The sequence below is a fragment of the Rhodospira trueperi genome (genome assembly GCF_900101965.1).
In the GTDB taxonomy this organism is placed as follows: Bacteria; Pseudomonadota; Alphaproteobacteria; order Rhodospirillales; family Rhodospirillaceae; genus Rhodospira; species Rhodospira trueperi.
In genome coordinates this window covers 1-56,840 of record NZ_FNAP01000014.1, presented here as the reverse complement: position 1 = coordinate 56,840, position 56,840 = coordinate 1, and the positions used below count along the sequence as shown (strand labels likewise).

The 56,840-nt window shown below is 67.7% G+C and carries 52 protein-coding genes and 1 tRNA gene (1 of these 53 running past the window's edge); 24 read left to right on the top strand and 29 right to left on the bottom strand.

Going from position 1 to position 56,840, the window contains the following annotated elements; genetic code table 11:
* The 4 genes from BLS85_RS19315 to BLS85_RS15515 all read left to right on the top strand — a co-directional run.
* Positions 1-10: the 3' end of a hypothetical protein gene (locus BLS85_RS19315; RefSeq protein ID WP_218128457.1), read on the top strand. It extends 344 nt beyond the left edge of the window; the window shows 10 of its 354 coding nt (coding positions 345-354); the start codon falls outside the window, past its left edge; its stop codon occupies positions 8-10.
* Positions 11-74: 64 nt separating this feature from the next.
* The gene (locus BLS85_RS15525) at positions 75-620 is read left to right on the top strand and encodes a hypothetical protein (RefSeq protein WP_092787652.1); all 546 of its coding nucleotides are present in this window, start codon (positions 75-77) and stop codon (positions 618-620) included.
* 725 nt (positions 621-1,345) lie between these two features.
* Positions 1,346-1,657 (top strand): STAS domain-containing protein, encoded by a 312-nt coding sequence (locus BLS85_RS15520; RefSeq protein ID WP_176793793.1) that lies wholly within the window; start codon positions 1,346-1,348, stop codon positions 1,655-1,657.
* Between the two features lie 174 nt (positions 1,658-1,831).
* Positions 1,832-3,811: a methyl-accepting chemotaxis protein gene (locus BLS85_RS15515; RefSeq protein WP_092787650.1), complete on the top strand. Its 1,980-nt coding sequence runs from the start codon at positions 1,832-1,834 to the stop codon at positions 3,809-3,811.
* A 206-nt stretch (positions 3,812-4,017) separates the two neighbouring features.
* Here BLS85_RS15515 and BLS85_RS15510 read toward each other — a convergent pair whose 3' ends face one another.
* Together BLS85_RS15510 and BLS85_RS15505 are read right to left on the bottom strand one after the other, a co-directional pair.
* A complete protein-coding gene (locus BLS85_RS15510) occupies positions 4,018-4,614 on the bottom strand; it encodes a cyclic nucleotide-binding domain-containing protein (protein ID WP_176793791.1) in 597 nt (198 codons plus the stop codon).
* A 105-nt stretch (positions 4,615-4,719) separates the two neighbouring features.
* A complete protein-coding gene (locus BLS85_RS15505; protein WP_092787648.1) occupies positions 4,720-5,028 on the bottom strand; it encodes a hypothetical protein in 309 nt (102 codons plus the stop codon).
* 182 nt (positions 5,029-5,210) lie between these two features.
* On the opposite strand from BLS85_RS15505, the gene BLS85_RS15500 reads away from it, so the two are divergent.
* Positions 5,211-5,287, top strand: a tRNA-Pro gene (locus BLS85_RS15500).
* A gap of 215 nt (positions 5,288-5,502) precedes the next feature.
* Complete coding sequence (locus BLS85_RS15495; protein ID WP_092787647.1) at positions 5,503-6,057, top strand: dihydrofolate reductase family protein; 555 nt, start codon at positions 5,503-5,505, stop codon at positions 6,055-6,057.
* Here BLS85_RS15495 and BLS85_RS15490 read toward each other — a convergent pair.
* Positions 6,024-6,704: an MT-A70 family methyltransferase gene (locus tag BLS85_RS15490; protein WP_092787646.1), complete on the bottom strand. Its 681-nt coding sequence runs from the start codon at positions 6,702-6,704 to the stop codon at positions 6,024-6,026. The genes BLS85_RS15495 and BLS85_RS15490 overlap by 34 nt on opposite strands.
* Positions 6,698-8,017: a NupC/NupG family nucleoside CNT transporter gene (locus BLS85_RS15485; RefSeq protein ID WP_245699259.1), complete on the bottom strand. Its 1,320-nt coding sequence runs from the start codon at positions 8,015-8,017 to the stop codon at positions 6,698-6,700. Before BLS85_RS15485 ends, BLS85_RS15490 begins: the two co-directional genes overlap by 7 nt.
* 139 nt (positions 8,018-8,156) lie before the next feature.
* Here BLS85_RS15485 and BLS85_RS15480 point away from each other — a divergent pair, with 139 nt between their 5' ends.
* The 8 genes from BLS85_RS15480 (at position 8,157) to ychF (ending at position 14,516) form a co-directional block, all read left to right on the top strand.
* On the top strand, positions 8,157-8,444 hold the full coding sequence (locus BLS85_RS15480; RefSeq protein WP_092787644.1) for a hypothetical protein: 288 nt from the start codon (positions 8,157-8,159) through the stop codon (positions 8,442-8,444).
* Between the two features lie 337 nt (positions 8,445-8,781).
* The gene (gene hisG, locus BLS85_RS15475) at positions 8,782-9,444 is read left to right on the top strand and encodes an ATP phosphoribosyltransferase (protein WP_092787643.1); all 663 of its coding nucleotides are present in this window, start codon (positions 8,782-8,784) and stop codon (positions 9,442-9,444) included.
* A complete protein-coding gene (hisD, locus tag BLS85_RS15470) occupies positions 9,434-10,756 on the top strand; it encodes a histidinol dehydrogenase (protein ID WP_092787642.1) in 1,323 nt (440 codons plus the stop codon). The genes hisG and hisD overlap by 11 nt, the downstream gene beginning before the upstream one ends.
* A gap of 3 nt (positions 10,757-10,759) precedes the next feature.
* A complete protein-coding gene (locus BLS85_RS15465) occupies positions 10,760-11,260 on the top strand; it encodes a UPF0262 family protein (RefSeq protein WP_092787641.1) in 501 nt (166 codons plus the stop codon).
* Between the two features lie 5 nt (positions 11,261-11,265).
* Positions 11,266-11,718 carry an arsenate-mycothiol transferase ArsC gene (locus BLS85_RS15460; RefSeq protein ID WP_092787640.1) on the top strand — a complete coding sequence of 151 codons (453 nt, stop codon included), beginning with the start codon at positions 11,266-11,268 and terminating at the stop codon, positions 11,716-11,718.
* A 298-nt stretch (positions 11,719-12,016) separates the two neighbouring features.
* On the top strand, positions 12,017-12,796 hold the full coding sequence (locus BLS85_RS15455) for a pseudouridine synthase (protein WP_245699258.1): 780 nt from the start codon (positions 12,017-12,019) through the stop codon (positions 12,794-12,796).
* Positions 12,793-13,299, top strand: a complete 507-nt coding sequence (locus BLS85_RS15450; protein WP_092787639.1) for a GNAT family N-acetyltransferase — start codon at positions 12,793-12,795, stop codon at positions 13,297-13,299. Before BLS85_RS15455 ends, BLS85_RS15450 begins: the two co-directional genes overlap by 4 nt.
* Before the next feature lie 113 nt (positions 13,300-13,412).
* Positions 13,413-14,516 carry a redox-regulated ATPase YchF gene (gene ychF / locus BLS85_RS15445; RefSeq protein WP_092787638.1) on the top strand — a complete coding sequence of 368 codons (1,104 nt, stop codon included), beginning with the start codon at positions 13,413-13,415 and terminating at the stop codon, positions 14,514-14,516.
* Positions 14,517-14,753: 237 nt separating this feature from the next.
* Here the strand turns inward: ychF and mnmE are convergent, their stop codons facing one another.
* The gene (gene mnmE / locus BLS85_RS15440) at positions 14,754-16,118 is read right to left on the bottom strand and encodes a tRNA uridine-5-carboxymethylaminomethyl(34) synthesis GTPase MnmE (RefSeq protein ID WP_092787703.1); all 1,365 of its coding nucleotides are present in this window, start codon (positions 16,116-16,118) and stop codon (positions 14,754-14,756) included.
* A gap of 303 nt (positions 16,119-16,421) precedes the next feature.
* Here mnmE and BLS85_RS18820 point away from each other — a divergent pair, with 303 nt between their 5' ends.
* Both BLS85_RS18820 and BLS85_RS15435 read left to right on the top strand, forming a co-directional pair.
* On the top strand, positions 16,422-16,913 hold the full coding sequence (locus tag BLS85_RS18820) for a hypothetical protein (protein ID WP_143027220.1): 492 nt from the start codon (positions 16,422-16,424) through the stop codon (positions 16,911-16,913).
* A gap of 36 nt (positions 16,914-16,949) precedes the next feature.
* Complete coding sequence (locus tag BLS85_RS15435) at positions 16,950-17,261, top strand: BrnA antitoxin family protein (RefSeq protein ID WP_092787637.1); 312 nt, start codon at positions 16,950-16,952, stop codon at positions 17,259-17,261.
* A 187-nt stretch (positions 17,262-17,448) separates the two neighbouring features.
* Here BLS85_RS15435 and BLS85_RS15430 read toward each other — a convergent pair whose 3' ends face one another.
* Entirely contained in the window at positions 17,449-17,721 is a 273-nt protein-coding gene (locus tag BLS85_RS15430) for a DUF6489 family protein (protein WP_092787702.1), read from the bottom strand.
* Positions 17,722-17,874: 153 nt separating this feature from the next.
* Between BLS85_RS15430 and BLS85_RS15425 the strand changes: the two genes are divergently transcribed.
* The gene (locus tag BLS85_RS15425; protein WP_092787636.1) at positions 17,875-19,926 is read left to right on the top strand and encodes a thioredoxin domain-containing protein; all 2,052 of its coding nucleotides are present in this window, start codon (positions 17,875-17,877) and stop codon (positions 19,924-19,926) included.
* A 320-nt stretch (positions 19,927-20,246) separates the two neighbouring features.
* Here the strand turns inward: BLS85_RS15425 and BLS85_RS15420 are convergent, their stop codons facing one another.
* Positions 20,247-20,630, bottom strand: a complete 384-nt coding sequence (locus BLS85_RS15420; protein ID WP_092787635.1) for a VOC family protein — start codon at positions 20,628-20,630, stop codon at positions 20,247-20,249.
* 67 nt (positions 20,631-20,697) lie between these two features.
* Complete coding sequence (gene tolB / locus BLS85_RS15415; RefSeq protein WP_092787634.1) at positions 20,698-22,047, bottom strand: Tol-Pal system beta propeller repeat protein TolB; 1,350 nt, start codon at positions 22,045-22,047, stop codon at positions 20,698-20,700.
* Positions 22,048-22,296: 249 nt separating this feature from the next.
* Here tolB and BLS85_RS15410 point away from each other — a divergent pair, with 249 nt between their 5' ends.
* Positions 22,297-23,181 carry a UTP--glucose-1-phosphate uridylyltransferase gene (locus tag BLS85_RS15410; RefSeq protein ID WP_092787633.1) on the top strand — a complete coding sequence of 295 codons (885 nt, stop codon included), beginning with the start codon at positions 22,297-22,299 and terminating at the stop codon, positions 23,179-23,181.
* 20 nt (positions 23,182-23,201) lie between these two features.
* On the opposite strand, the gene purD is transcribed toward BLS85_RS15410, so the two are convergent.
* Entirely contained in the window at positions 23,202-24,503 is a 1,302-nt protein-coding gene (purD, locus tag BLS85_RS15405) for a phosphoribosylamine--glycine ligase (RefSeq protein WP_092787632.1), read from the bottom strand.
* 60 nt (positions 24,504-24,563) lie between these two features.
* Here purD and xseA point away from each other — a divergent pair, with 60 nt between their 5' ends.
* Complete coding sequence (gene xseA / locus BLS85_RS15400) at positions 24,564-26,048, top strand: exodeoxyribonuclease VII large subunit (protein WP_092787631.1); 1,485 nt, start codon at positions 24,564-24,566, stop codon at positions 26,046-26,048.
* 15 nt (positions 26,049-26,063) lie between these two features.
* Here the strand turns inward: xseA and BLS85_RS15395 are convergent, their stop codons facing one another.
* The 7 genes from BLS85_RS15395 to BLS85_RS15365 all read right to left on the bottom strand — a co-directional run bounded on the left by BLS85_RS15395 (position 26,064) and on the right by BLS85_RS15365 (position 31,739).
* The gene (locus tag BLS85_RS15395) at positions 26,064-26,786 is read right to left on the bottom strand and encodes an ABC transporter permease (RefSeq protein WP_092787630.1); all 723 of its coding nucleotides are present in this window, start codon (positions 26,784-26,786) and stop codon (positions 26,064-26,066) included.
* Positions 26,783-27,481: an ABC transporter permease gene (locus BLS85_RS15390; RefSeq protein ID WP_092787629.1), complete on the bottom strand. Its 699-nt coding sequence runs from the start codon at positions 27,479-27,481 to the stop codon at positions 26,783-26,785. Before BLS85_RS15390 ends, BLS85_RS15395 begins: the two co-directional genes overlap by 4 nt.
* A 195-nt stretch (positions 27,482-27,676) precedes the next feature.
* Positions 27,677-28,435 (bottom strand): ABC transporter substrate-binding protein, encoded by a 759-nt coding sequence (locus BLS85_RS15385; protein ID WP_092787628.1) that lies wholly within the window; start codon positions 28,433-28,435, stop codon positions 27,677-27,679.
* Positions 28,436-28,495: 60 nt separating this feature from the next.
* Positions 28,496-29,284: an ABC transporter ATP-binding protein gene (locus BLS85_RS15380; RefSeq protein WP_092787627.1), complete on the bottom strand. Its 789-nt coding sequence runs from the start codon at positions 29,282-29,284 to the stop codon at positions 28,496-28,498.
* 210 nt (positions 29,285-29,494) lie between these two features.
* On the bottom strand, positions 29,495-30,133 hold the full coding sequence (locus BLS85_RS15375; protein WP_143027219.1) for a hypothetical protein: 639 nt from the start codon (positions 30,131-30,133) through the stop codon (positions 29,495-29,497).
* A gap of 416 nt (positions 30,134-30,549) precedes the next feature.
* On the bottom strand, positions 30,550-31,035 hold the full coding sequence (locus BLS85_RS15370; RefSeq protein WP_092787625.1) for a DUF302 domain-containing protein: 486 nt from the start codon (positions 31,033-31,035) through the stop codon (positions 30,550-30,552).
* Between the two features lie 275 nt (positions 31,036-31,310).
* On the bottom strand, positions 31,311-31,739 hold the full coding sequence (locus tag BLS85_RS15365) for a hypothetical protein (RefSeq protein ID WP_092787624.1): 429 nt from the start codon (positions 31,737-31,739) through the stop codon (positions 31,311-31,313).
* A 267-nt stretch (positions 31,740-32,006) separates the two neighbouring features.
* Between BLS85_RS15365 and BLS85_RS15360 the strand changes: the two genes are divergently transcribed.
* Positions 32,007-35,504 carry an FAD-dependent oxidoreductase gene (locus BLS85_RS15360; RefSeq protein WP_245699257.1) on the top strand — a complete coding sequence of 1,166 codons (3,498 nt, stop codon included), beginning with the start codon at positions 32,007-32,009 and terminating at the stop codon, positions 35,502-35,504.
* Between the two features lie 316 nt (positions 35,505-35,820).
* Here the strand turns inward: BLS85_RS15360 and BLS85_RS15355 are convergent, their stop codons facing one another.
* From BLS85_RS15355 to BLS85_RS15345, 3 genes are all read right to left on the bottom strand, one after another.
* Positions 35,821-37,518 carry a stimulus-sensing domain-containing protein gene (locus tag BLS85_RS15355; protein ID WP_245699256.1) on the bottom strand — a complete coding sequence of 566 codons (1,698 nt, stop codon included), beginning with the start codon at positions 37,516-37,518 and terminating at the stop codon, positions 35,821-35,823.
* 1 nt (position 37,519) lies between these two features.
* The gene (locus BLS85_RS15350; RefSeq protein ID WP_092787622.1) at positions 37,520-38,221 is read right to left on the bottom strand and encodes a response regulator transcription factor; all 702 of its coding nucleotides are present in this window, start codon (positions 38,219-38,221) and stop codon (positions 37,520-37,522) included.
* A 247-nt stretch (positions 38,222-38,468) separates the two neighbouring features.
* Entirely contained in the window at positions 38,469-41,606 is a 3,138-nt protein-coding gene (locus BLS85_RS15345; RefSeq protein ID WP_143027218.1) for a PAS domain-containing sensor histidine kinase, read from the bottom strand.
* Between the two features lie 549 nt (positions 41,607-42,155).
* Between BLS85_RS15345 and BLS85_RS15340 the strand changes: the two genes are divergently transcribed.
* Positions 42,156-42,722: a hypothetical protein gene (locus BLS85_RS15340; RefSeq protein WP_092787620.1), complete on the top strand. Its 567-nt coding sequence runs from the start codon at positions 42,156-42,158 to the stop codon at positions 42,720-42,722.
* Between the two features lie 18 nt (positions 42,723-42,740).
* Here BLS85_RS15340 and BLS85_RS19650 read toward each other — a convergent pair whose 3' ends face one another.
* From BLS85_RS19650 to epmA, 8 genes are all read right to left on the bottom strand, one after another.
* Positions 42,741-43,706: a TonB C-terminal domain-containing protein gene (locus BLS85_RS19650; RefSeq protein ID WP_092787619.1), complete on the bottom strand. Its 966-nt coding sequence runs from the start codon at positions 43,704-43,706 to the stop codon at positions 42,741-42,743.
* Positions 43,707-43,732: 26 nt separating this feature from the next.
* Positions 43,733-44,221, bottom strand: coding sequence for a protein TolR (tolR, locus tag BLS85_RS15330; protein ID WP_342729515.1), 489 nt, complete (start codon positions 44,219-44,221; stop codon positions 43,733-43,735).
* A 10-nt stretch (positions 44,222-44,231) separates the two neighbouring features.
* Positions 44,232-45,167 (bottom strand): protein TolQ, encoded by a 936-nt coding sequence (gene tolQ / locus BLS85_RS15325; protein WP_092787617.1) that lies wholly within the window; start codon positions 45,165-45,167, stop codon positions 44,232-44,234.
* A 10-nt stretch (positions 45,168-45,177) separates the two neighbouring features.
* The gene (locus tag BLS85_RS15320) at positions 45,178-45,687 is read right to left on the bottom strand and encodes a YbgC/FadM family acyl-CoA thioesterase (protein WP_092787616.1); all 510 of its coding nucleotides are present in this window, start codon (positions 45,685-45,687) and stop codon (positions 45,178-45,180) included.
* Positions 45,684-46,787 carry a Holliday junction branch migration DNA helicase RuvB gene (gene ruvB / locus BLS85_RS15315; RefSeq protein WP_092787615.1) on the bottom strand — a complete coding sequence of 368 codons (1,104 nt, stop codon included), beginning with the start codon at positions 46,785-46,787 and terminating at the stop codon, positions 45,684-45,686. The genes BLS85_RS15320 and ruvB overlap by 4 nt, the downstream gene beginning before the upstream one ends.
* Before the next feature lie 125 nt (positions 46,788-46,912).
* Positions 46,913-47,659: a 6-hydroxymethylpterin diphosphokinase MptE-like protein gene (locus BLS85_RS15310; RefSeq protein ID WP_092787614.1), complete on the bottom strand. Its 747-nt coding sequence runs from the start codon at positions 47,657-47,659 to the stop codon at positions 46,913-46,915.
* Between the two features lie 8 nt (positions 47,660-47,667).
* Complete coding sequence (locus tag BLS85_RS15305) at positions 47,668-50,787, bottom strand: EAL domain-containing protein (protein ID WP_092787613.1); 3,120 nt, start codon at positions 50,785-50,787, stop codon at positions 47,668-47,670.
* Positions 50,788-51,174: 387 nt separating this feature from the next.
* Positions 51,175-52,242: an EF-P lysine aminoacylase EpmA gene (epmA, locus tag BLS85_RS15300; RefSeq protein WP_092787612.1), complete on the bottom strand. Its 1,068-nt coding sequence runs from the start codon at positions 52,240-52,242 to the stop codon at positions 51,175-51,177.
* A gap of 102 nt (positions 52,243-52,344) precedes the next feature.
* On the opposite strand from epmA, the gene efp reads away from it, so the two are divergent.
* Together efp and BLS85_RS15290 are read left to right on the top strand one after the other, a co-directional pair.
* Positions 52,345-52,911 (top strand): elongation factor P, encoded by a 567-nt coding sequence (efp, locus tag BLS85_RS15295; protein WP_092787611.1) that lies wholly within the window; start codon positions 52,345-52,347, stop codon positions 52,909-52,911.
* 14 nt (positions 52,912-52,925) lie between these two features.
* Entirely contained in the window at positions 52,926-53,729 is an 804-nt protein-coding gene (locus BLS85_RS15290) for an inositol monophosphatase family protein (protein WP_092787610.1), read from the top strand.
* Positions 53,730-53,782: 53 nt separating this feature from the next.
* Here the strand turns inward: BLS85_RS15290 and BLS85_RS15285 are convergent, their stop codons facing one another.
* Positions 53,783-54,844 (bottom strand): hypothetical protein, encoded by a 1,062-nt coding sequence (locus BLS85_RS15285; RefSeq protein WP_092787609.1) that lies wholly within the window; start codon positions 54,842-54,844, stop codon positions 53,783-53,785.
* Between the two features lie 193 nt (positions 54,845-55,037).
* On the opposite strand from BLS85_RS15285, the gene rph reads away from it, so the two are divergent.
* Positions 55,038-55,772 carry a ribonuclease PH gene (gene rph, locus BLS85_RS15280; protein WP_092787608.1) on the top strand — a complete coding sequence of 245 codons (735 nt, stop codon included), beginning with the start codon at positions 55,038-55,040 and terminating at the stop codon, positions 55,770-55,772.
* A gap of 10 nt (positions 55,773-55,782) precedes the next feature.
* On the opposite strand, the gene BLS85_RS15275 is transcribed toward rph, so the two are convergent.
* Positions 55,783-56,559, bottom strand: coding sequence for a hypothetical protein (locus tag BLS85_RS15275; RefSeq protein WP_092787607.1), 777 nt, complete (start codon positions 56,557-56,559; stop codon positions 55,783-55,785).
* Positions 56,560-56,840 lie beyond the last annotated feature (281 nt).

The following is a 56,840-nucleotide window of genomic DNA, read 5'->3' as shown; positions in this document are numbered from 1 at the left end:
CCGGGTATGAGCCGGCCTCATGCTCCCGTTCGATCGCGCCCAGAGTTTGCTTCCGATCCGCACGGAGACACGTCATGGATCCCACCATCGTTGCCTTTCCCCGTCAAGGCGGCGAACCGGGCCGCCACGCCCTCGTTCTGCTCGACGCCGCCCGCGCCTGGCGCCGCTGCCCCGTCCACGACGACGTAATTTCAGACGCGCCAGGTCCCGTGGTTCCGTTCCCCGACGTCACCGTCCGACGGATGGGCGCGGCCGGGCTGCTGAACGCGCTGGCGCCGCTGGACGGGATGATGCTGGTGATCGCCGCCCATGCCGACGAACCGCTTGACCTCGGCCGGCCGGGCGAGCCACCGCGCGAACCGGACGCGCGCCTGATGGCCTGGGTGCTGGACGCGGCGCTGGCCGGCGAAATCAGCGAGGACGCGGTTGATCGCCTTGCCCTGCGCATCGATATCGGGGCGCGGGCGCTGTTGCGGGCCGCGTTGCGCCGGCTCGCCGGGGCGATGCAGCCGCGCGTGGAGCGCGGGGTCTGGCCGCTGTCCGCCACCCGGTGTCCCCCGGACCACGACCTGGATGCCGCCCCCGTCCCCGATCCCGTAAGCCTCCTCGCCGCCGAGTGACAGGCATCCTGCGGGCCTCTCCCGCCGGTGTCGAAACCGCGTCAAGCGGCCCGGCGGGGCGGGGCGGAACCATCCCGCGCCACCATAGCCCGTTGCGACGACGAATAGGCGCAACACAACGCCGCATACCCCATTAAAAAAATACAAATGTGCAACACGGGGACGGAATGAGGAAGCGTCCCACCAATGCCGAACGCCCAGGCTTCGCATCAATTGAAAGAACGCCTTTTCGCGCAACGCACGCATATCTGGTATGATAAATTCACGAGGCATTCTCGCACTCTGGACTATTGGTCATTGATACGGAATTTCGCTTCGCTCTATACTTGCATAGTATAAAATATAACATTATATATTTAACCGCTTTGGGAGCATCTCGACGCCACGACCTTTAAAAGAGAAGCTCCCATTACTGGCGCTGCGTGCTGCCGGCCTTACTTATGGAAAGTCTATGCCGTTCGCCCTATAGTCAAACAATCAATCTTGGTCTACGGATCATCCCCCATGAGGCACCAGCCTCATGGGTCAAAGGCCGCCCGGAACCCTGCGGTTCCGCTGGCGCGTTTGCCTTAGTGCGCAGGACTCCCCCCCACCTCTGAAACCTGTTTTCTTAATCAATGGGTTCGTGCACAATTCGATTGCATGCAACACATCGGTTTTTCTGCGTTTTTCGAGAATCGGGAACCCCTTGGGTTTTTCTGTCACCTTCGAGAAGGATCACTTGCATGAAGCACGAAATCGCTCAAATCGCCGGCGCAACGGTGATTCGCCTGCAAGGGCAGCTGGTCTTTGCTGACCGAATGGCTTTTGACCGTGCCGCTTCAGATGCCCTGTCCCGTAGCACGGGGCAACTGTCCGTCGACCTCGCAGGTCTTGACTACATGGACTCCGCCGGCCTCGGCTTCTTGATCACCTTGCGCGAACAGGCCTCAAAAAGGGGAGTGAGTGTCGTGCTGACCAATCCCACGGGGCAGGTCAGCGAGCTTTTGTCCCTGGCCCGATTCGACATGCTTTTCTCGATCCGCCAAGGGTCCTGATTCGATCACGCCGGAGGTGAATGGCACATCAACGCGCACAAGCGCGCCCGCATCGTGCCTCACCCGTCGCCCAGAGGACTGCGCGGCTCACGCCGCGACGGATCGCCCGTGCCTGCCCCCCCGCGTTCACGCCACGAGAACCCGACTCGACCGCCGACGAGAAAGGGAAGGTTTATGAGCCTGAACAGTATCAGGATCAGCGTCAAAATCTGGTTCCCCACGCTTGTGGCCACATTGGGGATCGTCACGCTCATCGCCGTTGCCGTGACCTTCAGTCGCGACGCCGTTGTGGAGGAACGGCAGGCCCAGGTCCGCGCCATGGCCGAAGCCGCCCGCGAGATCGCCGCCCACTATCATGAGCGCGCCGAGGCGGGCGAACTGGAGACCGCAACGGCGCAGACCCGGGCGCTTGAAGCGATTCGGGCCATCCGCTACTCGGGTGGAGCCGAATACGTCTTCGTCTATGAGTACGACGGGCTGGCCAGGGCGATGCCCCCGCGACCGGAATGGGAAGGGACCAACAAACTGGATCTGAGGGATTCAGACGGAGAGCCCATGGTGGCGGACATGATCGCGGCGGCCCGCACCGGCGGCGGCGCGGTTTCCTATCGGTTCCCGCGGGCCGGACAGACCAAGCCGGAGCCCAAGGTCTCGTGGGCGGCCGGGTTCGACCCCTGGGACTGGATGATCGGCACCGGTGTTTATGTCAGCGACGTCGACGCGGCTGCCATGGAAAAAGGCTTGAACCTTGCCGCAATCGCCCTGGTCGTCATGGCGCTGGCCGCTGGCACGGCCTTCATCGTCATTCGCGGCATCACGCACCCGCTGAAGCACCTGACCAAGGCGATGACCGCGCTGGCCGGCGGCAACCTAGAGACCGTCATCCCCGACACCAACCGCCGCGACGAGATCGGCGAGATGGCCGGGGCCATTGAGGTCTTCAAGGACAATGCCCAGGAGGTCCAGCGCCTGCAGAGCGAGCAGGCCACCCAGCAGCGCCGCAACGCGCGCCGGGTGCGTGGCGAGATGTTGGCGTTGACCAACGCCCTGGACGAAGAGGTGCGGAGGGCCCTCGCCACGGTGCTGTCGGAGGCAGGCACCATGCACGACGCCGCGATCGCCATGACCAAGGCCGTGAGCGAGACAGAGCATGGCGCCGACGCGGCCGCGTCCGCGTCCCGCGATGCGTCCAACAACGTGGACGCCGTGGCAGCCGCCTCAGAGGAACTCTCCAACTCCATCTCCGAGATCGGCGGCCAAGTCAGCAACGCCGCCGATGTGGCCCGGCTTGCGGTGGACGAGGCCAACGCGACCAATGAGCACGTCTCGGGCTTGGCCAAGGCGGCCAACGAGATCGGTGACGTCGTCAACCTGATCAGCGACATCGCCAAGCAAACCAATCTTCTGGCCCTGAACGCCACCATCGAGGCGGCCCGCGCCGGCGAGGCCGGTAAGGGCTTCGCCGTGGTCGCCAACGAGGTCAAGACCCTGGCCACACAGACCGCCAAGGCGACCGAGGATATCGCGGCCCAGATCGGGGGCATGCAGGCGGCCACCAACAAGGCCGTTGAGGCGATCGAGCGCATCAGCACCGTGATCGGACAACTCAACGAAATCTCGACGGCCATTTCAGCGGCGGTGGAGGAACAGACCGCGGCCACCGGAGAGATCAGCCACAACGCGCAGTTGGCCGCGCGCAGCACGCAGGACTCCTCGGACAACATCAACAGCGTCTCTCAGAGCAGCGAGACCACCGGCGGGCATGCACGGTCCGTCAAGGCATCGGCGGAGGAGGTGCGCACGCGAGTGGCGGCCATGCAGACCTCGCTGGAACGCATCATCCGTTCCAGCAGCGACGAGGATCGCGAGGGCAATCGCCTGCGCACCGTCAACGTGGCGGCGACGCTGACCTTCCCGAACGGTTCCAAGCAGTCCTGCCTGTTGCAAGAGCTGTCCCTCAGCGGCGTCGGCACGCTGGACCGCGTGATGAAGGACGCCCAGGACAAGGCGTTCGAGATCACCCTTTCGGACATCGGCACCCTGCCCGGCAGCATTGTCACGACCACCGACGCGGCCACCCACATCCGGCTGGATGTCGGCGACGCGGAAACCGGGAAGCTCAAGGCCCTCCTTGCGCGCTACGAGCGCGGTTAGTGCAAATCCCGAGCGATTCGGAACGGGGCGCGACGCCCAAGCGGTTCGGGTGGCCTGGCCGCAACGTCCCGCCCGGCGTCCGGACCCATGTGGAGTCATCTGAATGCCGGTGGTTCCGAGGCGCGTGGCACGGACCAAGCCGCAAAAAGCCATGGGGCGCCGCAGTCGGCCTTCGAAGGGGTGTCTCGGCCGCGTCGCCGTGAAGCTTAGGCCTTCTGTTTGCGCTGCGCGTATTTGTCCAGCACGGCCTCAAGCTGTCCCAGAAGCGGGGCGATTTCCTCGCGCATCGCCTCGCGTTGCTTCTCGTCGAATTCCTTGTCGATCCTATGGTGGATGCCCATCATACGGTCCTGGAAATCGGCGAGTCGCGTGTATTGCTGGGCTTGCCCCTTGTTGGCCTTCTTCAGCCGGTCGATCAGCAGAAAGATCAGGGAACGGATGACGACATCCTCAATCTTGCCCAGTTTTTTCTGCAACTCGTTCTGTGAAATAACGGTGACCGTGGTGTCTTCCATGGCCTTGACGGTGGCCGCGCGGCGCTGATTCGACAGCAGCGCCATTTCCCCGAAGACCTCCCCGGACCCGAGTTCGGACACGACAACCCGGTGGGAGCCGGCCCGGACACTGATTTCCACCCGGCCTTTCTCAATGTAGTAGGCGTGCTGACCCTGGTCGCCCTCCTCGAAGATCACCCTGCCGCTGTAAAAAAGCTCGCGGCTGCGAAGGCGCGGCCGCCCGGACTCATCCAATTCCTTGCGGGGGTCGAGGTACTCCTTGCCCGCCTTGCTCGTCGTGTCCGTCATCGTCTGGCTCCAAGGAAGGGGTCCGAACGCCACCATAAAACAACAGATCGCCCCCATTCTCGCAAAATCTTTGAGTCCTCGACGGTTTGTGCGACCCCGGCCCCATCAGTCCGCCTCGTCGGCGAGGTCGCCGTCGGGATCCCAACCGGCGGCGCGGGCGGCGGCCAGGGCCTCGGCCTGGATGCGCTCGAAGCGGGCGCGCACCTCGTCGGGCAAGTTGGCCACCCGGAAGTCGTACCGCTGCCATTCCTGCTCCACCCGAGCCCACAGGTCCTCGAACCGCTTGCGGGTCCAGCCCGCGCCGGTCTCGGTCTCCGGCATGAGGCCGAACGCCCATGCGTCGCGCAGAATGCGGCCCCGGTCGGTCATGCCGCCCATGTCGTCCTCGTCGATCCCGGGATAAGGGGTTTCCATGGTGGACTCGTCCTTCCTGTGCTGCCTGCCCTCCATCCTGGACCGGCGGCGGCACCATGACCAGACCCCGATCATGCCCCCAGGCTCCGGTTGGTGACGGCGCCGTCGCGGATATTGCATGGCGTGGGAGGCATCGGTATAGTGCCTCTCCCGCTGGCGCCGGACGGTGCTGGCCTCGAATTCGGAGAGTGGCGCAGTCTGGTAGCGCACTTGACTGGGGGTCAAGGGGTCGTGGGTTCGAATCCCGCCTCTCCGACCAATAAAATCAAGCACTTACGGAAGGGCGCTCTCTTGACAGAGGGCGCCTTTTTCGTGTGCGGACTCGGTTCGGCTGCGGGGACGGGAAACACTGGGCCGGCCCCGACCATTGTTCAGTTTTCCCGTGCGACTGTGATCGTAACCCCTTGACGGGTCGTGCCTGTCGGGCGCCAATGGGCGATACGCGTTCGCACGATCACCGCGATTGGTGTGCCCATGGTTGCCTCGGTTCGTCTCTATGTGGCCGTCAGTCTGGACGGTTTCATCGCGTCCCCCGATGGGGGCGTTGACTGGCTGGCGCCGTTCGAGGATCAGAATCTCGGGTACGCAAGTTTTTTCGAGGAGGTCGGCCTCCTCATCATGGGACGCGCCACCTATGACCAGACGGCCTCGCTGGGCCCGTGGCCCTACGGCGACAAACCGTGCCGCGTCATCAGCCGCCGGCCGCTGACCGGAGCCCTTCCGCCCGGTGTGCGCCGTTGGGAGGACGACATCCCCAGCCTGATCACCCGGGCTCGCGATCATGACGACGGCGACACCTGGGTCGTGGGCGGCGCGCGCACCATCGCACTGTTCCTGCACCATGGATGCGTGGACCAGATCGATATGTTCGTCATCCCGGTCTGGCTCGGCCTGGGCCGGCCGCTGTTCCCGGACGTGCCCTCCCGGCTGTCGCCTTCCCTGGCGCGGGTGCGGCAGCATGGGGGCGGCGTGGCGCAACTCACCTATCGCATGCGTCAGCCGTTCGACGTCAGGTCGGACTTGGACTGACCCGCACGCCCACTGGCGCTGTGGTTGGCGTAGGTCGCCCAGGTCGGCGCGTATCCCTCGTCGGCCTGATTGCCCCAGCAGGTCCAACCCGGCCGGGTACCGCGCGCGAACAGTTCCAGGCGCGGCCCCGGCGAGCACGCCTCGATCAGGTCATAGAGTTCGTCGGGCTTGCGGGAGTGCTCGCGTTTCTGCGCGGCGATCATGTTCACCTGCCGCCGCGCCGGGTCGAGGGTGCGGGCGTTTTTCCCGCGCACACCGAACAGCACCATTTCCGTGACATTGCGGAAGTAGAAGCCGACGCCGCGCCCGTCGCTGCCGCCGTCCTTGCGGACCTTGTGCCAGATCAGGTTGGTCTTGTAGGTGAAGCCCCAGGCGGCCAGCACCTGCAGGCCCTCGGGCAGCAGCGCGTTGGGCACCCACAGGTAACAGTGTGCCGGCTCGGCGGTGATCTCGGGCACCGGCAACGCGGCGATGTCCTCGGCCGTCATGGTGCCGTAGCGCGACAGCCGGCGGTGCTCCGGCGCCATCTTGCCGGTGCGGTTGGTGAACCGCCACGGCGGATCGGCGAGCAGGGTGGCGAACCGGGTCGCCCCGGTCACCGCGCGCAATTCGCGGCTCGCGACCTCCCGCACCGTGGCGCTCACCATGCCACCAGCCCCACCACGGCGCCCGTCATCAGCGTCGCCAGGGTCCCCGAGACGATGGTCTTGCCGCCCAGGGCGACGATGTCGCCCCGCCGTTCCGGCGCCATGGCGGTCAGGCCACCCAGCATGATCCCCAGGCTGCCAAAGTTGGCGAATCCGCACAGGGCATAGGCCATGATCAGTTCACTGCGCGGTGACAGAGCATCCTCGGGCAGGCCAGCCATACCGGCATAGGCCAGAAGCTCGTTGAGGATGGTCTTGATCCCCATCAGCGAGCCGGCCGCCGCCGCCTCCTCCCACGGAATGCCGATCAGCCATACCACCGGCGCCATGACCCAGCCGAGCATCCGTTCCAGGGTCAGGGGCTCGCCGGCCACCGCCGGCAGCAGCCCGAGCGCCTGGTTCACGAGGCTCACCAGCGCCACCATGACCAGCAGCATGGCGGCGACGTTGATCAGCAGGGTGATGCCGTCTCGCGTGCCGATCAGGATGGCCTCCATGGTGTTGCGCGCCTCGGGCGGCGGCAGGGTCAGGCGGGCCTCCGTCGGCGTCTCGTCGGCCTCGCCCGGCACCAGCATCAGGGCCAACGCCAGCGCCGCCGGGGCGCTGATGATGGAGGCAATCAGGATGTGCGCCAGCGGGGTCTCTAGAATGCCTTGCAGGAACCCAGCGTAGATGACCATGACGGTGCCGGCGATGGTGGCCATGCCGACGGTCATCATCATGAACAGCTCGGAGCGGGTCATGGCGGCGACGTAGGGGCGCACGAACAGCGGCGCCTCGACCATGCCGACGAAGACGTTGGCGGCCGACGACAGGCCCACGGCGCCGCCCACGCCCATGGCGCGTCGCAACCCCCAGGCGAAGCCGCCGACGATCGTGGGCAGGACGCGCCAGTAGAACAGCACCGACGAAAGGGCGCTGACCACCAGGATCAGCGGCAGCGCCTGAAAGGCCAGCACGAAGGCGGCACCCGGAAAGGGTTCCTCGAACGGCAGGTCTCCGCCGCCGAGATAGCCGAACACGAACGACGTGCCGGCCCGCGTGGCCTCCTGCAACGCCAGAACCACCTGATTGAGCCACACGAAGACGGTGGGCGCGCCCGGCGTCTTCAGCAGGATCAGCGCCAGCACCGGCTGCAATGCCAGCCCGATCAGCACCGGCCGCCACGGGATGGCCCCGCGCCGCTCGCTGAAGGCCCAGCACAGCGCCACGATGGCAACGATCCCCAGCACCCCCTGCCCCGCCTCCATGACGTCTTCCCCCTCGTTGGCGTCGGTTTGGAACCCCTCGGCGCGGGAGTATACGGGCGCCACGGTGTCCGACCAAGCCGACCGTCAGGTTTGCCCCTGCCCACCGTGTTGGGTATGATCCCCCCGCATCGTCCCGGGACTCGCCGTGTGGCGTGCGATTCCGGTTCCGATCCACAGTTGAAAGCCCACCTGGAGCGTTCCCATGGCCATGTCCCTCGTTGACGAGCTTCGTTTGCGGACCCGACATCAGAACCAGCTCGAACTGGATCGCCTGCGCAAGGAACGCGCCGCGATGACCGACGAGAATGAGGCCGCGGCGGCGACGGATGAGCGCATCGCCGCCCTGGAGGAAGCCCTGAAGCCGCCGGAAAAGCCGAAGCCGGTGCTCAGCCTGTGGCACTACGGCGTCATCGCGGGGGCGATCGCCGTCATGGTCGGCATGGGCTTCATGGCCGTTGTCGCGATGAGCAATTTCATCAACGCCCAGTAGCCAGGCCCGCCGTCCGGGCAATCGGGTGAATGCACAGTTGGCGAAACGCGAGACTTCGTAGCGAGACTTCGTAGGGCGGGTTCGCGCCGAAGGCGCAACCCGCCGCATCACCGCCACGCGGCGGATTGCCCCGCTGTGCGGGTCGAATCCGCCCTACCTAGACAAATGATGGTGGGGCGTTCCGCCACAAGGCATATGATCCCCACGTCTTCATTGCCGCGTCTTTGCGACCACACACCCTTTCACCCGATTGCCCTAGGCCCGCCGTCCGGGACCGTGGCCTTCGGGTCCGGGGTCGTGCTACACAGGCGGCCCCGTCCACCTGCCGAGCCGTTCCATGATCCCGGATCCCCTGGTCATCGCCCTGCCGAAGGGGCGCATCTTGTCCGAAGCCCTGCCGCTGTTGAGCGCGGTGGGCATCGAGCCCGCGCCCGAGTTCAACGATCCCGCCTCCCGCGCCCTGCGTTTCGGGACCAACCATCCCCATATCGACCTGATCCGGGTGCGGTCGTTCGACGTCGCCACCTTCGTGGCCTTCGGCGCCGCCCAACTGGGCATCTGCGGGCAGGATGTGTTGATGGAGTTCAGCTATCCGGAGCTTTACGCGCCGCTTGATCTCGGCATCGGGGCCTGCCGGCTGGCCGTGGCCGAGCCCGAGGCGCTGAGCGGCGAGGACGATCCCGGCCGCTGGTCGCATGTGCGCGTGGCCACCAAGTATCCGGAAGTCACCCGGCGCCACTTCGCGGCACGCGGCGTGCAGGCCGAGTGCATCAAGCTGAACGGGGCCATGGAGTTGGCGCCCGCCCTGGGTCTGTGCCGACGCATCGTCGATCTGGTCTCGACCGGCAGCACCCTGCGCGCCAACGGACTGGTGGAGATCGAGCACATCGCCGACATCACCTCGCGCCTGATCGTCAACCGACCGGCGTTGAAGACCCGGTCGGCCGAACTGAACCGCTGGATCGACGGCATTTCGGAGGTGGTCGCCAATGGTCGCTGAACTGAACACAGCCGACCCCGCGTTCGACGAGGCCTTCGCCGGCCTGCTGGCCGCGCGGGCCGAGTTCGACACCAGTGTCGATCCCGTGGTGGCCGAGATCCTGGCCGACGTGCGCGCGCGCGGCGATCAGGCCGTGATCGACTACACCCAGCGCTTTGATCGCGTCCACCTGACCACCCACACCCTGCGGCTGGACGACGAGACCATCGACGATGCCGCCGGCCGGGTCGATCCGGAGACCCTGGCCGCCCTGAACACGGCATCGGAGCGCATCACCCGCTTCCACGAACATCAGCGTCCCACCGACATTGCCTTCACCGACCCGACGGGGGTACGGCTGGGACAGCGCCACACCCCGGTGGACGCCGTCGGCCTGTACGTGCCCGGCGGCACGGCGGCGTATCCGTCCTCCGTGCTGATGAACGCCATTCCGGCCAAGGTCGCCGGGGTCGAGCGCCTGACCATGGTGGTGCCGACGCCCGACGGCGTCATCAATCCGCTGGTGATGGCCGCCGCCCGGCTGGCCGGCGTGGACGAGATCTTCCGCATCGGCGGCGCCCAGGCGGTGGGCGCGCTGGCCTACGGCACCGGGACCATCGCCCCGGTGGACAAGATCGTCGGCCCCGGCAACGCCTATGTCGCGTCGGCCAAGAAGCAGGTCTTCGGCACCGTCGGGATCGACATGATCGCGGGACCGTCCGAGATCCTGGTGGTCGCCGACCGCGACAACGATCCAGCCTGGATCGCCGCCGATCTGCTGAGTCAGGCCGAACATGACGAGGCCGCCCAGGCCATTCTCATCACCGATGACGCCGCCTTCGCCCGGGCGGTGGCCGAGGCCGTCGAGGGCCACCTGCGCACCCTGCCCCGCTCGGCCATCGCGGCGGAAAGCTGGCGCCGGCACGGCGCGCTGATCGTGGTCGAGGACCTGGACGAACAGGCGCCGCCCCTGGTGGACGCCATCGCCCCCGAGCACCTGGAACTGGCCGTGGCCGATCCGGACGCGCTGGCCGCCCGCGTGCGCCACGCCGGCGCCATCTTCCTGGGTCGCCACACGCCGGAAGCCGTGGGCGACTACGTCGGCGGGCCGAACCATGTGCTGCCGACATCGCGGGGGGCGCGGTTCTCCTCCGGCCTGGGGGTGCTCGACTTCATGAAACGCACGACGCTGCTGGGCTGCGACGCGAACGCCCTGGCGACCATCGGCCCGTCGGCCGTGCGGCTGGCGCAGGCCGAGGGGCTCGGCGCGCACGGCCTGTCCGTCGCCATCCGCCTCAATATGCCGCGCGAGCGGCCGGCCGACGCGGGCTGACCCATGCTGACGGGCGGCCATGCCAACCCGTTCGGCCCCGACCACCGACTGGTGGACGTTCGGCTGGACGAGGCGACCCTCGTCCGTCGCCGCCCCGAGGTCGAACATGAGCAGTCCGTCGCCCTGTTCGACCTGATGGAGGACAACCGGTTCCGCCTGAAAGGGGCCAAGGGACCCTATGTCCTTGTCCTGAGCCTTGAGGACGACCGCCTGGTGCTGGACGTCCGGTCCGAGGACGACCGGCCGCTGCACCGCTTCCTGATGTCCATCAAGCCCTTCCGCCGCATCGTGAAGGACTACTTCATGGTGTGCGAGAGCTACTACGGCGCCATCACGTCCGGCGCCTCGCCGTCGCGCATCGAGTCCATCGACATGGGCCGGCGCGGCCTGCACAACGAAGGTGCCGAGCTTCTGAGCCAGCGCCTCGCCGGCAAGATCATGATCGACCACGACACCGCGCGGCGGCTGTTCACCCTGATCTGTGTCCTCCACATCAAGGGGTGAGAGGGATGGTGGACCCGCTCGCCCTGCCCGGCGCCGTCCTGTTCGCCTGTACCCACAACGCCCTGCGCTCGCCGATGGCCGCCGGGATCCTGCGCCGTTATCACGGCCACCGGGTCTGGGTCGACTCGGTCGGCGTGCGCCCCCGTGCCACGGACGGCTTCATGATCGCGGTCATGGATGAGATCGGCGTGGACCTGACCGGCCACCGCGCCCGCGCGTTCGAGGACCTGGAGGACGAGAACTTCGACCTCATCATCTCGCTGTCGCCGGAGGCCCAGCACAAGGCCGTGGACATGACCCGCACCATGGCCTGCGAGGTGGAATTCTGGAACACCTTCGACCCGTCGCTGATCGAGGGCAGTCGGGATGTCCGCCTGGACGCCTACCGTGAGGTCCGCGACCAGCTGGAACGCCGGCTCCTGGAGCGCTTCCCGGTGCCACGAATGGGGCGGGTGTAGGGGGAGGGACCATCGCAGGACACGCGCACGGCGCGGCTGTTTGCTCGGTTCCGACGCCGGTTCGGGCGGCGACCCGCCGCGCATGGAAGCCTTCGCCGATCACGTACGGGGACCAGGCGACACGACGCCCTATGTCATATCATCATGGACGCGAAGCGCCCGGTGGGCTACATGCAGGGTACACTGTCGATTTCTCCAGCCCGTCGGTTCCGTTCCCGTGACGCCCTCAACGCCCTCCGCCCCGACACCCGCGAACGCCGGTGCCACCGACCCGCCTCCCGGAGACCGTGTCGCCAAGGTGCTCGCCCGTGCCGGCGTCTGTTCCCGTCGAGACGCCGAACGGCTCATCGCCGAGGGGCGCGTCGCGGTCAACGGGCGCGTGCTGGACAGCCCGGCCCTGAACGTCGGGTCCGCCGATGTCGTCACCGTGGACGGCGCCCCCGTGGCGGCGGCCGAGGAAACACGCCTGTGGCGCTATCACAAGCCGGCGGGACGGGTGACCACGACAAAGGACCCCCAGGGCCGCCCGACGGTGTTCGACAACCTGCCGGGTGATCTGCCGCGCGTCGTCAGTGTCGGCCGGCTGGATCTGAATAGCGAGGGGCTGCTGCTTCTGACCAACGACGGGGCGTTGGCCCGCCACCTGGAGCACCCGGACACCGGCTGGGTGCGGCGCTACCGGGTGCGGGTGCATGGCCGGGTCGATCCGGATCGGCTGGTGGGGCTGGAGGATGGTGTGACGGTGGAGGGGGTCCGCTATGGCCCCATCAAGGCGGCGCTGGAGCGCCAGCAGGGGTCCAACGCCTGGGTGACCGTGGCCCTGCGTGAGGGCCGCAACCGAGAGGTGCGACGAGTCATGGAGCATCTGGGCTGGTCGGTCACGCGGCTGATCCGGGTGGGCTACGGCCCCTTCATCCTGGGGCCCCTGCCCCGCGAGGGCGTGGAGGAGGTGCCGCGCCGCCAGCTTCGCGACACGCTGGGCAAGGCATGGCGCGCGGGCGACGGCCCCCGAGCGGGGCGGAGCCGACGGCGCCCAGGCGCTAACGCGGAGGCGGAGCAATCCGGCGGGTCGGCATGAGGCTGTTGGCCGTACCCGTTGAGATGGCCGCCGCCCTGGCCGACCATGGCTTCGACGCCCTGCCGCCCGGGCTGGGGATCAGCGAGTCCCGCGATTTCCTCGTCGTCGCCGCGATCGCCACCCAGAAACTGTATGCCGCCAATGGCCACGAACCACCGTGGATCATCTATCTGGCCATTGATCCCGGGACCAACACGGTGGTGGGGTCGTGCGGCTTCAAGGCGCCATGCCGCGACGGGACCGTTGAGATCGCGTCCTTCACCTTTCCGCCGTTCCGGGGATATGGCCACGGCACCGCCATGACCGAGGCGCTTCTGAACATCGCCCGGGCGCGGCCGGACGTCCGCCGCGTCATCGCCCACACCCGGCGGCGCGACGGGCCGGCGTGCCAGATCCTGCGCGGACGCGGGTTCCAGTGGAGCGAGCCCGTGGATGATCCGGAAAACGGCTCGGTGTGGCGCTGGATCTGGGCGTCGCCCCCCGCTGGCGAACATCGGTCATAGCCGCCGACACCGGACGGTCCGGGGCCGCCGCGCCGCATTCCCCTGTTGCCAGTCCGGCGGCGGTGCGGTAAGGCCCCGCGAGGTCTTCTCCGCTTCAACCGAACAGGCGCCCGATGGGATTCAACTGCGGCATCGTCGGCCTGCCCAACGTGGGCAAGTCCACGCTCTTTAACGCGCTGACCGCCACGGCGGCGGCCCAGGCGGCCAACTTCCCGTTCTGCACCATCGAACCCAACGTGGGCCGTGTCGCCGTGCCCGACGACCGGCTGGACAGGCTCGCGGTGCTGAGCAAGTCGGCCAAGCTGATCCCCACCCAGCTTGAGTTCGTGGACATCGCCGGGCTGGTGCGCGGCGCATCGAAGGGCGAGGGCCTGGGCAACCAGTTCCTGGCCAACATCCGCGAGACCGACGCCATTGTCTCCGTGCTGCGCTGCTTCGAGGACGAGAACGTCACCCATGTGGACGGTTCGGTGGACCCGGTGCGCGACGCCGAGACCATCGAAACGGAACTGTTGCTCGCCGATTTGGAGAGTCTGGAAAAGCGCATCGTGCCCCTGGGCAAGAAGGCCAAGGGCGGCGACGCCCTGGCCAAGGCGCAGATCGCGGTCATGGAACCGGCGCTGGAGCTGCTGCGCGAGGGCAAGCCGGCGCGCATGGCGAAGCCGGACGACGCGGAGGCGCTGAAACAGTTCCAGCAACTGAACCTTCTGTCCACCAAGCCGGTTCTGTACGTCTGCAACGTCGATGAGGGATCGGCGGCCGAGGGCAACGCACTCTCGGCCAAGGTGGCGGAAAAGGCGGCCGCCGAGGGCGCGGCCCATGTCATCATCTCGGCGGCCATCGAGTCCGAGGTGGCCCAGCTTGAAGACGCCGAGGAAAAGGCCGCGTTCCTGGAGGACCTTGGGCTGGCCGAGACCGGCCTGACCCGGGTCATCCGCGCCGGGTACGGACTGCTCGACCTGCTGACGTTCTTCACCGTGGGGCCAAAGGAAGCCCGCGCCTGGACCGTGCGGCGCGGCGCCAAGGCCCCGGAGGCGGCCGGGGTGATCCACACCGACTTCGAGCGCGGCTTCATCCGCGCCGAGACCATCGCCTACGACGACTTCATCGCCTGCGGCGGCGAGGCCGGCGCCAAGGAAACCGGCAAAATGCGCTCAGAGGGCAAAGACTACGTCGTGCAGGACGGCGATGTGGTCCACTTCCTGTTCAATGTGTAGAGCCCATCCCGCGTGATCCGGATCGAACCGCTCGGAATGTGCTCGCGGCGATGAGACAGGCGACGCTAGGACCGTGGCACGACGTCCGCCGTCCGTCGGGCGGGGTTTCCCCACACAGCGGGACAGTCAGCCGGAATCGGTGACGCGACGCTTTGCCCGCCGCGTCGCGGCAATCGCCTGCATCACCGTCGTTGTTTCTTTCTCCGTAGGCTCGCGGAAAGCCCCCGCCGGCCGGCGTCACTTCCCGATGCAGAAGTCGCCAAAGATCACATCCAGGAGATCCTCGACGTCCACACGGCCGGTCAGGCGGCCGAGCGCGCGGGCGGCAAGGCGCAGGTCCTCCGCCACCAGTTCCGGCAAGGGCGCCTCCCGGGCGCGGGCCAGGGCGTCGCGGGTCTCCTCCAGCGCGTGGCGATGGCGGGCGCGGGTCAGGGCCGGCGGCGCGGCGGCCCCGGTCTCGGATTGGGACCGGACACGCTCGGTCAGCATGGACAGAAGGGCCTGGAGCCCCGCCCCGGTGGCCAGCGACAGCGGCAGCGGCGCGCGCCCACCGGGCAGGATCGGAAACGGCGCCGCGCCGCGCAGGTCGGTCTTGTTCAGCACCACCAGCGTCTCCGCATCGGCCACCAGCGGCGCCACCGCCGGGTCGAGCGGGTCTTCGACCCCACCGTCCAGCAGCAGCAGGCGCAGGTCCGCCGCCTCGGCGCGGGCGTGGGCGCGGCGCACGCCCTCCTGTTCGATGACATCGGCGGAGTCGCGCAGGCCGGCGGTGTCGGCCAGCACCACCGGGAACCCGTCCAGGTCCAGGTGAACCTCGACCACATCGCGCGTGGTGCCGGCGATGGCCGAGACGATGGCGGCCTCGCGCCGGGCCAGGGCGTTGACCAGGCTGGACTTGCCGGCGTTGGGCGGCCCCAGCACGGCGACATGCACCCCGTCGCGCAGGCGCTCGCCCCGGGGCGGTTCGGCGAGGTGGGCGGCGATGTCCGCTTCCAGCGCGGCGACGTCGTCCAGCAGGGACGGCAGCAGCGTTTCGGGCAGATCCTCGTCCGAAAAGTCGATGGTCGCCTCCAGGTGAGCCAGCGCGCGTACCAGCCGCTCCCGCCACCCCTCGACGAGGCGGGCCAGGGCGCCGTCCTTCTGGCGCAGTGCCTGACGCCGTTGCGCGGCGGTCTCGGCGTCGATCAGGTCGGCCAGGGCCTCGACGGCGGTCAGGTCCAGCTTGCCGGCGTCGAAGGCGCGCCGGGTGAAGGCGCCGGGTTCCGCCGGGGTGAGGCCGGGCAGGACGGCGAGCGCATCCAGCAGCGCGCGGATGGTGGCGCGGCCGCCGTGGCCGTGCAGCTCGGCCATGTCCTCGCCGGTGTAGCTGGCCGGGCCGGGGAACCACAGGACCAGGCCGTCGTCCAGGGTTTCGCCCGTGGCCGGATCGCGGAACCGCGCGCGGGTGGCCCGGCGCGGCTCCGGAGGCGCGGCGCGGCCGGTCAGCGCGCACAGGGCGGCGCCGGCGTTGGGTCCGGACACACGAATGACCGCCACCCCGGCGCGACCGGGCGCGGTGGACAGGGCGAACAGGGTGGGCGTGTCGGGCGGCTGGGTTGGCATGGCGCGGAGCATGCCCGGGGACACGGCCGGAAGCAAGCTGTATGGACAGCGTGTATTGACGGATGGGTGGGGCGACCTTAACGTTGGGTTGGTAAGGAAGGTCCTTGATCGCATGTGGAAACTGGGCGGGAACGGGGGAGTGGAGTTGTAGGTTGGGGTGAGGTGCTGCGCGCCGAACCCCAACGGCTCTGAACGGTGTTGGGGTTCGCTTCGCTCACCCCAACCTACACTGTGCCAGCATAGCAATCCAAGCGTGTGCGAGAGCCTGTTCGCGGTGGCGTTTCAGTGAAAAAGGGTTTCGGGATGGATTTTAATATCAATACGGGCATCGCGCTTTGGGGGGCGATCTTAAGCACGATCCTCGCCGTGTTGAGGTTCTTGGAGGTACGGCCACTTGTGTATGTTGAGGTGGTTCGATCAACATTGACCGATGAAAGTGAGTGCCGAGTTAAAATCTACAATCCGTCAGCATATCCCATTATCGTAAACAATATAAAGTCCTTTAAAGTTGGAGATAACAATAATTTGCACTTTACAGCAGAAGATTGGGGCTTGCGCGATGTCGTTGTCTCCGCTCTTGACAAAAGAATTGACCAGTGCATTCCGCCGAAAACGGAAGCTACGATAAAAATTTCTTCTGACAGACGTTCTCCTGAGCGACTCGGTCTGATTGTTTGGTGGTCCAGGCACAGCCCAGTAATTTTTCCAAGCGTCCCTAAGTTAATATGGAGAACGAAGAAGCAGATGCGTTCTCTTGAGGCCCATCCTCGGGCTCTTGATGATCTTGCGAGCTAGACGAGGCTCAATGGGCTATCGACGAAGCGAGGAAAGATGAGCGAGCGCGTTATCAGGAAGAGTTGGGACGACATCAAGCCGCGCCAGGAAGTCCTGGATGCCCTTGACGATGTCGCGGACGAGGAGCTCGAACGCGACATTCGCGAAGACCCGGATGTCGCGCCGATCCTGGACGAGGCTTGGTTCCGCGATGCTGAATTGCTTCCGGCGCGCAAGATGCCGGTCTCATTGCGGCTCGATCCGGACATTCTGGCGTTCTTCAAGAACCAGGGGCCGGGCTATCAGACCCGCATCAACGGCGTGCTGCGGCGCTACATGGAAGCGGTCCAGAGACAGGAACGAGGGTAGGATGCGCCGGATGTGGCGTCCGGATAGGGACCGGGTCGCGGTGTTCCTTGCCGACATCACGTAGGGCGGGTGACCGCAGGGCACCCGCCGCCCATCGCCATCCCGGCGGCTGTCCTTCGGCCCGCCGCCCTACGGCCGCGATCCAATCCTTGGGCACGTTACGCCCCGGGGCCGGGCGGTAGTTGCGTCACTCCCGCTCCGACCCACCGCTGCCGCCGGTGGCGCGGCTGGCGGCCTGGGCGAACTGCTGCCAGAAGAATTTCTGCAACTGCTCCAGGTTGCCGATCTGGTGCGGCAGCCAGGTCTTGAACAGCACCTCCGGATCGGTGGCCGCCAGATTGGCCTCCAACCGCTCCTGAAGCTGGTTCATCAGCGCGCCCTGCATCGGCTGCACGTCCGGGAGGCCCAGGAACGCGCGGGCTTCCTCGGGCGTGCAGTCCACGTCGATGTGCAGCTTCATCGCTTCGATCCCTCCCTTGGGCGGGGCGAACGGTTGTTCCATCCCGGCGCCATCCCAACCTTATCGGGACCGGGTGGGGAATCAAACCCCCCGAGTCCCGTCCGCGCCCGCCGTCCGTCGCGGGTCGCCCCGCGTTCATGGAGACCGTTGGCCATGTCCCAAAATCGTCTCGGCGCCGAGACCAGCCCCTACCTGCTCCAGCACAAGGACAATCCGGTCCACTGGTGGCCGTGGGGGCCGGAGGCGCTGGCCGCCGCCAGCGCCGAAAACAAGCCGATCCTGCTGTCGGTCGGCTATGCCGCCTGCCACTGGTGCCACGTCATGGCCCATGAGAGCTTCGAGACCCCCGACATCGCCGCGCTGATGAACGACCTGTTCGTCTGCATCAAGGTGGACCGGGAGGAACGGCCCGACGTCGACGCCGTCTACATGACCGCACTGTCGATGATGGGGGAACAGCCGGGCTGGCCGCTCACGATGTTCCTGACCCCGGACGGGACGCCGTTTACCGGCGGCACCTACTTCCCGCCGGAGCCTCGGTATGGCCGCATGGGCTTCCCCCAGGTGCTGAAGCGGGTCTCCGAGATCTATCTTGCCGGCGACGGACAGGTGGAGCAGGCCGCCGAAAGCCTGCGCGACGGTCTGAGCCAGTCCGCGCGGTCGGGGGCGACGCCGGACGGCGTGCCGTTGCCCACCCGGGCGGACATGGACGAGTGGGCGCGGTCGCTGGCGGGCTATGTGGACCCGGTCCACGGCGGGCTTCAGGGGGCGCCGAAGTTCCCCATGGCCTATGCCTTTTCCGCCCTGTGGCGCGCCCATCTGCGCACCGGCGAGGACATGCTGGGCGCCGCCGCGCGCCGTACCCTGGAGCGTATGGCCCAGGGCGGCATCTGGGACCATCTGGGCGGCGGTCTGGCGCGCTATGCCACGGACGAGGCTTGGCTCGTCCCGCACTTCGAAAAGATGCTGTACGACAACGCCCTGTGGATCGACCTGCTGACCCGGGTGTGGACCGCCGACCGGTCCCCCCTCCTCCAGGCCCGGGTCGAGGAAACGGTGACCTGGCTGGAGCGTGAGATGCGCGCGGACAACGGCGCCTTCGCCGCCGCGCTGGACGCCGACAGCGAGGGCGAGGAGGGCAAATTCTACGTCTGGACGGCGGCGGAGATCGACGCCGTTCTGGGCGATGATGCGGAGACACTGACCCTGTTCAAGGCGGCCTACGGGGTGACGCCCGGTGGCAACTGGGAGGGCAAGGTGATCCTCAACCGCTCCGGTGCCCAGCCGGAGCCGGGGCCGGAGGTCGAAGCCCGGCTGGCGGCGGCGCGGGCGCGCCTCTTGAAGGTGCGCGAAACCCGTGTGCGTCCCGCCCGCGATGACAAGGTTCTGGCCGACTGGACCGGCCTGACCATCGTCGCGCTGGCGCGCGCCGGGCTGGCCTTCGACCGGCCGGCGTGGCTGGAGCGCGCGGCGGAGGCGTTCCGGGGGGTGCTCGACACCATGACCTGGACCGACGACACCGGCCGGGCGCGGCTGGGCCACGCGTGGCGGCTGGGACGGCTGAAGCGAACGGCGGTGCTGGACGACTACGGCCACATGACGCTGGCGGCGCTGGCGCTGCACGAGGCCACGGGGGAGGACGGTTTTCTCGACCACGCCCGCGCCTGGGTGGAGACCGCTGTTGCCCAGTACCACGACGCCGAGGCCGGCGGGTTCTTCCTGACCGCAGAGGATGCCGACGACCTGATCGTCCGCCACAAGACGGCGGTGGACAACCCAACCCCATCGGGCAACGGCGCCATGGCGGTGGCTTTGGCGCGGCTGTGGCTGTTGACCGGCGAGGGGCGCTACCGCGATCTCGCCGAGGGCACGGCGCGGGCGTTCGGCGGGGTGCTGGCGCGGCTGTATCCGCACTCGGCCACCCTGCTGGAGGCGCTGGAACTGCTGGAGGGCGGCACCCAGGTGGTGCTGCTCGGCCCGCGCGCGGCGCCGGAAACGCGGGCGCTGGCGCGGGCCGTGGCCGACAGCGCGGTGCCCGGCGTGGTGGTCTCGTACCGCGAGCCCGCCGCCGAGCCGCCACCCGGTCATCCGACGCACGGCAAGGCCATGGTGGACGGGCGCCCGACGGCGTATGTGTGCCGGGGGCCGGTGTGCTCGGCTCCGGTGACCGACGCGGCGGATCTGGCGGCCCGGCTGGTGGCGTGAGGCCCGCGTGGTCGGTCCCGGTCACCCGACTATACTAAAACCGCTTGATTGGTTCGCGTTCTTCGACCGGATTCCCGTAGGTTGGGGTGAGGTGCCACGCACCGAACCCCAACGTTTCGGCCGATGTTGGGGTTCGCTGCGCTCACCCCAACCTACGCATATGCGAACGGATCAAACGGACTTCGTATCACGGCAACAGCACGGTGGGCGGGTGGACGAAAGACACCCACCATATGACGGAAAGAGATCCTGTTTCTGAACGGCTGCTGTCCTACGGCCAGCCGCCCTACAGGTGCGAACCCGCTTCACCGGAAACCGGTTCACGCGGCCTCTGACAGGTCCTGCGAAAAGCCGATGGCCGCGCCGGTGGCATCGCGCAGAATGACGATGCGGTAGCCGGCGGCCTCGAACGGCCCACGCAGCACCTGGGCGCCCGCCTCTTGTGCCGCCTTGAGCGTCGCGTCAAGGTCGTCGGTGCCGATGTAGCAGAACCAATTGTCGGGGACACCGTCGAAGAACGCCTCTCCCTCCATCACGAGCATCCCGGCGACCGGCCGGTCGTCCTTGCGGGCGATCCAGTAGGTTCCGGCGTCGTCATGAGGGGTGAAGGTCCACCCCAGCGTGGTCGCGTAAAAGGCTTTCGCTCGCTCCGGGTCGCGAGTCATGAGTTCGGTCCAGCAGAATTCGGCGTGTGGGTGCGACATGGTTGTGGCCCCCCGTACTTGTCCCAGGACGATGCCGACGAAAATCCAGCGGCCGACGATCCAGCGGTTACGGCAACAGCGGCGACCACGCCGGATCGGAGGCGTCGGTGGGCGTCGGCACCGGGCGCTCGTTGTAACCCGTCAGGTCGATGCTGTAGAGCCGTGTCGCCCCGCCCGGCTGCTGGCGGAAGAACATCAGCACGCGGCCGTTGGGCGCCCAGGTCGGGCCTTCCACCAGATAGCCCTCGGTCAGGATGCGCTCGCCGCCGCCATCGGGCGCCATGACACCGATGTAGAACGTGCCGCCCTTCATCTTGGTGAAGGCGATCAGGTCCCCGCGCGGCGACCATACGGGCGTCGCATAGCGGCCGTCGCCGAAGCTGATGCGGGTCACGCCGCCGCCGTTGGCGCCCATCACATAGATCTGCTGGGAACCGCCCCGGTCGCTGTTGAACGTGATGCGCGTTCCGTCGGGGGAGAACGACGGCGAGGTGTCGATGGCCGGGTTGTCGGTCAGGCGGCGCGACTGGCGGGTCCGCAGATCCATCAGGTACAGGTCTGAATTGCCGGACTCGGCCATGCTCAGCACCACCTTGTTGCCGTCCGGAGAGAACCGGGGCGCGAAGGTCATGCCGGGGAAGTTGCCGAGCAACTCGCGCCGGCCGGTGTCGATGTTGAACAGGTACACCCGGGGCACGCCCTGGTAATAGGACATGTAGGTGATTTCCTGCGCCGTCGGCGAGAATCGGGGCGTCAGCACCAGGGCCTCGCCGTTGGTCAGATAGCGGTTGTTGGCGCCGTCCTGATCCATGATGGCCAGCCGCTTGGTGCGGTTGGTGGCCGGCCCCGTCTCGGCGATATAGACGATGCGGGTGTCGAAATAGCCCTCCTCGCCGGTCAATGCCTTGTAAATCTCGTCCGCCACCATGTGCGCGGCGCGCCGCCAGTTCGTCGGATCGGTGACGATCTGGGTGCCAACCAACTGCTGGGAGGCGAACACGTCCCACAGCCGGAAGCCGACCTGAATGCGGCCGTCGGGCAGCGCCTGCACCTGCCCCTGCACCAGCGCCTGGGCCTTGAGCGCGCGCCAGTCCTCGAAGCGCGGGCGCTCGTCCAACGAGGCGAAGGCCTGGATGAAGGCCGCCGGGTCGAGCGGCCGAAACAGGCCGGAACCGCGCAGATCGTTGGTGATGACGGCGGCGACCTCGCGGCCACGCTGGGCGCCGGCGGGGTCTCCGCCCCCCGAAAAGTCGGGAATGGCGATGGGCAGCGGCTCGGGCCGCCCCCCGGTGATGTCGATGCGCACCTGGGCGGTGGCCGGGCCGGGCGCGGTCGCGATCACCATCATGGCAAGAACGACCAGCACGGACATGCCAAGGACGGCACGCAGGCGGGACACGGCGGGGAGTCGGGTCATGGGCTCGGCCTCTTGTCACCTGACGAGGGGGAGACAGATCCCGTTTTTTGACCGGAGAATGGGGCATGATTGCGGCACCCCGATCGGCGCCCCGGTCGGCGCCCCGGTCGGCGCCCCGGTCGGCGGTGGCGGCGGGCGCGGGCCGGGCCGGCCTTGCTTGCGCCGCCTCCGTGCCCGTGGCACAACCGGCCCCGACACGATCCGCCGTCGACGAGGGCGGCGCGTCATCGCATCGCAAAGGGAGTCATCATGACCAAGCCTGTTCGAAAGGCCGTCTTTCCCGTGGCCGGCCTGGGCACCCGGTTCCTGCCGGCGACCAAGACCATGGCCAAGGAAATGTTGCCCGTGGTGGACAAGCCGCTGATCCAGTACGCGGTCGAGGAAGCGGCGGCGGCCGGCATCGAGTACTTCATCTTCGTCACCGGGCGCGGCAAGCATGTCCTGGTCGAGCATTTCGACCATGCCTTCGAACTGGAGCAGCTACTGGGCGCGCGCGGCAAGACCGAGGCGCTGGAGACTCTGCGCGCCGCCATTCCGGCCCCCGGCACCGTCATTTCGACGCGCCAGCAGAACCCTCTGGGCCTGGGCCACGCGGTGTGGTGCGCCCGCGCCTTCATCGGAGAGGACGAACCCTTCGCCGTCATCCTGCCCGACGACCTGATCCTGTCCGACACGCCGGCCATCGGCCAGTTGATCGAGGCCCACGCCAAGGTCGGCGGCAACGTGGTGGCGACGGAGGATGTGCCGCGCGAGCACACCAACCGCTACGGTATCCTGAAAGTGCAGTCGGACGACGGCCGGCTGGCCCGCGCCGACGGTCTGGTGGAAAAGCCGAAGCCGGAGGACGCGCCCTCAACGCTGTCGATCATCGGGCGCTATGTGCTGGACGCCACGGTCATGGACCGCCTGGGGTCCATCGGCAAGGGCTCGGGCGGAGAAATCCAGCTCACCGACGGCATGGCCGCCACCATCGACGACGGCGTGCCCTTCCACGGCCTGAGGTTCGAGGGCACGCGCTTCGACTGCGGCGACAAGGTCGGGTTCCTCAAGGCCAACATGGCGTTCGCCCTGGACCGACCGGACATGCGCGACGATGTCGCCGCCTTCCTCAAGGACATGGCGGCCGGGTTGTAGGGCGGGGCACCGGCGCCGGCCTATGCGCCCGCGCTCGCCTCTTCCCGTTCGACGGCCCGCCAGCCGATGTCACGGCGGCAGAAGCCCTCGGGCCAGTACAGGACATCGATGGCGGCGTGCGCGCGGGTGCGGGCCTGGGCGACGGTTGTCCCCAGCGCCGTGACGCCGAGCACGCGCCCGCCGTTGGCCAGAACGGCGCCGGACCCGTCGCGGCGGGTGCCGGCGTGGAAGATCTCCATGTTGCTGATGGCGCCGGCTGCCTCCAGGCCACCGATGGCGGTTCCCTTCTCGTAGGCGCCCGGGTAGCCGCGCGCCGCCATCACCACCACCAGAGCCGCTTCCGGCCGCCAGCGGGGTGCCCCGACCTCCGCCAGCCGGCCCGTCGCGGCGGCCTCCAGCAGGTCCAGAAGGTCGCCGTCGAGCCGGAGCATCAGCACCTGACATTCCGGATCGCCGAAGCGCACGTTGAACTCCAGAACCTTAGGGCCCTCGTCGTCGATCATCAGGCCGGCGAACAGCACGCCCTTGAAGGGAGTCCCGCGCGCCGCCATGGCGTCCACGGTGGGCTGAATGATCTCTGTCATGATGCGGTCGGCCATGGCCTCCGTCACGGCCGGTGTCGGCGAGTAGGCGCCCATGCCGCCGGTGTTGGGGCCTGTGTCGCCCTCACCGACCCGCTTGTGGTCTTGCGCGGCGCCCATCCAGACCGCCGTCGTGCCGTCGCAGAGGGCGAAGGCGCTGGCTTCCTCGCCGCCCAGCCAATCCTCGATGATGATCCGCTCGCCGGCGCCGCCAAAGGCACGCTCCGTCATCACCGTGTCGATGGCCGCCAGGGCCTCGCCCTCGGTCTCGCACATCAGCACGCCCTTGCCGGCGGCCAGCCCGTCGGCCTTGACCACGCACGGCACGCCCCGGTCCTTGATGTGCGCCTTGGCGTCGCCCGCGTCGGTGAAGGTCGCGGATCGGGCCGTGGGCACGCCGGCCTCGGCCAGCACCGCCTTCATGAACGCCTTGGAGCCCTCCAAGCGCGCCGCCGCCGCCGTGGGACCGAAGGCAGTGATGCCCGCGGCCTGCAGCCGGTCCACCAGACCGGCGACCAGGGGCGCCTCCGGTCCCACCACCACCAGGTCGATGGCGTGGTCGCGGCAAGCGGACAGAATGCCTTCGATGTCCTCCGCGCCCACCTCGGGCAGGCACGTCGCCACGTCGGCGATGCCGGCGTTGCCGGGCGCGCACCACAGCCCTGAACAGCGCGGCGAGCGCGCGATGGCCCAGCACAGCGCGTGTTCGCGTCCGCCGCCGCCGACCACCAGGACCTTCATGTTGATGCCTCCCCTTCGAGTTCTTTGCGTCCGGCGCCCTGTCTAGCATATCGTCAGCCCATGATCACACCACCCGAAACGCCCGACACCGCCCACAACCTGCCGGAACTCAGCGTCTCCGACCTGTCGCAGGCGCTCAGGCGCACGGTCGAGGACGCCTTCGGCCGCGTGCGGGTGCGCGGCGAGATCAGCCAGCCCAAGGTCGCCGGCTCCGGCCACTGCTATCTGCGCCTGAAGGACGAGGGCGCGGTCCTGGACGGCGTCATCTGGCGCGGCGCCATGGCCAAGCTGTCGGTGCGGCCCGAAGAGGGGCTGGAGGTCATCGCCACCGGCCGCCTGACCACCTACGCCGGGCGGTCAAGCTATCAGATCATCGTGGAGTCGCTGGAACTGGCCGGTGAGGGCGCACTGCTCAAGATGCTGGAGGAGCGCCGCCGCCGGCTCGCCGCCGAGGGCCTGTTCGCCCCCGAACGCAAGCGGCCGATCCCGTTCCTGCCGCGCGTGGTCGGCGTGGTGACCTCGCCGACGGGCGCGGTGATCCGCGACATCCTGCACCGGCTGAACGACCGCTGCCCGGTGCATGTGCTGGTCTGGCCGGTGCGGGTGCAGGGGGAGGAAGCGGCCGGGGAGATCACGGCGGCCATCAACGGCTTCAATGCACTGGCGCCGGGCGGATCGGTGCCGCGCCCGGACGTGCTGATCGTCGCGCGCGGCGGTGGCAGCCTTGAGGACCTGATGGCCTTCAACGAGGAAACCGTCGTGCGCGCCGCCGCCGACTCGGCGATTCCCCTGGTCTCGGCGGTCGGGCATGAGACCGACACGACGCTGATCGACCACGCCGCCGATCTGCGCGCCCCCACGCCCACGGGCGCCGCCGAGATGGTGGTGCCGGTGCGCCTCGACCTGCTGGCGCGGGTGAGCGACGACGGCCGCCGCCTGCTGGGGGCCGTCGGGCGTGTGCTGGAGGAGCGTGGGGCGCGGTTGACGGGGCTGGCGCGCGGGCTTCCCGACCTGGGCCGGCTGGTGGAGGACCGCACCCAGCGGCTGGACGACCGCGCCCAACGGCTCGCGCTGGCGTGGCCGACCCTGCTGGAGCGCCGGCAAGCGGAGGTGGACCGGCTGTTTGCCCGCCTGCGCAGTCCGCGCGAGGTGGTGAGCCTGCGCGGCCGCGACCTGACGCACCTCGGCCAGGGACTGGACCGCGCCGCCCGCCGCGCCGTGGACGATGCCGCCGCCCGCCTGGACGGACGCGGCCGGCTGCTGGAGAGCTATTCCTTCCGCAAGGTGCTGGACCGGGGCTTCGTGCTGGTGCGCGATGCGGACGACCGACCGGTCACGGCGGCCGGCGCGGCCCCGGCGGGCCAGCCGGTGACGCTTCAATTCGCGGACGGACGCGTGGGCGCGGTCATCGACGGCAGCGCGGCCGGTGGAACGGGGCCAACGGGACCGTCATCCCCGGTCGCGACGCGGCCCGCCGCCGCGCCCAAGCGCGCCCGAAAGACGCGGGGTGATTCGCGGCAGGGCAATCTGCTGGACGAGCTGTGATGACGTCCGACGCCCCTACGCCGTCGGCTCCACGCCCACCGGGCCGGTGGGCCGGGCGCGCATGTGGGCGCTGACGCGGTGTTCGATGAAGCGCAGCGCGCGCACCAGCACGAAGGTGATGGCCATATAGATGATCCCGGCCATCAGGAACGTCTCCAGCGGCATGTAGTTGCGCGCGATCACGGTGCGCGCCATGCCGGTCAGGTCCAGCAGGGTGATGGTGCTGGCCAGCGCGCTGCCCTTAAGCATCAGGATCAGTTCGTTGCCATAGGCCGGCAGGGCGATGCGCGCCGCGCGCGGCAGCACGATCCGGCCCATGGTGCCGGCCCGGGTCATGCCCAGGGCACGGGCGGCCTCGACCTCGCCCGCCGGCACGGCCTGGATGGCGCCCCGCAGAATCTCGGCGATGTAGGCCCCGGTGTGCAGGCTGAAGGTGATGATGGCGCACCAATAGGGCTCGCTCAGCACCGGCCACAGGATCGGGCTTTCGCGCACGAACGCAAACTGGGACAGGCCGTAATAGACCAGGAACAATTGCACCAGCAGCGGCGTGCCCCGGAAGAAAAAGATGTAGGCGAACGGCAGCGCCTTCACCGCGAGGCTTTGCGAGGCCCGCGCCACCGCCAGCGGCACCGCCAGCAGCACCCCGAAAAAGCCGGAGATGAACAGCAGTTGAAGGGTCAGTCCCGCGCCCTCCAGCAGCTTCGGCAGGGCGGCCATCATCACATCGATGTTCATGACGCCCTCGCCCTCGGCATGCCCCGGTTGGCGCGCTTCTCCATCCACGCCAGCCCAGCCATGGAAACGATGGTCAGCCCCAGATACAGGAACGCGGCGGCGAGGTAGAAGGTGAACGGCTCCTTGGTGGCGCCGACCGCGAACTGGGCCTTGCGCATGATCTCCTCCAGCCCGATGACGGAGACCAGCGCCGTGTCCTTCATCAGCACCAGGAACAGGTTGCCCAACCCGGGCAGGGCGATGCGCCAGCCCTGCGGCAGCACGATGCGGAAGAAGATGTGGATGCGCCCCATGCCGAGCGCCCGGGCGGCCTCGCCCTGGCCCGGCGGCACCGCCTGGAAGGCGCCCCGGAACACCTCCGACGCATAACCGCCAAAGGTCAGGCCGAGCGCGATGGAGCCGGCGACGAAGGGGCTGAGTTCGATGTAGCCCGTGTATCCGAACGGCCGCAGGGCCGCCATCAGCACCACGGAGGACCCGAAATAGATCAGCAGCACCACCAACAACTCAGGAATGCCCCGAATGATGGTGGTATAGCCATGCGCGATCCAGCGCACCGGCGCCATCGGCGCCGACATGGCGGCCGCCCCCGCCAGCCCCAGCACCAAGCCAAGGCCCAGGGCCGACAACGCGAGACGCACCGTCATCCAGAGCCCCAGCAGAAGCTGGTCGGAAAAGCCATGCAAATCGGGCACGAATGGGGGGACCTTCGGGGCTCAGGCTTGGCACCCGTCATTGCGAGCCCTCGTCGTCTGACGAGGGCGAAGCAATCCAGGGCACAAGGCGCATATCTCCGCCCTGGATTGCTTCGTCGCTTCGCTCCTCGCAATGACAGTACAATGGGGATGGCGCCCGTTGACCTGGCCAGTCAGATCAACGGGCGATCCAACTCAATAAATGCTGAACGGGAAGTACTTGGCGTTGATCTCGGCGTAGGTGCCGTCCTCGACGATGGCGTCGATCGCCGCGTTGATCTCCTCCACCAGATCCGCGTTGCCCTTGCGCAGGGCGATGGCGATCAGGTCGTTCTCGAACACCGGCTCGCCCTTGAACTCGAAGTCGGCGCCAGCGTCTGATTGCAGCCATTCATAGTTCACCAGCATGTCGGCGATGATCGCGTCGATACGGCCGGAGGCCAGATCGAGGTAGGCGTTTTCCTGGGTGTCGTACAGCTTGATCTCAACGCCCGGCAGGTTTTCCTCGACCCACTGGGCGGAGATGGTGGCGCGCTGGGCACCGACGGTCTTGCCGGCCATGCCCTCCGGCGAAATATCGAGGTCCACGTCCGTAGGCGCGATGAACTGCAGCTTGTTGGTCCAATACTTGTTGGTGAAGTCAACCGCCTGCTTGCGTTCCTCGGTCACCGACATGGAGGCGACGATGGCGTCGTACTTGCCTGCCAGCAGACCCGGGATGATGCCGTCCCAGTCCTGGATGACAAAGGTGCACTCGCGCTCCATCTCGGCGCACAGGGCGTTGGCGATGTCGATGTCGAAGCCGTGCAGATCGCCGTTCTCGTCCACCATGTTGAACGGAGGGTAGGCGCCCTCTGTGCCGATCCGCAGCGGCTCCTCGGCAACGGCGGGGCCGGCGAAGGCGACCGTGGCGGCGACGGCCAGGGCCAGGGCGGTGGTGCGAACTCCAGTCATGCGGTGCCTCTTGGTGTGGTTGCGTGTGGGAACGGGCGCCCCGACTTCAATGCAGGTGCTTCAATGCAGGTGCCGGGACAGGAACTTGCGCAGACGCTCGGACTCAGGCGCGGTGAACAGGGCGGCGGGCGCGCCGTCCTCCTCGACGCGGCCCTCGTGCAGGAACAGGGTGCGGGTGGACACGTCACGGGCGAAGCCGATCTCGTGGGTGACGATCAGCATGGTGCGGCCCTCGTTGGCCAGCGCCTCGATCACGGCCAGCACCTCGCCCACCAACTCCGGATCAAGCGCGGAGGTCGGCTCGTCGAACAAGATCACCTCGGGGTCCATGGCCAGGGCGCGGGCGATGGCCACCCGCTGTTGCTGGCCGCCGGACAGGTGGGCGGGGTAGTAGTCGCGCCGCTCCGCCAGCCCGACCTTCTCCAGCAGGGCCTCGGCCTTCTCGATGGCCTCGGCCTTGCCCAGCCCGCGCACGCGACGCGGCGCCTCGACAAGGTTGGACAGCACGGTCATGTGCGGCCACAGGTTGAACTGCTGGAACACCATGCCGACCCGCGCCCGCAGGCGGGTCAACTGGCCGTGATCGGCCGGACGCAGCATGCCGGCGCGGTCGCGCCGGGTCCGAATTTCCTCGCCGTGCAGATGGATGCGCCCGGCCGACGGCGTTTCCAGAAAGTTCAGGCAGCGCAGGAAGGTGCTCTTGCCGGAGCCACTGGACCCCAGGATGGAGACGACGTCTCCATTGCGCGCCTCCAGCGAGATGCCGCGCAACACCTCGATCTCGCCGAAGCGCTTGTGGATGTTCTCGACCGCCAAAACGGTCGGCGCGGCGGTGGTCTCGGATGACAAGGCGGCGGCCCCCCAAAGCCGGGCAGGATCCGGACGACGGTCAGGGGCGGGGCGGCTGGCGCACCCCGCACCGACCGAGTCATAGCCTTGTCACGGCGGGTCTGGCAATAACAGAGGCAGGGGCTTTGCGCTGCCTACGCCGTGACCGCCTGGGCGACCGCCGACGGGTCCCGCATCGGGCGTCACCGCGCATGGCGCGGATCGTTGCCGTCAGTCGCGCGGAATCTCGGATGAAATGGCGGGCAGCGTTCCCCATCCGGACTTTTCCGGGACCTTGACCGGGGTTGCGAACAACCAGACCGCAATCGCGCCAACGAGCACGACTTGGAAGGCAATCCTGAAGGTCCGAAAGGCCTCATCGGACATGGCCACGAGAACCCTATTCATGACAAGCTGAATGATGCGGCTCGACGCGATCAAGGTCGTGCCCCACAGTCCCATGATCTTAAGCTGCCCGTCGAATCCCTTGAAATAGTCGGAACTCCCAAGTTCCGAGAAATAATAAAAGTAGAACGTGAAAAAAACGCCGACGATCGCAGAAAAAAACAAAGAGTATCTTTTTCTGTTTATTTCTTTGAAATCAATATCAGGGCTGACCTTTTGTTCTTTTGCCTCGTCCTCGTCGATCTGGACGTCTACCCGTGAAGCCATCTCAGCGCCATGGTAAGCGCCGGTGTTGGTGCGCGCTTTCGCCCAGACCTCCCGCGCCGCCAAGCCGGGCGCGTTCACGACTCCGCGACCGCCGCACTTCGGACAGGCATTGCGTGCCGCGCCGGAGGTCCCGGCCCGGCCGAACCGAACGGGACCCTTGCCCGTGCCTCCGCACGCCTCGCATCGGATCGTGTCCATCGGCTGACTCGCCCCGCCAATCGCAAGTACAAATCCATGCCACCGCAGGATCGTACATGATTACATTGCATTAAGGCAAGCATAAGCCTTTTGTGTGCACATCCACGGATTGTATCCGGGTATCCGGCGTTCGGTGGCTTGAGGGCAACGGAAGGGAAGAACGGCCTAAAATGAGGTGGTCCCGCTGAACGCGACCCAGACTCGCCCCGAGGTCAAACCACGCCGGAATTGGCGGCCGTCGATCCGGGTGACCCAGACGGGGACGACCCCGATCATGGTTCGCCCCCGGGGGTCTGGCTGGAGCAAATCCCGAGCCATCCGGAACGGGTCGCGACGACGATTGGCTTCAATATCAAATCACTAGAGCGCATTGCGCGAGTCCGTACGCCCGCATTGCGCTCCAAAACCCCGCGCCCCTACTCTTCCACCGCCTTGGCGGTCAGGGTGCCCAGGTTCATGGCCATGCCGCGAAACGGCTTCATGTCGGCGGGCAGGCCATGGCGTTCGGCGAGGTACGCCGGGTCGTTGTAGGCCAGCCAGGTCTGGCCGTCGGCGTCCTCCCAGGCGACCACCTTGATGGGCAGGTCGATGCCGATGGCCGGATTGGCCCTCATCAGCGGCGCACCGATCTTGGGGCTGCCGAAGATCAGCAGGTGAGTGGCCGGCATCTCCAGGTCCATGGCGGCGGCGTTGGCGCCGTGGTTGATGTCGGCGAAGATGGTGATGCCTTTTTCCTCAATGGCCGCCTTCAGGCGGGCCATGGTGTCCTCGACCGAATGCGGGCTCCGCAGGCGCACGAGGCCGTTTTCGTCGGCGGCCAGGGCCGGAGCGGAGACGGCGGCGGACGCGAACAGCGCCCCCGCCAGGGCCAACGGCGCCAGGGCGCGACGGGTCAGGGTCATGGAGAGTCCTCCGTGATGCGGGTGGTGGCGTCCGGCGGCGCGGACGGCGTGATCCCTCGCATACCCATGTGGTCCGACACACGGCGATGATAATGCGCAATGGGGGCGCGCAATGGGGGACCAAACGTGGCGCGGCCAAAGCGCCGCCGCGGCGCGCGCCAACGGCAACCGCGTCGTTCCGGAAACCCGCACAAACCACCGATCCCGCGTATCCGGATCGGCCCTGACTGTCGGGGTATCGCCTGCTGGAGAACACCGTTGTGCCCCGGCCGGAGTCAGTCCGAGACCACGTTCTTGACCTGGACCACCTCGTTGGCGATGGCCTCGCGCACGGCGGTGAACGCCTGTTCCAGTTCCTCGATGCGCTCGCGCATGAAGCGCATTTCGTCGATCTCGGCCTTGGTCGGCGGCGCCGTACCGCCGGCCGCCGCCAGCGCCGTCGCGACATAGCGGGCGCGCAGGTTGGCGACCCGGCGCGCCAGATCCAGCACCTCGGCGGGTTCGATGTCGCCGACGTACTTGGTGATGGCGGACTTGGTCTGCTCCTCCAGCACATGGGCGAGATGGCGGTTGAACTGTTTGGTGGTCAGCCGGCCCGCGGGCAGAGCCTCGGTGACGGGCGGGGCCTCGCCGCGCGCCAGGGCGGCCTCGGCCCGGCGGGCCTCGCGCAGTTTGCTGAGGTCGTTGAACTGGGTGACGGACATGGCTGGACTCTCCCGCGACAAACCGGTTGCCACCATCGAAGCAATCGCCATGCCAGTCCTCAGGGCCGGCGAAGCCCCGCCGTTCCGAGCGGTTTTCCGGGCAGGGCGGCAACTCCTGCCCGGGTGCGGCGAGACATGAGGCAGACCCTGCCGACGGCCGGGACGGCGCGGACTCCATTGCATCGGCCCCGGCGCGGCCCCATGTTGCCTTCGCGAACACCCTCCCTTCTCTCTCCAGGCAGACACCCCACCCGCTCCATGGACACCGTGAAGACCGCACCTGTCGGCGAGCGCGCCGACGCGCCCGATTTCGCGCTCGGATTCGACCTCGGCTTTGCCGATCTGTATGACAAGGCCGGGCTGGCCAAGGTGGACGCCGCCTTTCTGGCCCACCTGTCGGGCGCCGACGTCGCCCTGGCCGACCGCCTGACCGCCGCCCGCACCGCGCCGGACGCCCTGGACCGCAAGGCCGAGTCGGCGCTGATCCTGGACTTGGCGCCCCACCTTCAGGACTTCATCGGCGCTCTGTTCGGCATCGGCGCCGACATTCGCGCCAAGGCGGCGGCGGACGACGCGCTGGCGGTGCTGTTCGCCTGCAAGCGCCTCTTCGTGCAGCGCCTCGCGTTCAAGAAGATCAAGCCGGAGGCGGCGGCCGACCTGGACGGTCCTGCGCTGGAACGCGACCTTGCCAAGGCTCTGGGTGGCCCGGTGACGGAACCCCTGTTCGCCGACCGCGTCATGACCTGGATGGAGGACGAGGCCGCCAACGCCGACGGGCTCGATCTGGCCATGCGCTTCGCCGCCTGGGCCGGCCTGACCGACGCCGGGCTGGCCCGCTTCCCCGACGGCGTGCTGTTCCGCCAGCCGAAGAAAAACGACCCGCTGGCGCTGATTCCGCTGGAGACGAACGAGAGCGGCGCCGTGCCGTGCCAGCGCCTGCCCGCGCATCACCTGCGCCGCCGCGACGGCTTCGGCCTGACCGACCCGGGCGCCGACACCGTCCACGGGCTGAACGAAGCGCACTACTGCATCTTCTGCCACCACCAGGGCAACGACAGTTGCTCCACCGGCCTCAAGGACCGCAAGACCGGCGCCGTGCAAACCAGCGCGCTCGGCCGGGACATGCTCGGCTGCCCGCTGGACGAGAAGATCAGCGAGTTCAACGAAGCGCGCACGAAGGGGCTCTTCGTCGGCGCGCTGGGCATCATCACCATCGACAATCCGCTGTGCGCCGGCACCGGACACCGCATCTGCAACGACTGCATGGTGGCGTGCATCTACCAGAAGCAGAAGCGCGATCCGGTGAACATTCCGCAGTCGGAGACACGGGCACTCAAGGACGTGCTGGCCCTGCCCTGGGGCTTCGAGGTCTACAGCCTGCTGACGCGCTGGACCCCGCTCAACATCCGCCGCCCCCTGCCCCGCCCCGACACCGGCAAGCGGGTTCTGGTCGTGGGGCTGGGGCCGGCGGGGTATTCCGTCGCCCACCACCTGATGAACGACGGTCACGACGTGGTCGGCATCGACGGCCTGAAGATCGAGCCGATGGACCCGGCCGTCTCGGGCGTGGACGCGCTCGGCCGCCGCGTGCCGTTCCGCCCGATCCGCGACATCGACTCCTTGCGCGAACCGCTGGACCGGCGCGTCATGGGCGGCTTCGGCGGCGTGGCCGAATACGGCATCACCGTGCGCTGGGACAAGAACTACCTGACCGTCATCCGGCTGCTGCTGGAGCGCCGGGCGGAGTTCGCCATGATCGGCGGCGTGCGCCTGGGTGGCACCATCACGCCCGATGACGCCTTCGCCATGGGCTTCGATCACGTCGCGCTGTGCATGGGCGCCGGCAAGCCCACCCTGGTGCCGATGGAAAACGGGCTGGCACGCGGCGTGCGGCAGGCGTCGGACTTCCTGATGGGGCTGCAACTCACCGGTGCCGCCAAGCCCGACAGCATCGCCAACCTTCAGGTGCGGCTGCCGGTGGCGGTGATCGGTGGCGGTCTGACCGCCGTGGACGCGGCCACAGAGGCGCTGGCGTACTACCCGATCCAGGTGGAGAAGATGCTGGCCCGCTACGAGGCCCTGGCCGCAGAGAAGGGCGAGGAGGCCGTGCGCGCCGGCTGGGGTGCCGAGGACCGCGCGATCCTGGACGAATTCCTGGGCCACGCCCGCGCGATCCGCGCCGAACGCGAAACCGCTGCTGCCGAGGGCCGCGCGCCCCGCATCCGCGAGCTGCTGCAAGAGTGGGGCGGCTCGACCCTGGTCTATCGGCGCCTGATGATCGACTCCCCGGCCTACCGCAACAACCACGAGGAGGTGGAAAAGGCCCTGGAGGAGGGCATTGCCATCGCCGAGCAATGGAGCCCGGTCAGGGTGGACCTCGACCGCTTCGGCCACGCCGAGGGCCTGACCGTCGAACACCGCGCGAGCGGCGAGCGGCGGACCATCCCGGCGCGCACGGTCATCGTCGCCGCCGGCACGGTGCCGAATACCACACTGGCGCGGGAGTTGCCGGGCCAGTTCGCCCTGGACGGCAAGTACTTCCAGGCGGTGGACGAGACCGGCGCGCCCGTGTCTCCGGAACACCGCGCCAAGCCGGCCAAGGCCGACGTGCTGATGGCCGTGAACGACGACGGCACGTCCATCAGTTTTCTGGGCGACCTGCATCCGTCGTTCGCCGGCAACGTGGTGACCGCCTTCGCCTCCGCGCTGCGGGCCTATCCGGTCATCAGCCGCGCGCTAGCGCGCCGCCCGGCCGGAACCGAGCCGCGCGAGACCCTGTTCGCGCGCCTGAACGACCAGCTTCGCCCCGTGGTCCACGCGGTCAAACGCCTGACGCCGACCATCGTCGAGGTGACGGTGCGCGCCCCCCTGGCCGCCAAAGGCTTCCATCCCGGCCAGTTCTATCGGGTGCAGAACTTCGAGAGGTTGGCGCCGCACGCCAACGGCACCCTGCTGGCCATGGAGGGCCTCGCCCTCACCGGCGCCTGGGTGGACCGGGAGGCCGGCCTGCTGTCGGTGATCGTACTGGAGATGGGCGGTTCGTCCGACCTGTGCGCGCTGCTGAAGCCCGGCGAGCCGGTGGTGGTGATGGGACCGACCGGCATGCCGACCGAAATCCCCTCGGGCGAGACCGTGCTGCTGGCCGGCGGCGGCCTGGGCAACGCCGTGCTGTTCTCCATCGGCAAGGCGCTGCGGGCGGCCGGCTCTAAGGTGTTGTACTTCGCCGGCTATCGGAACAGCCGCGACCGCTTCAAGGTCGCCGAGATCCATGACGCCGCCGACGTGGTGGTGTGGTGCAACGACGACGGGCCGGCCTTCACGCCCGAACGCCCCCAGGACAAGGCGTTCGTCGGCAACATCGTCCAGGCCATGGTGGCCTGCGGCGACGGCACGCTAGGCGAGACGGCGATCCCGCTGTCCGACGTGGACCGGATCGTGGCCATCGGCTCCGACCGCATGATGCAGGCCGTGGGACACGCCCGGCACGATGTGCTGGCGCCGTTCCTGAAGGCAAAGACGGTGGGCATCGGCTCCATCAACAGCCCGATGCAGTGCATGATGAAGGAAATCTGCGCCCAATGCCTGCAACCGGAGACCGATCCGGTCACCGGGGAACACAAGGTCGTGTTCACCTGCTTCAACCAGGATCTCGATCTGGACGCGGTGGACTTCCAGGCCCTGCACGAGCGCCTGGGCCAGAATGCGGCGCAGGAGAAACTGACCAAGGCCTGGGTCGAACACTGCCTGGAGTCGATGGCCGAATAGAAGGAAACACCGCCGATGGGCGCACTCGACCGCCGCGACGCGGCGGGCCGTGCGCCGCGTCACCGACCCCGGCGGATTGCCCCGCTGCGCGGGGCGAATCCGCCCTACAAGGTTCTGCTGGCGCAACCCGCCTGCGCGGCGTTGTTGGCGGCGGATTGCCCCGCTGCGCGGGGCGAATCCGCCCTACAAGAGTCTATTCGCGTGATCCGTAGGGCGGGTTCGCGCCGCAGGCGCAACCCGCCGTTTGCAGCGTCGTTGGCGGCGGATGTCGCGCCACCCGTTTCATCGCCCCGGATCTGAGACCGGCGCCGCCGCATCACGCCGACGGCAACTCGACCGTGAAGCGCGCGCCCAGCACGCGCCCGGTGTCGTCGGTGCGGTTCTCGGCGCGGATCGTGCCCCGGTGGTTCTCGATGATCTGCTTGGAGATCGACAGGCCCAGCCCCGAATGGGTGCCGAACTTCTCGCCCTTGGGCCGTTGCGAATAGAAGCGGTCGAAGATGGCCGCTTCCTTGCCGGGCGGCAGGCCGGGGCCGTCGTCCTCCACCGTCGCCACCACCGACGGCCCCGCGCGCCACGCCCGCAGCGCCACCGATCCGCCCTCCGGGCTGAACGACACGGCATTGGCCAGCAGGTTCTGGAACACCTGCCCCAGGCGGCTGTCGTTGCCGAAGACCCTGAGCGGCGCCCCGCCCTCCTCCGGCCCCTCGTAGCGCACGGACACGCCCGAGTCGGCGGCCGTGTTGGCGTGGACATCGGCCAGGGCGGCCAGCAGCGGGCCGAGATCCATGATCTGGGTCGGCGCGCGCGACATCTCGGCGTCCAGGCGCGAGGCGTCGGAGATGTCGGAGATCAGCCGGTTCAGCCGCTCCACGTCATCCAGGATCACGGCCATCAGGCGGCGTTGCTGCGCGGGGTCGGTGACCCGGGCGACCGTCTCGACGGCGCTGCGCAGCGAGGTCAGGGGGTTCTTGATCTCGTGCGCAACGTCGGCGGCGAAGCGTTCAATGGCGCCCATGCGGGCGGACAGGGCGGCCGTCATCTCGATCAGCGCCGCCGACAGCTCGCCCACCTCGTCGCGACGGTTGGACAGATCGGGGATGTCCCGATGGTCGCCGTGGGCGTGACGCACCCGCTCGGCGGCGGCGGCCAGCCGGGTGAGCGGACGCACCAGCGTGCCCGACAGATACAACGACATCAGGATGGTGATGGCCAGAGTGCCGGCGAAAATCTCCAAGATGGCCAACCGCACCTCGAACACGTCCCGTTCAATGCCGCTGTCGTCGGCCGACACCAGCAGCGCGCCGACCACCTGCTTGAAGTACTGCACCGGCACCGCGACGCTGAGGACGATGCGGGTGCCGTCGGGGTGGCGCCGCATGGCGGAACTGACCGGCCGTCCGGCCAGGGCCTCGCCGACCTCACGATAGTCGGACGCGTCCTGGTCGCCCGGCTCCCGATACAGCGGCAGTTCCGGGCGCGGCAGCACCGCGCGGGTGGCACGGGTCATCAGGCCGTCCACCGTCGAGACGAGGTCGTCCAGGCGATCCCCCATCGAATCGGGCTCCGGCAGCGGCGGCAGCGGCGAGACCAGGAACTGGCCGCGCTGGGTCTGTTCGCTGTCGGCCACCAGGGCGCCGTCGAGGCCGAAAAGACGCCCGCGCACCCCGGCCAGACGCGACAGGCGGCGCACGATCTGACTGGCCAGTTCCGGCGTGATGATGTGACCGGGGACAAGGCTGCGGGTTTCGGGATGGACCTCGAAGGTCAGGGAGCCCTCGGCGACGGCGGCGGCGATCAGGTCGGCCTCTGTGCGAAGAGCCTGCAACCGGGCCTGGGTCAGGGTCGTCCGGTAGTTGTCGAGATAGAACATCCCGGCGACCAGCAGGATGGGCGCCAGCAGGTTGACCGCCAGAATGCGCCATGTCAGACGCGAGCGCAGGACCGATCCGGTCCGCACCCGGGTGGTCCGCCCCGCCCCGTCGTCCCCGTCCCTGACGCCGCCGCGCGTCACCTCAGCCCGCGTCCTTGTAGCGGTAGCCCACGCCGTACAGGGTCTCGATGTCCGAGAACTCGCCGTCCACCTCGCGGAACTTCTTGCGCAGGCGCTTGATGTGGCTGTCGATGGTGCGGTCGTCGACGTAGATGTGCTCGCCGTAGGCGGCGTCGATCAACTGGTCGCGGTTCTTGACGTGCCCGGGGCGCTGGGCCAGCGACTGCAACAGCAGGAACTCGGTGACGGTCAGGTTCACCGGCTCGCCCTTCCAGGTGCACAGGTGGCGCTCCGGGTCCATCACCAGTTCGCCCCGGATCAGCGCCTTGTCGGACAGGTCGGGCGGCCCGTCGCGACCCGCGTCGCCGCGCCGCAGGATGGCACGGATGCGCTCGATCAGCAGGCGCTGCGAGAACGGCTTCTTGATGTAGTCGTCGGCGCCCATGCGCAGGCCCATCAATTCGTCCACCTCGTCGTCCTTGGAGGTCAGGAAGATGACGGGCAGGCTGGATTTCACCCGCAGCCGCTGCAACAGCTCCATGCCGTCCATGCGCGGCATCTTGATGTCGAGCACGGCCAGATCCACCGGATCGGCCAGCAGGCCACGCAGGGCTTCGGCGCCGTCGGTGTAGGTGGCGACCTCGAAGCCCTCGGCCTCCAGGGTGATGGACACCGACGCCAGAATATTCTGGTCGTCATCCACGAGCGCGATTCGGTGGGTCACGGGCTGTCCTCCAGCGGGGCCTGATGCGGTTCGGCGATGCAGTGTTCCTAACAGGAAACCGCCGGAATGTGGCAACCCCGGGGAGCGAATGGGTGCGGAACCGTGGCGGGTGCCGATTGCTTGGCGCCGTCAGGCCGCCTCCGACAGGGGATGGACGCGCCGCGTGTCCTCGTTCATCCGCGCGATGACGGTTTCGGCGGTCGCCCGCGGGTTGCCTGGGGCGCAGAGGCTTTCGTCACGGCCGCTGTTATCCGTCCGGCACCGGGAAGCACACGGTGAAGACGCTGCCCTCGCCGGACACGCTTTCGACCGTCACCGTCCCGCCGTGCAGATCCATCAGGGATTTGACCAGAGCCAGCCCAAGCCCCGTGCCCTCGATATGGCGCCGCTCGACCTCCTCCGCCCGGGTGAACGGTTGGAACAGGCGGGCCTGATCCTCCGCCGAGATGCCCATCCCGGTGTCGGCAACGTGGATCGCGACACCGCCCTGGCCGCACGGCGTGGCCGTGATGGTCACGCGGCCGCCGCGCGGGGTGTACTTGATGGCGTTGGACAGCAGATTGAACAGGATCTGCCGCACGGCCAGACTGTCCGCCATGAGAGGAGGCAGATCGGGCGCGACGGATCGTTCCAGGGTCAGGCCGGCATTGGTTGCCCGCTGTTCGACGAGATGCAAGGTCACCGCCATCACTTCGCCCGCGTCCAGACTCTCGATGGTCAGGTCGCGTCGGCCCGCTTCGATCTTGGCCAGATCCAACACGCTGTTGATCAGGTCGGTCAGATGGGTGCCGCTGGCGTGGATATCGGCGGCATACTGACGGTATGTCTCGTGACCGAGTTCACCCAGCATTTCGTCCTTCATCATCTCGGAAAAACCGAGAATGGCGTTCAGCGGCGTGCGCAATTCGTGGCTCATGGCGGCCAGGAACTCGGACTTCGCGTGGCTGCTCTGTTCGGCCGTGGCGCGTGCCTCGATGTCGGCCAGTTCCTTGCGCTTGCGGGCGTCGATGTCCGTGACCGTGCCGATCATGCGGGAGACGCCGCCCTGGTCGTTCCAGTCTATCGGACGACCATGATCCCAAACCCACAGCCATGTGCCGTCGGTCCGGCACATGCGGTACTCGGTCTCGAACGGGATACCGGTTCGGATGCTGGCCAAGCTGGCCGCCTCGACGTGCGGCCAGTCGTCCGGGTGCACGAGGCCGCGCCACGCGTCGAAGGATTCCTGAAACGCTCCGGGCGCATAGCCCAACATCTCGAACAACCGGTCGTTCCATTCAACCGCCCCGGTTTCCACCTCGAAATCCCAGATGCCGTCGGCGGCCACGTCCATCGCCAAGCGCAGTTTGTGTTTGCGCAGAATCAGGTCGTCCCGGATGCGTTTCTCTTCCGTGATGTCCTGGATGGTGCCGTGAACGACATGACCGGCGGGTCCCGCCTCCGCCTCCGGCTCGCCGATGGCCCGAACCCATTTTGGCGGCCGGTCGGGCAGACGCAGGCACAGGGTAATGTCGTACGCGATCCCATCACGAATGGCGGCTGTGAAGGCGGTACGGAAGCGGTCCAGGTCCTCGCCCTCGTACAGGGTGTCGCAGTCCGCCAGCGTCAGCAGGGGCTGGGCCGGGTCCCGCCCGTAGATGCGATAGATCTCGTCGGACCACACCGGCACGCCGACAGCCGGGTCAAAGGACCAGTTCCCGATGGCCGCGATCCGCTGGGCCTGTTTCAGATCGGCGATCGCCTGAGCCAGTCTGCGTTTCGCCTCGACCCAGTCGGTGATATCGCGGGCCACCTCGACGACCCCCAGCATGGTGCCGTCTTCGTCGCGCATGGGAGAGGTATGGATCAGGATATGCCGCCCCTCGATGACCGTCATGTCGGCAACCGCGTGTTGCCCGGTCTTGAAGGTCTGGTGCACGGGGCACCCCTCACAGGGCGCGTCGGCGCCAACCACGACCGAATAGCAGGTTCGCCCCACCACGTCCTGTCCGACGAACTGGGATTTGTGCCCCAAACCCAGGTTTGACCAGGCGATTCGCAAGTCCGGGCTCTTGTAATAAGTGATGGTGTCGGAAATGCTCGACAGGATCAGGGCCTTCTCGCGTTCGCTGGCTTTCAGGGCCTCCTCGGCGGCCTTGCGTCGGGAGATGTCCGCCGTCATGCCGACCATGCGCAACGGCCTCTCATCGCGCCGTTCCGTCACGTGGCCCCGGCACTCGACCCACAGCCAGTTTCCGGCGGCAGTGCGATACCGCAGTTCCACGGTGAAGGAATCGCCTTGCGCGACCTGACCGCCGATGACCTCCCAATGGCGGACGGCATCATCGGGATGCAGCATGGATATCCAGCGATCAAAGGTCAGGGATTCAGCCTCGGCGGGATAGCCGAGCATCTCCATGAAGGCGGCGTCGAAGTCGAACATGCCGCGTTTCAGGTCCCCGACCCAGGTGCCGTAGCGGACGGTCTGGGCCACCATACGATAGCGGTCCTGGTAGGCTCGCAGATCCTCCTGTTGCCGGACGCGCTCGGTCACGTCCATGATGAGCCCATGCCACAGCACGCTGCCGTCGGGCAACGGCTCCGGCTGCGACCGTCCCTCCACATGGATCAGGCCCCGCGTGGGGTGGTTGACCCGATACTCCGCGTGCCACGTCTCCAGAGTCCGCGCGGACTCCAGGATCGACGCCGCGACGCGGTCGGTGTCGTTCGGATGCAGAACCTTGAAGACCAGGGCCCCATCCTCGCGCACGTCCGCCGGCGACAGGCCATAAATGTCGCGGATGCCCTCGGTGACGTAGGGAAAGGCGCTGCGTCCGTCCGGCCATAGTCGATACTGGTAGAGGACACCCGGCACCTGGGCCGCCATGCGCGTCAGCCGGCTTTCGGCGGCCAGGGCCTCGGTCGTGCCGCGCGTGGCCAGCCGCACCACCATGCTGCGGGCATCGCGGGCCTGGGCCTCCGCGACCAGACGGCGCGCGATTTCCCGTGCCATGGAGCGAACCAGAGGCAGCACGGTTGAGGCCTGAGTCCCCGTCAATGGACCCGAGCCATTGCCGTTGGCAATGATGATCAGATTGGCCACATGGATACCGTCCGCAGCCAGACGCGTGCCCCAGGTCGTTCGTCCAGCCGTGAGGGATCTGAGAACCGTATCCTCGCAGCCTTCCAGCGCGCGCGTCATGTCGACGAGGATAGGCTGGACCTCGGCCGGGTCCTCGGACTCCGTCTTCGGGGTCAGCCGACGTCCCAGGCGGTCACACAGATGCACGGGAGCGTCCACCAGGGTTCCCAGGCGATCCAACAACGGTGTCAGCGAGGCGACCTGGGACTCGGACAGCGCCAGCGCATCACCGACGGGATCCTGGGACGACCAGACCGCCGCCACATCTTCAATCGTGCCTTCAGGACCCGCCCAGGAACGACCTTCTTTACTAGAAATAGGCATCGCCCGTCTTGGATCAACAAAATCGGACGGCATTATTGCTACCCTACACACTGCAGGAACTGCCCCACCTTGAGTATCAATTGCATAGCCTGTGCGCCGCTGTCTAGCCTGTCTTCGGTTCTATGTCTTTCCGAACAGGGATCTTACCCCCGGAGTCCTAGAGCAAATCCCGAGCGATCCGGAACGGATCGCGACGACGATTTACTTCAATTACAAATGGCGAGGGCGGGTTGGGTGACTCAAAAGAAACGCAACGCACCCTCGTCGGTGCTTGCGCTTGGTGCCGAAGCCGCCGACCGGCGAACGGCCGGCCGGCCGCGATCATACCCGACTGTCCGCCAGAAATCCCCTTGGCTGCTGGCCCGAAACGCGCTCCAGTCGATCCGTTCCGGTTCGATGGGCGTTGCGGTCCAATCTGGATACAATAGGGAACGGATTGATCCGGAGACGTCGGGAACAGGTCCTCACAATGGACGCGGAGGTGCTGCCATGCCACGGGGTCGTTTGCTGTCTGCCGCCGCCGTCGGCGCTCTTGCGCTGATCGTGGCGGGGTGCCAGAGCGTGCGCACGGTGTCCCACTCGCACAGCCTGAACGATGTGTTCGGCTATGTGTACACCGCAAGTTTGCCGTTGGAGGTGGTCGGCAACCCCTACCCCGGGGCGGCGAACGATCAGGTCGCCGCCGCCGCCGCGCACGCCATGAGCGGGTTGGTCAGTCGGCGCCGGCTCGATTTCGTGGCGGTGCCGCCGGATGCCGGCGCCCACGCCAACGGCTATCGCGTGGTTCTGTTCCTGAGCGGCGGCGGCATTGTCGCCGGGGAACGGCTGTGCGCCGGCCGCCTGCCCACGGACCCGGCGAAGGGCGGCAGCCTGCACGCCAGCGCGGCGCTGTGCCAGGGGGCCAAACTGGTCGCCTGGGCCGAGGGCTGGGGCGGTCCGGTGCCGGCCGTGCCCGACGCGACCTTCGCCGCGCTGATGGACCGGCTCATCGACGCCGTGTTCAAGCGCGAGACCGACCGCGAGAACAGGAACCCGACCGAGTGGCCTGAGGGCTGACCCCCAACAGCCACCGCATTACCGCGCCGTGGGCGTGAACACGAACGTGAAGTCGTTCAGATAGTTATAGAACTGGCGCGGAATCGGCAGCGGGCTCGACAGCAGCACCGCGCGGCGCGCCGATTCCGCGAAGGCGGTGAAGAACGGGTCGGACCCATAGGCCCCGCTGCCGCCCACGATCTGCACGCCGACCACGCTGCCGTCGGGCTGCACCTTCACCCGGATCTCGACGGACATGCTGAGCACGTCGCGCCCGCCCTCGTTGAAGCGCCAGTTCGCGCGCACATGGTCGGCGATGCGCTTTTTGTAGGCGTCGAGCTGCGTCATCGTCAGCCGATCAGACAGCCGTCCCCCACTGTTGCTGGGCTCGGGCTGTCGCGAGGACTCGCCGAGCAGATCGCGCAGCATCGAATCCACGACATCGTCCGAACTGTCCTCGGCTGGCTCCGGGGTCCGTTCCGCGGGCGGCGGGGTCGAGCGCTCCGGACGCGGCGGCGCCGTCGGCTTGGCCATCAGGATCGGCGGCGGCGGCGTGGCCGCTTCCGGCTCGGGCTGCGGCTCGGGTTCGGGTTCGGGTTCCGGTTCCGGTTCCGGCTCGGGTTCGGGCGCAGGGGGAGGCGGCTCGGGCTCGGGTTCCGGCTCGGGTTCGGGCGGCGGGGGCTCGGGCTCGGGTTCCGGTTCCGGCTCGGGCGGCGGGGGCTCGGGCTCGGGTTCCGGCTCGGGCTCGGGCGGTGGGTCCGGCGTGGGCGGCGGCGGCGGCGCCTCGGGAGTCGGCGGCGGCTCGGGCTCGGGCTCGGGTTCCGGCTCGGGGACCTGTGGCGTCGGCTCCGGTGTGATCGACGTAGTCTCCTCGCCGATCTCCACCAGTTCGACCAGCAACGGCTGGCGCTCCGGCGGCTCGCGCAGCACCCGGGGCAGCCCCAGCCAAGCGACAAGCAGGACCGCCACATGCAATGAAAGTGAGATCAGGACACCCCGGGACATGGCGCTTTATCCGATCCGCGCGGCCATCACTGCGCCGCGCCGGTGTCGCCCGCGCCCGACGGCGGGCGCGTGATCAGCGCCACCCGGCGGTATCCGGCGTCGTATAGCGAGCCCATGGCGGCCATGACCCGACCGTAGGCCACGCCCTCGTCCCCCCGGACGTAGACGCGCGCCTCCGGGTTGGCGCCGGTGATGGCGTCCATGCGCGCGGCCAGCGCGTCCAGGGTCACCTCCGTCTGATTGAGGAAGACGCGCCCGTCGCCCTGCACGGTCACCGTCAGGGCGGTGTTGTCCTGGTCCAGGCTGGGGCTGGAGGCGCGCGGCAACTCGACGTCCACGCCGGTCACCAGCAATGGCGCGGTCACCATGAAGATGACGAGCAGCACCAGCATCACATCGACCATCGGCGTAACGTTGATCTCGCTCATCGGCTGCCGGCGGCGGCGGCCGGGTCCCCCTCCGCGCGGTTGCAGGCTGGCCCCCATGGCGGCGTCTCCCTCTTCAGGCGCGGTCACACAGGTCGCGTCATTTCGACGTGTCGCCGGACCCGGTGCGCTCTTCGATCTGGCGCGACAGGATGGCGCTGAATTCTCCGGCGAAGGCCTCCAGGCGGCGGGCGTAGCGGTCGATCTCGGTGGACAGTTTGTTGTAGGCCACCACCGCCGGAATGGCGGCCACCAACCCGATGGCGGTGGCGAACAGCGCTTCGGCGATGCCCGGGGCCACCGTCGCCAGACTGGTGTCCTTCGACGCGCCGATGGCGTGGAAGCTGTTCATGATGCCCCAGACGGTGCCGAACAGGCCGACGAAGGGGGCCACGGCCCCGGTCGAGGCCAGGAAGCCGAGCCGGCGTTCCAATCCCTCCAACTCGCGACTCATGGTGATCTGCATGACACGGTCGATGCGCTGCGACAGGCTGGCCGACAGGCCGCCACCGCCCTCGCGCCCGGTGGCGCGGCGCCACTCCCGCATGGCGGCGAGGAACAGCGAGGTCATGGGATCGCGCGGGTTCGGCCCCAGGCGGTCATACAGGTCGTCCAGCGAGCCACCGGACCAGAAGCGGTCCTCGAAGCTGTTGGCGCGGCGGAACAGGTTCCGCAGCCGGAACATCTTGTCGAAGATGATGCCCCACGACCACACCGAGGCCAGCACCAGCATCAGCATGACCGCCTTGACGATGATGTCCGCCTGCCAGAACAGGCTGACCGGGTCCAGCTTGGTGGCCGCCAGTCCACCGCCGGGCGCCGCCGTGGGCGCGCCGCCTGGACCGGCGTTCAGCAGGCCCAGGCCGTCGTCGCCCGAGGGCGTGGCGGGCAGCAGCGATTCGCGGCCGACCGGCGCCACGGGCGCGGCGTCGGGCGGGGGTGGCTCCACCTGCACGGCGTCGATCAGGCCGAGATGGGGCAGACCGTCGAGGAACGACGCCACCGCGCCGGAAAGATCGAGAAAGAGCGTATCCATGGTCCGTCCGTCATGTCTCCGGGGCATCGGAAGGGTCGGGCGCGCCGCCATCGGGTCGGCCCGTCATATGGTCCCACAGGGTCTGGCGCAACCCCTGCGGAATGCGGCCGGCGCGTCCCTGCGTGGTCATCATCGCCAGTCGCAGACGCAGGCCCACCAGCAGGGTCGCGTCACGCCGGATGTCCTGGCGCAGCCGCATGGAGGCGCCGCCGACCTCCGTCAGGCGGGTCTCGACCCACACCAGGTCGTCGAGCCGCGCCGGACGATGGAACGTCATCTCGCAGTGGGCCACGGCGAACACCAGTCCGGTCCGTTCCATCAGATCCTGATGGTTCTGTCCGAACAGGCGCATCATCTCGGTGCGGGCGCGCTCGGCGAAGCGCAGATAGTCGGCATGATAAACGATGCCGCCCGCGTCCGTGTATTCGTAATAGACCCGCACCGGAAAAACGTGAACACCGTCGCGCATCACGCCGCCGTCCGGCGCGGGGCCGCCTTGCAGGGGAACGTCAAACGTCATGATGGCGCGCCCTTTCCGTCGCCAGTGTCGTTGCGGTCGTCCAGAAGATCGAACTGCCGCGCCTCCGCGCGTGACGGCGGCAGTGCCAGTCCGAGATGCCGATAGCCGCTCTCGCTGACCATCCGGCCGCGCGGGGTGCGCTGGATCAGCCCCTGCTGGATCAGGAACGGTTCGATCACTTCCTCCAGGGTGTCGCGCGCCTCCGACAGGGCGGCGGCCAGGGTTTCCACACCCACCGGCCCACCGCCGTGGTGGCGCACGATGCAGTCCAGATAGCGCCGGTCCATGGCGTCCAGGCCCAGCGCGTCCACCTCCAGCCGCCGCAGCGCGGCGTCCGTCGCCACCCGGTCCACGCGGGCGCGCCCGGCCACGGCGCCGAAGTCCCGCACCCGGCGCAGCAGCCGACCGGCCACGCGCGGCGTGCCCCGGGAGCGGCGCGCGATCTCCGCCGCGCCGTCGGCGGTCAGATCCATGCCCAGCTTGCCGGCGCCCCGGCGCACGATCACCTCCAGGTCCTCGGGATCGTAGAAGTTCAGGCGCACCGGAATGCCGAACCGGTCGCGCAGGGGCGTGGTCAGCAACCCGGAGCGGGTGGTCGCCCCCACCAGGGTAAACGGCTTCAGGTCGATGCGCACCGACCGCGCCGCCGGCCCCTCACCGATGATCAGGTCCAGCTGGAAGTCCTCCATCGCCGGATACAAGACTTCCTCTATGGCGGGATTGAGGCGATGGATCTCATCGATGAACAGAACGTCGCCTTTTTCAAGGTTGGTCAGGATGGCGGCAAGGTCGCCGGCCTTGGCGATCATCGGCCCGGCGGTGGCGCGGAAGCCCACCCCCAGTTCGCGGGCGATGATTTGCGCCAGCGTGGTCTTGCCCAGGCCGGGCGGGCCGTGCAGCAGCACATGATCCATCGCCTCGCCGCGCGTCCGCGCCGCCTGGACAAAGACGCGCAGGTTCTCGCACGCCAGCCGCTGGCCGATGAACTCGTCGAAGGTCTGCGGCCGCAGCGAGACGTCCCCCGCGTCCTCCGGCCGGATGTGTCCGGCGACAAGGCGGTCTGAGGGGTCGGCGTCGCTGTCGCTGGCGGCTGGGGTCATGATGGCCTGAGTGCTGGAACGCAGGGGGCGGCGCGTGCGCCGGGTCCCGACCTTAGAGCATTTTCATCGGCGGCGGAATCGGCCGCGACGTTACGGACAGAGCCATCGCTCGAACAGCCCCCGCATCACAGCCTGCCCCTCGGCACGCCTGTCAGCCGTCCGCCAGGGGTGGCATTGAACAGCCGCCGGCCGTGGTGGGCGTACACCACCGCCGCGTGGCGGAACGCCGCCAGCATGCGGTCTGGCTTGGGCAGGTGCCAGCGCCGCCCCGGCCCGAAGTAATCCGGGTCGTGGTGGTTCGGGTCGGGACCGGTGGAGGTCACCACCCGCCCGCTCACCCGTGCCGACACCGGGATCCGATAGTCCAGGTCCACCCCCACGAGATAAACAGGATCGCAGCCCATCAGGAACGCCAGTTGCAGCGCCAGATAGGCGACGCTCTGTCCCGCGAACAGCGGCCCGTCGCCGGTGGTGGCGAAACCGGGAACGGCGGGCGCCCGAACCCCGTCGTAGAAGGACCAGTTCACCGGCACATGCAGCCGTCCCGGCCCCGGCGGAATGATGTCCCGGTGATCGCGCGGCACGACCAGGGGCGCCCAGTCAATGGCCTTGAGAGCGGCGGCCTCCTCCTCGGCCACCAGCCGGTCCTCCACGACATGCCACGTCGGGGTCAGCCGTCCGGCCAGATGCAGCCGCCATGCGCCGTTGAAGGCAAAGACAACCGTTTCGTCGGGCCACCACGGGTCCGTCCGGTTGAGCGACGGGCCGTTGCCGACGATCACCGCCGGGGCTCCGGCATGGCGGTCCACGAGATCGGTCAGGGAATGATCGGGCCCAGGACGACCCGCCGTCACGTCCAGGCGAAGGCCCACGGGTCCGGCTAGCCCCGCTGGGCGGCCACGGCCGAGCGCTTGGCCAGGATGACCTCGGGCGGCATGAACCCGTCGGCAAGCAGCGCCGCCATGTTGTTGTGATCAATCGGCCGGCTGAACAGATACCCCTGACCCAGTTCGCAGTTGTTGACGCGCAGGAATTCGGCCTGATCCTCGGTCTCGATGCCCTCCGCGACCAGTTTCAGGCCCAGTGAACTGGCCATGCGGATGATGGCCTGGGTGATGGCCATGTCATCCTCGCTGGCCGGAATGTCCATGATGAACGACCGGTCGATCTTCAGCGCGTCGATGGGGAACCGCTTGAGGTAGGACAGCGAGGAATAGCCGGTGCCGAAATCGTCGATGGACAGCGTGATGCCGATGTTCTTGAGCGACCACAGCGCCTCGATGGCCTCGTTGGCGTTCTCGATCAGCATGCTTTCCGTCAGTTCCAGGTCGAGCAGGTCGGCCTGAACCCCGGTGTCGCGCAGAATGCCCTTGATCGTCTCGGCCAAGCCCTGGTCCCGGAACTGGCGCGCCGACAGGTTGACGCCGACCCGCACCGGCGGCAGGCCCTCGTCGAGCCACGCCTTGATCTGCTTGCAGACCGCCCGCAGCACCCATTCACCGATCGGCACCACAAGGCCGGTTTCCTCGGCGACGGGCACGAACTCGGTCGGCGAGACATCGCCCAGATCGGTGGAGCGCCAGCGCAGCAGGGCTTCGGCCCCGACCACCATTCGGGTTTCGAGGTCGACCTTGGGCTGATAGACGACCGACAACTCGTCCCGCTCCAACGCGCGCCGCAGGCCGGTTTCGACCTGCAGCCGGCGCACCATGTCGTTCGACAGGCTGTCCGTGTAGAACTGGAAGTTGTTGCGGCCCTTCTTCTTGGCGTGGTTGACGGCCGTATCCACGTTGCGCAGCAGGTTGGAGATACCGCCCCGGGTGCAGGGATAGATCACCACGCCGATGGATCCGGACGTATAGATCTCCCGCCCGTCCAGTTCGAAGGGACGGGACAGGTCCTCCAGCATGAGGCGGGCGATCTCGGCCACATCCTCCTCGCCGCCCACGTTTTCCAGAATGACGGTGAATTCATCGCCGCTCTGGTGGGACACCGTATCGCCGGGACGCACATGCCCCTGCAACCGCCGCCCCGCCATCTGCAACACCCGATCGCCCGACGGATGCCCGAGCGTGTCGTTGATGTTCTTGAAGTTGTCGAGGTCCACGAACAGGATGCCGATCATGGTGTCCCGCTCGTCGGCGCGTGAGATAGCGGCCTCCAGGCGATCACGGAACATGGCGCGGTTGGGCAGGCCGGTCAGCGGATTGCGCGTGGCCAGGAACAACAGCCGCTGTTCGGCGATCTTGCGTTCGGTGATGTCGCGCATCATGCCGATGAACAGATGGCGCCCGCCGATCTTGAGTTCCGACACCGACAGATCCGCCGGGAACGTGGTGCCGTCGCGGCGCCGCGCTTCGATCTCGCGGCCGGCTCCGAGAATGGCGCTCTTTCCGGTGGTCAAGTAGGATCGGATGTGGTCCTGGTGGGCGTCGCCGGCCTCGGGCGGCATCAGGATGGAGACGGGCTGGCCGATGACCTCGGCGGCGTCGTACTCGAACATCTGTTCGGCGGCCGCGTTGAAGGTCTCGATGATCCCCTCGGTATCGATGATGATCAGCGCCTCGACCATGGTGTCCATGATGCGCGACAGGCGCTCCTCGCGCTGGATGATCTCCTCGGTGGCGCGCTGGCGTTCACTGACGTCGCGGGCAACGAGCATGCAGGTCTGCCCTGGCCCGTCCGGATCGTAGGGGACCGCCGCGATTTCCACGTCGATGATGCGCCCGCGCATGTCGAGCAGGCGGGCCGGCACATGGCGGCGTTCGCCGATCATGAGGGCATCGACATCGTCCAGAAGCGGACGGCTGTCCTCGTGCATGTATTGCCGGAAATCGCGGCCGATCATGCTGTCGGCCGGCCACACTCCCAGCATGGCCGCGCCGGCGTCGTTCATCATCTCGATGCGGTTCTCGCGCACGGTGCAGATCAGATCCGGCGCCAGATCGAGGAGGTGGCGGTAGGTCTTGTCCGCCCGCGCGATCTCGCTCAGCCGGCCGAGATCAAGCAGCTTGTTGATGATTTCCAGCATGCCGTGGCCGGAGCGGACAATGTCGTCGATATACGCGCGGTAGTGCGCGTTCTCCAGGGCGCCGAACACCTCGGTCTGAATCACCTCGGCGAACCCGATGATGCTGTTGAGGGGTGTTCTCAGGTCGTGGCTGATCGACTGTAGGACCTGCGTTTTCGCGGCATCCGCCGCCTCCGCCTGCTCCAGGGCGCGGCTGACCCGCGTCTGTTGCTCATAGCTTTCGTTGATGTCGGTCAGGGACATCGCCACGCCGTCGCCGAGCTGGCTGGCCCCCATCCGGACCCACAGGTCACCACGACCCGCGCGCAGGATCGAGTGATCCACCGTGACCGGCGCACGGTCGGTGACCACATCCGCAAGCGTGGCCACCAGATCGGGCCAGCCGATGTCGTCGGCCAAGTCCCCCAGGGTGCGATGAACGATGTCGCCGCCCTTGAGTCCCAGCACTTGTGTTAGCGCCGGATTGACGAGCAGGAATCGGAAATCGACGATGGCGCCGTCGGCGTCGCGAACGGTTTCCAGCGCGGCGAGGCCGTCGCGCACGGCGTTGACCAGCCCCTCCAGGAACGCGCCGCCCTGGGCCAGTACGCTGATGGTCTCCCGCCGGACGACGGCGTAACTGATGGCGCGGCGGAGGCCGTCGGCCGACAGACCATCCTTGCTGAGATAGTCCTGAGCCCCACGGCGGACCGCAGTGACCGCGGTGTCCTCGTCATCGGACCCGGTCAGCACGATCACCGGAACGTCGGGAGCCGCGTCCACCACCCCGTCCAGCGTGGCGAGGTCGGAGGAATCGGGCAGCAGCAGGTCGACCACCACGGCATCGAACACCGTCTCCCCCAGCCGCGCGCGCGCGGCCCCAAGAGTGGTGGCGACGACCACATCGAAGACATCACGACCGTCCTCGCGCAGCAACGCCGTCACGAGACTGGCATAAGCCGTATTGTCTTCGACCAGGAGGATATTCAAAGGATCCTACCCCTCAGCCATCACCCTTCAGCCCTCAACCGGGACAACGCCCACCTCTGAACACGCGGGAAACCGGCCCTTCGCGATCCGCCCTATCGAAGAGTGACTCGGCCCGGACACCTTGTCCAGTGGGGCGGCCGGTGCGGTACGGAACACCGGATCGGCAAAAACCGGAACGCTCGCGTTCCAAATCATCGCCATTCTATAATAGGACAGAATCACGAAGCATCCAAAGTTTTTATCCGTTGTTTTTTCACGAATGCCCGAAAGTAACAACTGCATACTGTGCTCGCGACAGTTCGTTACGCCCGCCCACTTCCGCTTCGTCAAGCCAAGAAACCCCTTCGGTTGGACCCGGGCGCCCGACGACGACCGCTGTCCCGCCGATCAGGTCTCCCCCACCGGCGCCCACAGCACGTCCTCGATGCGACGCACGCCAGCACACAGCATCACCAGCCGGTCGAGCCCCAGGGCGATGCCGGCGCACTCGGGCAGGCCGCTTTCCAAGGCGGCGAGGAAGTCCCCGTCGATGGGATAGCGCTCACCGTACAGGCGCTCCTTCAGGTCCATGTCAGCCTCGAAGCGGACGCGCTGTTCGATGGCGTCCGTCAACTCGCCGAAGGCATTGGCGAGTTCAAGCCCGCACACGTACACCTCGAACCGCTCGGCAAGGCGCGGGTCCCCGGCCTTCGGACGTGACAGGGCAGCCATGCACACCGGGTAGTCGTAGAGGATGCACGGCACGCCGATCCCCAGGCGCGGCTCGACGAAGGCCAGAAAGATGCGGAAGAACACGTCGTCGAAGCGGTCGCCCTTTCCCACGGTCAGCCCGAGCCGCCGCGCCTCCGCCGCCAATGGCGCCGGGTCGGGATCCGGGTCCGGATGTGGCGGCAGGCAGGCCATCAGATCCACGTCCGCGAACTCGGCCAGGGCCTCGGCCACCGACAGCCGACGCCAGGGGCGCGCGGCGTCCGCCTGATGCCCGTGCCAGCGCAGCGCATCCCCGCCCGCCGCCTCCTGGCAATACGCGACCAGGGCCTCGGTCTCATCCATCAGGTCGGTATAGGACGCACCGGCCCGGTACCATTCCAGCATGGTGAATTCGGGGTGGTGGGTGGCGGAGCGCTCGCCATCCCGATAAACCCGCGCGACCTGAAAGATACGCTCCAGCCCGCCGGCCAGCAGCTTCTTCATGGCGAATTCGGGCGAGGTGTGCAGGAAGAACGGGACCGGCGGGCGCCCGTCCGGCGGCGTCCACCGGGTGGCGAAGGCCTTCAGGTGCGGCTCCAGCCCCGGTGAGGCCTGAAGGGCGGGGGTCTCTACCTCCAGATACCCGCGATCCGCGAAAAATCCCCGCGTCGCCGCCAGCACACAGGCCCGCACCGCCAGTGCCGGACGGCGCTCGGCCAGCGCGTCGGGATGCCACCAGGGGCGGGCGGACGACGCCTCGTTCATCGCACTTTCCTTCACCATCAGGGCCTTACGGCGCGGCCGCCAAGCGGTTGCCTGGACCGGGGCAACCTGCTAGGGTCCGCCCGCATTCAAAGGAATGGCCACATGAAAATCAACGCTAACACCATCCGGCCCGGCATGGTCCTGGATCACCAGGGCAAGACGTGGTCGGTGCTGAAAATCCAACTCATCCAGCCGGGCAAGGGCGGCGCCTTCATCCAGGTGGAGATGCGCGATATCGCCAGCGGCAACAAGACCAACGAACGCTGGCGCACCGCCGACACGGTGGAGCGCCTGGACGTGCGCGAGCGCGACTGCCAGTACCTGTTCAAGGACGAGACCGGCTGTCACTTCATGGACGAGGAAACGTTCGACCAGTTCCTGCTGCCCGAGGACGCCATGGGCGATCAGGCCCCGTTCCTGCAGGACGGCATGAAGGCGCAGGTCAGCTTCATCGAAGGTACGCCGATCTCGGCCAAGCTCCCGCAGCAGGTGACGCTTGAGGTGGTCGAGGCCGATCCCGTGGTGAAGGGCCAGACGGCGGCCGCGTCCTACAAGCCGGGCATCCTGGAGAACGGCGTGCGCATCATGATTCCGCCGTTCGTCGAGGCCGGCACCCGGGTGGTCGTCAACACCGAGGACAGCACCTACGTCGAGCGGGCCAAGGACTGAGGACTGACCGGCCCATGGCCCACCGCTCCGCCAACATCAATGTGATGGTTCAGGCCGCCCAGAAGGCGGCGCGTGGTCTCGTGCGCGATTTCGGCGAGGTCGAGCAACTTCAGGTCTCGGTCAAGGGGCCGAGCGATTTCGTCTCCACCGCCGACATGAAGGCCGAACGGACCATCAAGGCGGAGTTGAAGAAGGCCCGGCCCGACTGGGGCTTCCTGATGGAGGAAAGCGCACCCGAGGAGGGCCGCGACCCGCGCTGGCGTTGGATCGTCGATCCGCTCGACGGCACCACCAACTTCCTGCACGGCATCCCGCACTTCGCCATTTCCATCGCCCTGGAAAAGGACCGCGAGATCGTCGCCGGGGTCGTCTTCAACCCGATCAGCGACGAACTGTACTGGGCCGAGAAGGGACAGGGCGCCTTCATGAACGACCGGCGGATGCGGGTCTCGGCCCGCAAGGACGTCGGGATTTCGCTGTTCGCCACCGGCATCCCGTTTCGCGGCCGGCCTGGGCACGCGCCGTTCCTGGAGCAGATGGGCCGCGTCATGGCCGTCTCCGCCGGCATCCGCCGCATGGGGGTGGCCTCTCTGGACCTCGCCTTCACCGCCGCCGGACGGTTCGACGGCTTCTGGGAAAGTGACCTGCATCCCTGGGATGTCGCGGCGGGTGTGATCCTGGTGCGCGAGGCGGGCGGCTTCGTCACCCAAATCGACGGCGGGCCCGACCCGGTGCATTCGGGCACCATCCTCGCCGCCAACCAGACCCTGCACGCGGCGCTGAAGGACATGGTGGCCACGCCGCCGGCAGCGGCGTGATTCTCCGCCGACGGGATGACCGCCGTCCGTCATCCCCGCTGCATGGGGCTGGATCAGGCCAGCGCGGCCATCATCGGCGCCGAGTCCTCGATCTTGGTGATGTTGTCCAGGCCCTGACGGATATCGGTCATGATGAATTCCGAGCGCTTGACCGGCCCACCGGAACTGGGACGCGGGAACAGCCGCACCCAGGCGTTCATTTTCACCGTCAGACCGCACAGCACGCCGCCGATGGTGACATGGTAGGCCTGGATCAGGTCCTTGACCTTCTGGAATCGCTCGGCGGAGATGTTGTCCCACATGGCCTTGGTGGATCGTTCAAAATTCTCGAACCGGCCCGTGATGGCAGCTGTCAATTCGTTAATCGTAGACTCAATCATGTCGCACGATTTCATCAAGTTCTGATCCTGCCGCATTTGGTAGTTCTGTTTTATTTCGTACATGGAATTGATGAACACATCGAACAATGGGTAAAGTTGATCGAGACACTGCTTGTAGTATGAAAGCGAAAGGAATATATCTCCGTAGTCTTCCAGGAACTGTGGCACTCCCATGATCTCGATGCCCAAGGCGTCGGCCATCTGTTGCAGACGGTGCTTTGCCCGCTTTACGTCGGGATCGCGGAACAGCTTGACCACATCCTCGAACCTATCGACCTTGATATTGTCACCACCATAAATCTCTGCGATCAAGGGGCGTGTGAACTGGGTCATATACTCGGTCAGTTCCTGGTTCTTCTCGGGAGAAAGCTGCAAAGCCTTCTGGTCGTTCACCGTCACACCGGTCTTGCGCAGCATGATACGCAACGAGAACACATCATAGCTGTGCAGCGTCGACAGTTTGCGCAGCACCGTGTGATCGGGATGAATATTGTCGTCCGGCCAGTTCATCAACTTGGGCAGGTCACGGATTTCCACCTGACCGCTGCCGGTCTGAACATCGGAGAACATCTCGATCACGCTGAGCAGGCGCGCGTTCTTGATGAGCTTGGCCTGGCGCAACGCCGGCGTTTCCAGGGGGATGATCGAGAGCGGCAGAACGAACAGGGAGTCCATATCCCCGTCCTCGATGGGGTTCACGGTCTTTTCGTCTGAATGCCCCCAGGTTTCCGCCATGTCTATCTCCCAGGCCCGAATCGGAAACGCGCAAAAGAAAGCAGGGCCTTCTTACGCAATCCTTATACAATACGCGCGACCGCTTGGGGAGAGCCTGCGGCGAAAATGGCGTGATGCGCCCCCATACCTGCCGGGTTTCTCGCGGCCGGGAACTGCGATAGGGTCTGGCCCGCACAGCCTAGGAGAGTCCCAAATGCCCAGACCATCCGGCCGCCGGTCCGACCAGTGCCGCCCCGTCCACCTCGAAACCGGGGTCAACAAGCACGCCGAGGGCGCCTGTCTGGCCCGCTTCGGGGAGACCCATGTGCTGTGCACGGCCAGCGTGGACGACCGCGTGCCGCCTTGGTTGCGCGGTGGCGGGCGGGGCTGGGTGACGGCGGAATACGGCATGTTGCCGCGCTCCACCCACACCCGCACCGACCGGGAGGCGGCGCGCGGCAAGCAGTCCGGCCGCACTCAGGAAATCCAGCGCCTGATCGGGCGCAGCCTGCGGGCGGTCACTGACCTGGAGGCACTGGGCGAGGTGCAGATCAAGGTGGATTGCGATGTCCTCCAGGCCGACGGCGGCACTCGCACCGCCGCCATCACCGGCGGATATGTGGCGCTGGCGCTGGCGCTGCGGCGACTGCGGGATCGGGGCACCATCAAAACGATTCCGCTGATCGGGCAGGTGGCGGCCGTCTCTTGCGGCTTGGTGGAGGGCACGCCGGTCCTGGACCTCGACTACGACGAGGACTCGGGCGCACAGGCCGACGCCAATTTCGTCATGACCGACAGCGGCGGACTGGTGGAGATCCAGGGCACGGCCGAGACCACGCCCTTCACCGAGGCCGAGTTTCACGCCCTGATGGCGCTGGCCCGCGCGGGCATCGCCGATCTGTGCCGGCTCCAGGCCGCTGCGCTGGAGGCCGCCGGCCAGACACCCTGACGACCGGCGGTCAGAACCGCAGCCGCAACCCCATCGCCATGCCATGGTCGCCGCTTCCATCGGCGTTGGGCGAAGACGGTGCCGTCGCGCCCGGACTCAAGCCGGGCTCGACCCCGTGCCCGGCGTTCCCGAGCCCGCCACGACCGGTGTAGGTATAGGCGAAATCCAGGCTGAGGCCGGCGCCGAAGCTGACGTTCGTGCCGGCCGTGGCACTCCAGGACACACCCGAGTCGGTGACCGGCGCGACCGCCACGGCGGCCCCGGCGCCGTCCCGGTACAGACCGGCCGGTGTCTCCAGGTGTCCGGCGGAGAAGCCGGCCCCCAGGGTGGACCGCGCGCCCCACAGGCTCAGTCCGGTGGCGGCGTTGATGTCCACGCGGGCCGAAACGCCGGCTCCGAACCCACTGGCGCCCATCATCGCGGAGACCGGCGCATCCGGCGCCGCGCTGGCCGCGCCCAACCCAGCCGTGGCGTCGCGCAGACCCGGCCTGAAGCCGATGCCCGCATCCAGGCCGAGCCAGCCGTCCAGCCCATAGCGGACACCGGCGGTCACGGGCGCGGCCCCCGGGCCGTCGCGCCATGCGGCGCCGGTCTCAATGGCGTTGATCGGTGTTCCGAAATTGGCGACCAGGGACAGGCCATCCTCTCCGGCGGAAGCGGCGTCGGCCTCCTCCGCCCCAGCACACATCGGCACGCCCGCCACCACCAGGAGGGCGACCAGACCCACTGCCATCGAATTCGGCGCCATCCTCACGATCTTCAACATCCAGGTGTCGCGGACACCCATGGCCCACACTCCGACAAGGCTTCTGCCCCAGGAGATCCACTGTATGCGTCCGCGCCCGGACACACAATCGCGACCGTCACAGCGGCACGGCAACGAGTCCAGGTTAATGAACCGGGTCTGCAATGAGCTGGGCAATGACGGCGGGGTCCCAGCCTGCGACCTTGCGGGTAGTCTTGATGGATCGCTTGCCGCGTCCGGCGCGGATGATATTGAAGGCGAAGCGGCGCACGAGGGCCATGTTCTGGGCGCCGTGCCCCCGTCGCAGTCGCGACTGATCCTCC

Excerpts from the sequence above, each read along its gene's own strand:
- BLS85_RS15395 (WP_092787630.1), bottom strand. The coding sequence starts at position 26,786 with ATGAACATCGATGTGATGATGGCCGCCCTGCCGAAGCTGCTGGAGGGC.
- BLS85_RS15275 (WP_092787607.1), bottom strand. The coding sequence starts at position 56,559 with ATGGGTGTCCGCGACACCTGGATGTTGAAGATCGTGAGGATGGCGCCG.
- BLS85_RS15450 (WP_092787639.1), top strand. The coding sequence starts at position 12,793 with ATGAGGCTGTTGGCCGTACCCGTTGAGATGGCCGCCGCCCTGGCCGAC.
- BLS85_RS15370 (WP_092787625.1), bottom strand. The coding sequence starts at position 31,035 with ATGACCCTGACCCGTCGCGCCCTGGCGCCGTTGGCCCTGGCGGGGGCG.
- BLS85_RS15465 (WP_092787641.1), top strand. The coding sequence starts at position 10,760 with ATGCTGACGGGCGGCCATGCCAACCCGTTCGGCCCCGACCACCGACTG.
- BLS85_RS15480 (WP_092787644.1), top strand. The coding sequence starts at position 8,157 with ATGGCCATGTCCCTCGTTGACGAGCTTCGTTTGCGGACCCGACATCAG.
- BLS85_RS18820 (WP_143027220.1), top strand. The coding sequence starts at position 16,422 with ATGGATTTTAATATCAATACGGGCATCGCGCTTTGGGGGGCGATCTTA.
- epmA (WP_092787612.1), bottom strand. The coding sequence starts at position 52,242 with ATGAACGAGGCGTCGTCCGCCCGCCCCTGGTGGCATCCCGACGCGCTG.
- BLS85_RS15435 (WP_092787637.1), top strand. The coding sequence starts at position 16,950 with ATGAGCGAGCGCGTTATCAGGAAGAGTTGGGACGACATCAAGCCGCGC.
- BLS85_RS15340 (WP_092787620.1), top strand. The coding sequence starts at position 42,156 with ATGCCACGGGGTCGTTTGCTGTCTGCCGCCGCCGTCGGCGCTCTTGCG.
- mnmE (WP_092787703.1), bottom strand. The coding sequence starts at position 16,118 with ATGCCAACCCAGCCGCCCGACACGCCCACCCTGTTCGCCCTGTCCACC.
- BLS85_RS15495 (WP_092787647.1), top strand. The coding sequence starts at position 5,503 with ATGGTTGCCTCGGTTCGTCTCTATGTGGCCGTCAGTCTGGACGGTTTC.
- BLS85_RS15285 (WP_092787609.1), bottom strand. The coding sequence starts at position 54,844 with ATGGCGGAAACCTGGGGGCATTCAGACGAAAAGACCGTGAACCCCATC.
- rph (WP_092787608.1), top strand. The coding sequence starts at position 55,038 with ATGCCCAGACCATCCGGCCGCCGGTCCGACCAGTGCCGCCCCGTCCAC.
- BLS85_RS15365 (WP_092787624.1), bottom strand. The coding sequence starts at position 31,739 with ATGTCCGTCACCCAGTTCAACGACCTCAGCAAACTGCGCGAGGCCCGC.
- BLS85_RS15290 (WP_092787610.1), top strand. The coding sequence starts at position 52,926 with ATGGCCCACCGCTCCGCCAACATCAATGTGATGGTTCAGGCCGCCCAG.
- purD (WP_092787632.1), bottom strand. The coding sequence starts at position 24,503 with ATGAAGGTCCTGGTGGTCGGCGGCGGCGGACGCGAACACGCGCTGTGC.
- BLS85_RS15385 (WP_092787628.1), bottom strand. The coding sequence starts at position 28,435 with ATGACTGGAGTTCGCACCACCGCCCTGGCCCTGGCCGTCGCCGCCACG.
- BLS85_RS19650 (WP_092787619.1), bottom strand. The coding sequence starts at position 43,706 with ATGTCCCGGGGTGTCCTGATCTCACTTTCATTGCATGTGGCGGTCCTG.
- ychF (WP_092787638.1), top strand. The coding sequence starts at position 13,413 with ATGGGATTCAACTGCGGCATCGTCGGCCTGCCCAACGTGGGCAAGTCC.
- BLS85_RS15410 (WP_092787633.1), top strand. The coding sequence starts at position 22,297 with ATGACCAAGCCTGTTCGAAAGGCCGTCTTTCCCGTGGCCGGCCTGGGC.
- BLS85_RS15515 (WP_092787650.1), top strand. The coding sequence starts at position 1,832 with ATGAGCCTGAACAGTATCAGGATCAGCGTCAAAATCTGGTTCCCCACG.
- BLS85_RS15375 (WP_143027219.1), bottom strand. The coding sequence starts at position 30,133 with ATGGACACGATCCGATGCGAGGCGTGCGGAGGCACGGGCAAGGGTCCC.
- BLS85_RS15520 (WP_176793793.1), top strand. The coding sequence starts at position 1,346 with ATGAAGCACGAAATCGCTCAAATCGCCGGCGCAACGGTGATTCGCCTG.
- hisG (WP_092787643.1), top strand. The coding sequence starts at position 8,782 with ATGATCCCGGATCCCCTGGTCATCGCCCTGCCGAAGGGGCGCATCTTG.
- BLS85_RS15460 (WP_092787640.1), top strand. The coding sequence starts at position 11,266 with ATGGTGGACCCGCTCGCCCTGCCCGGCGCCGTCCTGTTCGCCTGTACC.
- BLS85_RS15420 (WP_092787635.1), bottom strand. The coding sequence starts at position 20,630 with ATGTCGCACCCACACGCCGAATTCTGCTGGACCGAACTCATGACTCGC.
- tolQ (WP_092787617.1), bottom strand. The coding sequence starts at position 45,167 with ATGGATACGCTCTTTCTCGATCTTTCCGGCGCGGTGGCGTCGTTCCTC.
- BLS85_RS15510 (WP_176793791.1), bottom strand. The coding sequence starts at position 4,614 with ATGACGGACACGACGAGCAAGGCGGGCAAGGAGTACCTCGACCCCCGC.
- BLS85_RS15525 (WP_092787652.1), top strand. The coding sequence starts at position 75 with ATGGATCCCACCATCGTTGCCTTTCCCCGTCAAGGCGGCGAACCGGGC.
- tolB (WP_092787634.1), bottom strand. The coding sequence starts at position 22,047 with ATGACCCGACTCCCCGCCGTGTCCCGCCTGCGTGCCGTCCTTGGCATG.
- BLS85_RS15505 (WP_092787648.1), bottom strand. The coding sequence starts at position 5,028 with ATGGAAACCCCTTATCCCGGGATCGACGAGGACGACATGGGCGGCATG.
- BLS85_RS15490 (WP_092787646.1), bottom strand. The coding sequence starts at position 6,704 with ATGGTGAGCGCCACGGTGCGGGAGGTCGCGAGCCGCGAATTGCGCGCG.
- ruvB (WP_092787615.1), bottom strand. The coding sequence starts at position 46,787 with ATGACCCCAGCCGCCAGCGACAGCGACGCCGACCCCTCAGACCGCCTT.
- BLS85_RS15425 (WP_092787636.1), top strand. The coding sequence starts at position 17,875 with ATGTCCCAAAATCGTCTCGGCGCCGAGACCAGCCCCTACCTGCTCCAG.
- BLS85_RS15430 (WP_092787702.1), bottom strand. The coding sequence starts at position 17,721 with ATGAAGCTGCACATCGACGTGGACTGCACGCCCGAGGAAGCCCGCGCG.
- efp (WP_092787611.1), top strand. The coding sequence starts at position 52,345 with ATGAAAATCAACGCTAACACCATCCGGCCCGGCATGGTCCTGGATCAC.
- BLS85_RS15320 (WP_092787616.1), bottom strand. The coding sequence starts at position 45,687 with ATGACGTTTGACGTTCCCCTGCAAGGCGGCCCCGCGCCGGACGGCGGC.
- xseA (WP_092787631.1), top strand. The coding sequence starts at position 24,564 with ATGATCACACCACCCGAAACGCCCGACACCGCCCACAACCTGCCGGAA.
- hisD (WP_092787642.1), top strand. The coding sequence starts at position 9,434 with ATGGTCGCTGAACTGAACACAGCCGACCCCGCGTTCGACGAGGCCTTC.